Here is a 56,815-nt window from a genome sequence, read left to right as displayed (position 1 = left end):
CTCTATGTTCGTAGTGAAATGATGTTCACTTGTTATTTTCAATTACCCGAAGAAACAAATGCAGTATTTCATGAAGGCTGGTTAAAAACAGGAGACTATATGATGCAAGATGGCGCGGGTGCATTGCATTTAATTGGTCGTGACAAAAACATGCTAATTACTGGTGGCTTAAATGTGTACCCAGAGGAAGTGGAAACGGTGCTAAAACGACATGGTGCAATTGATGACATGATAATAGTTGGTGTGCCAGATGATTACTGGGGGGAACGGCTTGTTGCCTGTATTAAATGGCAAGATGATCGAACGCTTTCAATAGAAGAAATTCAGCAATTTGGCGCTCAGTTTTTAGCAAGTTATAAGCTACCGAAACAATTAATAACAGTGCAGAAGTTCATCTTTACAAGCAGCGGAAAAATAGCTCGTAAAGCCATGAAAGATTGGTTAATGGAGGAATTGTCATGAGAGACGCAGTAATTGTGATGGCAAAACGAACACCAATTGGCAAAATGGGGGGGCAGCTAGCCACACTGGAACCAGAGCATCTAGTAGCCCCATTAATAAGAGAAATAATAAAAGAAACTGCATTGCCAAGCGATTGTATTGATGATGTCATTTTAGGAAATGTTGTCGGGCCAGGAGGAAATTTGGCCAGACTTGCTGCTTTAGAAGCAGATTTACCTTTTTCTATTCCAGGGGTTACCATTGACCGTCAATGTGGCTCAGGGCTAGAAGCAATTAATATGGCTGCCAGATTTGTTCAAAGTGGAGCAGGAGACGTTTATTTAGCTGGTGGTGTAGAAAGTACAAGTCGTGCGCCTTGGAAGATGAAAAAGCCGAGTACATTAATGGCTATGCCCGAAGTTTATTCACGTGCACCGTTTACTCCACAGCGTTATGGCGATCCTGACATGGGTATAGCAGCTGAAAATGTAGCAATGAAATTTTCGATTTCACGACAAGCACAAGACCATTACGCATACAAAAGCCATCAAAAAGCGATTCAAGCAAGGAATTTAAATCGTTTTGACGAAGAAATAGTGCCTCTACACGTAAATGATGGCTGGGTAACTATAGATGAGTGTCCAAGAGAGAATACAAGTGTCGACAAGCTTCAATCATTAAGACCTGTATTTTTAGAAAATGGTACGGTCACTGCAGGAAATGCATGCCCGCTAAATGATGGCGCGGCACTGGTTTTAGTCATGTCTTTAGAAAAATGCCGTCAATTACAATTACAGCCGATACTCCGCATTGTCGATACACAGGCTGCAGGTGTCGATCCAAATTATTTAGGGATAGGTCCAGTTCCAGCTGTACAAAAACTATTGAATAGGCAACAACTGAACGTAGAAGATATTGACATTGTTGAATTTAATGAAGCTTTTGCTTCACAGGTGCTCGCTTCAATCCAAACATTACAAATTCCTGAAGATAAGGTTAATCGAGCTGGTGGGGCAATTGCCATTGGTCATCCGTACGGCGCATCAGGTGCTATTTTAATTAGTCGATTATTTTATGAAATGAAATATCAACCATATAAAAGAGGGCTTGCAACACTAGGAATTGGTGGTGGAATGGGGCTTGCAACGCTTGTGGACGCAGTTCGATGAGATTAACAAAAAAAATAACCGTAACAGCTGAGTGGATACAGCGCTATGCTAAAAGTATAGAGGCCCCGTTACAATATCTTCATGGCAAACTCATTGCCCCTGCGACCATGCCCATTGTATTTTGGCAACAATTTGATCGAGCGATTTTTAATAATCAAAAGCCAGTTCTCCATGGGTCGCAGCATTTTTTTTATCATGTGCCGATTCAAGAAGGAATGGTATTACATTGTGAATTAGCTTTAAGCCATAAAGAGCATAAACAAGGAAAACAAGGACCAATGACTTTTTATACTTATACTTTAAACTGTTTCGAACAAAGAACAGAAATTGTGCAATTAAAAACAGTTTTGATCCACGTAGGTGCTGACATATGAAAAAAACCGTTACTGCAAAACAGGTCCACTATTATGCACAAGTATCGAAAGATGATGCCGCAATCCATGTTAATGCTGAGGCAGCGAAGGAAGCGGGCTTCGAACGCCCGATTGTGCACGGTATGTATTTAATGGGGCTTGCTCAATCATTGTATATTAAAGAACATCCGTTAAAATGGGTCGTTTGCTATGATATGCGGTTCCAGAAACCACTTCTAATAGATGAAGAAGTGACGTTTCGATTTATTGAACAGCACAATACGATAGAAGTATCCTTATTGACCAACATCAACGACTTAATCGCTATAGGATTTTTTGTTGTGAAGGAGTTGAGACAATGAAGAAGGTCGCGCTTATCACAGGGGCAACAAGAGGGATTGGTCGCAGTACGGCTATTCATCTAGCTAATAATCAATACTGTGTTGTTGTAAATGGCACGAACCAGCATTTAATTAACGAAGTCGTCCAACAAATCCGCGCTGAAGGAAATAGGGCAGTTGGGTACTGTACGGATATTGCTGATGTTGAAGCGGTGTCTAAGATGATTGAAGCTGTGATGGTAGAGTTTGGACAAATAGATGTTTTCATTCATAATGCAGGTAATTTAAGAGATGAAAAATGTATGCGAATGTCAACTGAGCAATGGCATGATGTCATCAATGTCCATTTACATGGCGCTTTTTACTGTATTTCACGCGTACTGCCTCATTTACTCGAAAGAGGAGGCGATATTTTATTGATGACGTCAACAGCTGGACTAATGGGCTCCAAAGGCCAGCTCAATTATAGTGCGGCGAAAGCGGGCATTCTTGGAATGACGTGGACATTGGCGGAAGAGTTGAAGCCATTAAATATTCGTGTAAATGCTATTTCACCTGCTGCGTTAACGGATATGACGAAGCCTGTGATTGATTTTATATCAAAAAAATATGCGGAGCGCAATGAACCGTTTCCTGAATATTGGAAGGTGGGGACCCCAGAGGATATTGCCCACTTCATCAGTACATTACTAGCACAGCAAGATGCAAATCTAACGGGAGAAATATTTGGGGTAAATGGTACAACGGTTACAAAATGGACGAGACCACAGCAAAGCATTTCTGCCAGTAGTCCAGAGCGTTTTTTCGCCATGTACGATGAGCAAAAGGGAAGTGTTTAAATGCTAGCATTTGAGCATGTCAATTTTTATCACAAAAAGAATGCACCGATTTTAAAAGATATTCATTTTACCATTCAAGCGGGTGAATTTGTATCAATTGTCGGCAAAAATGGATGTGGCAAATCAACACTTGCAAAATTAATGAATGGCTTATTGCTTCCGAAAAACGGGGTTGTACGTTTTCATCATTTGGAGACAAGTAATGCTATAGATTTAAAAGAAATTCGACAGCAAATAGGTTTTATTTTTCAAAATCCTGAAGATCAATTTATTACAACAAGCGTTCGAGATGAAATCCTTTTTGGGCTTGAAAATATTCGTTTACCAAAGGAAGAAATGGATCAGCGTGTTCAATGGGCTAGCAAAGCAGTTGACATGGAAACATATTTAGATTGCATGCCACATGAATTATCCGGAGGGCAAAAGCAACGGGTTGCGATTGCGTCAATTTTAGCAATGCGTCCACAATGCATTATTTTTGATGAGGCCACGTCAATGTTAGATCCAATAGGAAGAGAACAAGTATTAGCCCTCATGCACTCACTGCATCAAGCTGGTTTAACGATTGTCCACATCACACACCATATGGATGAAGTAATGCAAACAGATCGTGTACTTTTACTAGATAACGGTCAAATTTGCTTCGATGGACATCCGATAGCTCTATTTGAAACAATCAATGTAAGAGATTTTTCCTTAGTGGAGCCTATCGCTGTCAGAATTCATCAATTGGCAAATGAAGCATGGGCATTAACAGCGGACTGGGAAGGAGCAATTCGTTTACTATGGGATACGAGCTCAAAAACGTAACAGTTGAATATGATAATCAAACAGCTTTAAAAAATATTTCGTGTTCCATATCAGATGGTAAATGGATTGCGATCATTGGAAAAACTGGAGCAGGTAAGTCAACCTTTGTTCAATTATTTAAGGGATTAGTAGATTTTAAAGGGGAATATAGACTACATAATAACCTTATTACGCTAAGTGGAAAAGGGCAAAAAAAAGATTTACAGGAAATTGGCTATGTCTTTCAATATCCAGAGCACCAGTTTTTTGAAACGACAGTTTATAAGGAACTAGCGTTTGGACTAAAACAAATAGGACAATCCGAAAAAGAAATACGAGCTAGTATTTCTGAAATTCTTCCGAAAGTAGGTTTAGATGAAACCATTTTGACGCTTGCTCCTTTTCAACTAAGTGGGGGACAAAAACGGCGTGTAGCGATAGCATCTATAATATTAATGCAGCCAAAGTTACTTATTTTGGATGAACCTACGGCTGGGCTTGACCCAATTAGTAAGTCAACGTTACTAGATTTTTTGAAGGAATGGCAATTAGAAACGAATCATACCGTTCTGTTTGTTACCCATCAAATGCAAGATGTCGCTGAGTACGCTAATGAAGTCATTGTTCTACATGAAGGAGAAATACAAGCACATTTAAATACCAATCAATTGTTTTTACAGCAGGCTCATATAGTAACAAGAGCAGGACTAGCAATGCCGGAACAACTACAATTATTAAAAGTTGTGGAACAATTACTTGGGGAGAAAATAGCAGTAGCAAACTGTAAGGAGCAAACCATCTTCAATGCTGTTAAGCCATATTTACAGTTTAGGGGGAAGCTTGATGCGTAGTTCTATTATAATTGGACAGTATGTCGACAACCAGTCCATTTTCCATCGATTAGACCCTCGAATTAAAATTATTAGTATTTTTATGCTGATGTTAAGCTTCTTATTATTAGATACTGCGACGAGCTATGTAATCGCCACTTTTTTTGTGTTTTCATTAATAATTGTTTCTAAAGTTCCGTTTGTTGTGATTTTAAAAGGTGTGAAGCCATTACTCTTTATCTTATCCTTTACGTTTGTTTATCATCTGCTCTTTACTAAAGGACATGTATTATGGTCAATGGGAATCATCACATTTACGATTGAAGGAATTGAAGCGGGCATACGGTTTGTCTGGCGTATTTTGCTCCTTGTTTTATTAGCTTCATTATTGACCCTTACAACAAAGCCACTTATTTTAGCTAAAGGTTTAGAAAAATTGTTAAAACCGTTATCGAAGCTTCGTGTACCAATTGAACAATTTTCATTAATGATTGTTATTGCCATTCGATTTATTCCAACTGTTTTAGAGGAATTGAATCGAATTATACTAGCACAAAAATCAAGAGGGTTTGACATTAAATCATTACCGTTTATGAAGCGTATTTTTGCGTATATTCCAATTGTTATACCGTTGCTGTTTACAACTATACAACGGGCAGATCAATTAAGTGATGCCATAGATGCTAGAGGATATGGCGATGGTAAAAATCGCACAAGCTATATTGAACTACATTATGAGAAAAAAGATATGTTAGCAATGCTCGTAACAGTTTTGTTCGTATTTGTATTAATTTTTATTAAATGGAGTGGAATTTAAGATGGAGATTTTCGGTCCAGTCATTGATGATGAAACGAGATGCATACATTATCATACAGAAAAAGATATTATCGCGATAAAGTTTGCATGTTGCGAGCGCTATTATCCGTGCTATAAGTGTCATGAGGAACATGCCCAGCATCCCATAAAACGCTGGCACCAATCACAATTTCATACTAGGGCAATACTTTGTGGACATTGTAAACATGAATTGACGATTCATGACTATATGCAATCATCATGTTGTCCGCAATGCAAAGCCGCTTTTAATGCACGATGCGCCAATCATTATCCTATTTATTTTGAAATGTAAGTTGAATAGACTAAATTTGAAAAGCGATATAGATACAGTGTTTTACTTTTTAAATACTTTATGTTATAATAAGAATCGTGCTATTTTGGGTAGCAACATTCAGTAATCTGGCATTCTGCTTTTTGTTTTTTAGGATACTTATTCACACTGGCGCATGCTTTGGGGCTGCAAGGACGCAAAAGAAGGTTGGGTTTGCGTTGCTTAAGTTAGAGGGCACACAGTGGAATTTTACCGCGGTGATGAAACGAAAACGTTTCCAAATAATATTCCCCAGATGATTGGGTTGAGACTTTACAATTTACAGAAATGTTACCTATTAAATACTAAAGGGGTAGCTTCGCAAATGCGGAGCTACCCCTTGTCCAATTTTTTTGATAATATTAACAAAAATAATAAACATCTGCCATTTAGCACCTGCTTTTTTAGAAAAGTTAGGTGCATTTTTCGCTTTATTTTCCTAAATAACGACAAAAAACGACAAACTATCTCTGGATTATATTACCGTTTACTATTGTGGGAAAATAAGTAATAATAAAGCACAGAGTTTTTTAAAAAATCAAATATATGATATGATTGAAAAATTCTGAAAAATGATAGAAGTGAGGGTGGCATATGAAACAAGTAAATGAGGTATCAATACCTGTATTGGACCAATTAACAGATGTAGCTCAGCAACAACAGAAAAGCTTGGAGGTATTTGTAACACTCTATTCCCATGAAAGGTTATTAGTGCGCTTAGCGGCTTCTTCCTATGAGGATCAGTATTGGCTGTATGGAGATCGTTTAATCGGTGCATTAACAAATAATTATGAAAAATCTTCTACAGGAATTACATTGTGTGCCAAAAAAATGGCCAACAAAGATAGCATCATAAAGCATGCTTTCAAAGAAATTTGTTCGGTGAATGTTCCGGAGGATGGCATTAAATTTGTTAGCGATGAATTAGAAATTACAACTAGTGATGAAGATCAAATTAATATTAAAATTCCTGCACAATTAGGACATATAACAACATACATAGAAATAAAGATTAACCTTTTTGATAGAATTACAATGGCTCCAAAAACGATAGCGTTTCAGACGATACTAGATAATTCGCCAATTGAGTTATTAGCTTATCCAACAGAGCTTATGATTGCACATAAATTTAACTTAATATACCGATACTCGGCATTCGAACAAGCGATGAAAGAATATTATGATGTATATTTATTAGCAAGTACACAGCATTTTGAAGGTCGAGTTTTACAAGAGGCTATATCAGATACATTTGACCGACATAAAACAACACTAGAAAAATATCCATCAATGTTCTCTAAACAACTTTATTTAGACGCTACTAACAACAAGAGATGGCAGCAATTAGTTAATCAACAGACAATACCATTTGATAAAGTTCAAAAACTTGTTCATCAATTGTTAGTGCCGATTTATGAGGAAGTAATAGTAGAGAATGAATTTTTTGAAAATTGGGATTACAAACTAGCTGATTGGCAATAACAAAATGAAAAATCCGCGAGCTCTAATAAAGTTCGCGGATTTTTGTAAAAAAATATGAATTAGTTCGTGTAACATTAAACGAATGATAAAAGAGTTGATTTATCAACGCTCAATAAGGTATTTAAACTAATTAGCCCCAGTTTTAGCCCCATTTCCTATTTCTAAACTCATGCTGAACACTTCCATTGACTGCTCTTCCAACTCTTTCACATGTCCGTAAATTCCATAAATCATTGCTGGGGTATTGCCTAAACGTTCAGCAATCACCTTTACGTTTTGTCCGCTATTCAATAAAATCGTTGCATGAGTATGACGTAATCTATGAAAAGTAATTTTAGGCTCGCCATCATCGTTTAATATACCAGCCTTGAACATAGTATCTCTAAACATTTTATGAATCGCCATACCATGTAATGGATTATTGAATTCAGTGATAAATATAAAAAGCTGATCGTCAAGCTAAAGAATGGCGTGTCATGTAAGACCACAATAACAATTACTTTTATATGCAGTTGCAGATAAATAAAACATATTATAGAAGGGAAATGATAGACATGCAACAACAAACACAACACACATTAGAAACCGTTGTACAAGTATCCTGGAGCGAAGGTACATAGAGTGTTAGATGATCTTACATACAATGGCATTATTAAAGTAAGTCGAGAGCATTTGAGTAAAAAGTTAGAGGTTGGATTAAATACAATCTCTACAGCTTTAAATAGCCACAGTGTTTATGGATTATCAGTACAAATGATTCAATTAAAAACAGTTCAGAATGAAGTAGCCTGCTTATTAAATAAACTTGATGAAATAACAGAGAATGGTTGGCATGAAGATTGTGGCCAAGCATGTATATCCATTTTGCAAATTCAAGATACAGTACGTTTAATTGATATGGCATTCTTTCCGTTATTCAAGGATATGTCAGCCGAAGTTGATACTCTAAACATTCATGCACAAGAATTGTATGAGATAGTGATTAAAAGTGAATCAGAGCAATCGGTTGATGCAGCTACTAAGCTTGATATAAACAGTGTAGAAGGTTGGGACTACTTTACTATGGAAAACAACATAAAAACATTTATCAAAGAATTTAGCAGAGAACCTGCAAGCTTATAGGAAGTGTTAAAGTATATAACTGAAACCGTAGCGAAAGTGGTAGCTAAAAGCGAGGCTCGTAAACTGGAGCAATCGAGCTATCTACACACGAAGTTGGAAGTCGATGCGTCTGACATCTCTTAAAGAATATAAGTTAAGCCTATTATGCAAATTTAATATGGAAACAAATGGATTATTATAGTAATGTTTATTGTGAAAGGAGATGTTTGTTATAAAGAAAATAAATGTAATGTCGGCTATTTTATGCGTTCTTTTAAGTTTCTTTTTTTGAATGAGGAGAAGGTATATGCTTTAAATCAAACTTTAGAAGATTTTGATGATGGTGGAATAAAATATACCGTGAAGATTTCAAAATCTGGAGCAATTGTTAAGGAGTTTCCATCTGTTTCATCAAAAACTATTGGTAATATAAAGGGCGGAGAATTTGTTATTTCAAACCATATGGCAGAAGATGGCTGGATGCCTATAATATATAATGGGCAGTATGGCTTTGTTGACGTGAGTCAAATCGAGTTCGATCTTCCGTATAAAATTAGTATCGTTAGTTCTAAAAGTGGTGTAGTAGTTAAAGAAAAGGCAACAGTGGACAGTAACACTGTAGGAACGCTTAGTAATGGGATTATTATGGATAATTACGGAGAAGTTGGAAATGGCTATTCATATGTCCGATATGGGAATACCATTGGGTATGTTAAAACAAGTTTTCTTACTAATCCTAAGCCTGTTGTGAAATATATCAGCAGTTCAACTGAATATATAGAATCATACCTAATAGCAAGTAAAGTATTTGGAAGTGCAGGATTAATCCAAAATGGAACAAAGGTTTATTTATATGGGTCTGTTGCAGGTTGGTCTTATATAGACGAATATCCTGATGATGGAGAAGTTAGAGGAATTTATGTAGAATCAAAGTATTTAGTAGACAAAATTGAGTCAAATACTAATTTGCAGAATAAAAAAACAAATAGTTCGAATAGTGGTTCATATAAAAATTGTACAGAATTAAAGAAAGACTTTCCAAATGGTGTGAAGAAAGGTCATTGGGCTTATGAGAGAAAACATGATCGTGATAGTGATGGTTGGGCTTGTGAACCATCTTGGAAATAAGTAGAGCGTAAGACTATCTCTTTTGGGGTAGTCTTCTTTTTCCATGCTTAAATCCAAATAAAAAAGATTGAAGCAAATTAGCCTCAACCTTCCTTACTCACGCATTCCTGTACACACACTTCGCCGTATTTTATTAGCCCTAATTTGGCCCCAAATTAGAGCTCCATAAGCCCCAATTAGAAGCATTATTTTATATCATATTGCAATAAAAAAATTTGGAAATAATAGCGGTAACCTTTATAACTCGGCATAATATATACTAATTGTGTTCAGTTTGCATGGTGTCTAAATTAGTCCGTGAAGCATAAAGAAGTTAAGTAACCTAACATTATTAAAAGACCAATACCCATTACGATTGACATATTTTGTACCTCCTTTTAAAAAACGACACATTTATACATAAATTATTGTACAATGAAATATAGAAATATGAAACCTTTTATTGGTTGAAACGTATTATATTATAAGTAGAATTACCAATTTGTACATAAAAGAGAAGGTGTTAATTAATGAAAAAGTGGGTTCAAAAAAGTATCGTAATTATGGTTGCGTTTTTAACATTTGGATTAATTACGCCAACACATGAAATTTGGGACGCATTCGATCATAATCCATCTAATCGTGCCTCCATTGGTCCATCACCTGGGACAAGCACTGCTCTAGCAGCTGAACCAGAAGCAATAGCAGAAGAAGCGACCGAAATACAGCAAGATGCGATTGACTATGGTGCGTTACTTGTCGATGCAGCGAAAGAGCAGTCATATGTGAAGTTTGGGACAAAAATTGGTCCTAAAATTAGCAATGAATTTGACTCCATTATCTTCCCGAAAATGGAAGAAGCAATTGCGATGACCGTTGCAAATGTTGAAGACAGATCGCTGGCAAATCTCACAATTACAGAAAAACCAAGTGGTAACTACGGAGAGAAAATCTTCAATATCGTTAATAATGAAACAGGAGATGATTTAATCCGCTTCCACGTACGAACTGAAAAGCGTCCACAAGAAGGCTATTACTATAACTTCCATTACCATAGTGCCGAGGACAATTTTATGGCTCATAACAATCTTGGTGATATTTACTGGGAAAAAAACACACCACCGAAGTGGTTGTCATAGCATATCCGAAACACTCGTATTTTATGCGAGTGTTTTTTTGTGTGGAAACGTTGATATATCAATGTTTGTAGAAAATCACTAAAGATGAAATTAATAATGTAATGCAGGGAGGGGAGTAGAGAAAATACGTGTACCCCAAAAAGTACCCCAAAATCACCATTTTTTGATTTCATAAGATTCTTAATATGAATTTAAAGTGATGATATCATCCATGAAGTTAGATGCGTGTACCTCATCTTTTTCGAATGAATGTGCATATACTTTATAGATTGTTTCAGGCGTATTCCCAACTAAAGCTGCAACTGTAGATACTGGTATATTGTTGGACAACTGTATCGACACAAAGGTGTGCCTTAAGTAGTGAGGTGTAAAGTGAGTTATATTTTCTCGTTCACATATTAAATCAATTATTCGTTTTAAATAGCGTTCTCCAATAGGTTCACCGGCATAAGTTATAAAAACATGGCCGTGTGGGTTTCGGAATCCTTATGTTGCCATTATTTCGTCGTACCACTTTTTATAATTCAGTAAGATGCTTTTAATATTTTCATTCATAGGAAATTTTCGATAACTGTTTTTAGTCTTCGGTGTTCTAGAACCGTAACGATCTTTAGTTTTACTTATAAGAATTGATTGTTCTCAAAATCAATATCAGTTTCCCATTGCAAAGCTCTCTATTCGCCAACTCGCATGCCTGTCAAAAACAATAGACTTAAACAAGTGTAATGTGTAATTTTTACTTATTACCGAGGAAATAAGATTGCGTATCGTTGTTTATCGAAAGGTACCTAAATCATTCAGTAAAAAGAAGCATCAACAAGCCGTAGATGGCGAGTTAAGACCTACAACCAAGCCAGACATTGACAACTTAACAAAGGGCATAAAAGACGGACTTAGTAAGGTTGTATAGCATGACGATAGCCAAGTCACGGAGTTGTTTGTTCGTAAGTGGTATTCGGATAATCCAAGGGCTGAGGTGACGATTGAATGGGGCGAAAAGTAGCAGGAAGATACATTTTATTCTCACAACCAGAACACGAAATGTTGCAGCTGGATTTCACGCATGAACAGATCGAAAAATTCATTGGTATGTGGGAAGCTGATTTTTCTCTGATTTATCGCAAGTAATACAATAAGAATGACAGTAAGCATTACTTGCATTTTGTGCCTTGCTGAACACATTAAAAAAATCACTTAATAAATAAAAAAGCCGCAGCGTTTGCATACGCTACAGCTCGAATTGGTTTATGCCCTTTTAAGACAATCTGGTACAAGCATTATATCCAACTTAGGAGGGCAAACCTAATGGGCAAACAAGGGCAAATTAAAGTAACGAAAGAGAATTTACTTCAGTGGATTGAAAATTATCGATGGATGGTTGAAACCATTGAGAAAGCAAGACAACCAGTAGCAAAGGTTGATAACAATAGTTACATTGGGGCTAAAACAGCTATGTATGGCATAGAGGCAACATTACCGAAGGCAAGTGGTGGACAAGTAATCCGGTGTTTACAGAAGTACAACGCAGAGTTTACGCACTTAATTATCGCATTAAGGAATATGAGCAAAAGATTGCAGAGGTACAGAACCGTATTCCGCTAGTAAAAGGCGATAGAGAGGTTGAAGTTCTTCATAGATTGCTGGATGGTGATAGTATGCGTGCTATTGGCAAGCATATGAGATTATCTAGTATGACAATTTTTAGAGTAAGAAACAATATTTTGAGTATGATGATTAAGTAGCCTTTTTGGCTACTTTTTTAATAACATTTGTTCAACAATCGGGCCATATTGTTGAATAACTTATAGGAGTTTATGAGGAAATGTACTTAAACTAAGTAGATAATTTGATATGTGTGAGTCCTAAGGTATTTTAATTAATGTCATTGCACACATTACAATAAAGGAGTGAAAGGCATGGAAACTATAATTAAGGTTTTAAATAAGCTACTACAAGGACAATACATGGGAATTCATTCGTATGAGCATTATATTAAGAAATTATCTTCTGCTTCTCAGTTAAGAGACCATTTTATTGAAATTCAAAAAGACTTAAAATATCATGCAAGTCTACTATCAGAGCGTATCCAACACCTTGAGGGTCATCCTGAAACAAGTGAAGGATTAGTTGGGAAAATGGAACTTTTTATGAGTGAGGTTTTTGATAAACCACATGATGAAAAAGAAATTTTGAAACATGCAATAAAAGGGCAAAATCTATATGGAATAAAAATGACGGAAGAGTTAGTGCGAGATAAACTAGATACGAAGAGTTTGCAGTTAGTGCACAAAATTTTAGAGAAGCAAAGAGAGCATGTGGATTATTTAAAAGCCAAATTAGATTCGTTTGATAACCAAGAAAATTAGTTCAGGTTAAGATTTTATTAAAGCACTCTTCAATTTTAATACATTGGCTTTTCCTATGTATATTATTTATACACTTTTTATGTACGTTAGTAGAAAGCGTTTAACAGTAATGATTTAGTGGTATTTTTGCAAGGCTGCATTCTTGGCGTTGTATACCTGCATTTTTTAATTGTTGCTATATTTTAACTACAAAAGCTTTAGTTGAAAAACGGTCTACCACAATCGGGCGCGATTGTGGTAGAACCATTAGATTTAAACATCTTTATTATTATATTTTTCAGTGCATAGAGCATCTGACATCAAAAATAAACAACTATATTTTAACCCAGCCCTAACTTAGAAAGGGGTAATGACACTTAATGTTACCAAACGACGCTTTGTGAAGGTTTGTAACTAATAATATAGACAAAAAAATAGCAAATTGGACTCACCGTGTGCGTGAAAATATTATGAAGAATTCAGACATTCCTTACGTACTTGTACATAATAATTTGGTATGTTGAAAACGAGCTACTATAAAAAGGCACTTTAACAATTACTAGCGTAAAAATAAAGAAAACCTCTATTCAACAAGAACAGAGGCTTTTTTTAGTCAATTAATAAAGCTTTAATAATGGATTCAATCATGTCTTCCGAAGGCTGTTCGTTGTTTTGAACATATCTCATAGATATTCCGAATAATGTCCAACTGATCATAATACTCTGTAAGTCTAGCTTTTCATCAGTCCAATTAGGATATTTCCCCTTTAATAGCTCTTTAAAAATACGCCCAAGTTCTTGTTTAACAATGGTTTCAATTTTAGGTGTAAATGCCTCATAGCTTCGGCTACATTGGGTCGCTAAACCCGTTTGAAAGATAATCAGACTAAGTAAAATATTGTGTAAGGAACCCTCTGACAATGCTTCCTGTTCACCGACATTTTTTAATACTTCCTTTAACACATCCTCAATTAACACCTTCTCCAACAAATCATATTTATCATTGAAATGATAATAAAAGGTTGCACGATTCACCGTCGCGCGTAAGGTAATATCTTTTATCGTAATATCTTTGAATTCCTTCTCTATAGCTAGTTGCAGAAACGCATCCATAATTAAACGTTTCGTTCTTAAGATGCGTGGATCTATTGTTTTTTCCATGGCAAGTCCTCCCTGCTTATGCGACATTTTTAATGAAATGTCGTATATACGATTTTTTCACCTATATTGTTGGTTGTGATAAATTGCAAATGAATTTATGCTAACTATACAACAAGTGTTGGATATACAAAAGTAGTTGGATGTAACAAAATGAACATCACAGTATTTGGGGCAAACAGGAAAATCGTTCAGCACGCTTGGTCCTTCTTTATCAATGAGTCGACAGGTAAAGGATTTACCGATTACAAAAAGCACATGAATTGATTTTACGTGTCATGGAGCAACAAGATGTGAGACGTTGTATAACACTTGGGACACCTACACTTACATCGATTTTCGATCAAAAGTCATGCCAAGTATCATGGCGAAAGTATTGTACCCTACTGGTTTTGCGGAGCTGAAGGCAATTAGTAAGCTGATTCACCAAAGAAAGGTCGATTGGACAGTGATTCGTATCGTGAACCCAATTTAAAATCAGAAGGCAACATTTATGCCACTTTGCTTGGGGATACAAAAGGGAAATTTAGTGGATCGTGTAAAAATGTAGCTCAGTGTATGTAAGGTGCAATTCGCAAACAAGATTGGATAGGTAAAATGCCTATAGTCTTGAACAAATAAGGAGGATTACAAATGACAGTATTAGTATGGATTTTACAAGGATTACTTGCATTAATGTTTTTAATGGCAGGTACAGGAAAAACATTGGGTTCAAAAATGCACATCGAGGGGTTTAAAAAATGGGGCTTACCACAATGGTTCCGCGTCGTAACGGGTGTTATTGAATTAGGTGCAGCTATTTTATTAATCGTAGGTTTTTGGAATGAAATGGCAGCTCTAATTGGTGCAGCTATTTTAGTAGCAGTCGGTATTGGTGGTGTTATTACACATGTTCGCGTAAAAGACACAATGAAAGACACAGCAATGATTTTAGTACTTGGTGTTTTAGCACTTGTTTTACTAATTATCCTACTATAAAAAGAAGGTGAATACGATAAACTTCGAATTTGGCGTTTATTCATTAGGGGAACGATTTCCAGATGCAATTGGCAAAGTGCTTCCTGCACAGGAACGTATTGAAAATATCATTCAAATGGCAAAGTGGGCAGATGAAGCTGGGCTTGATGTGTTTGGGGTTGGTGAACATCATCGTTTAGATTTTGTCACGTCAAGCTATGCGATGATTCTTGCAGCGATTGCACGAGAAACAAAAAACATTAAATTAGCGAGTTCACTATCGGTCATTAGCACGGCAGATCCTGTTCGCGTGTATGAGGATTTTGCGACACTGGATTTATTAAGTTGTGGTCGCACCGAAATTATTTTAGGTCGAGGGCTCTATTTAGAAAGCTTCTCTTTATTCGGAGTAAGTCTTGACGATTATGACAAGCTATTTGAAGAAAAGCTTGGACTGTTTATGAAATTGCAGGAAAAAGAAGTCGTGAATTGGCATGGTGAATTCCGTACCCCTCTTCGTGATGCACAAATTGCGCCTCGTCCCGTACAATCAAAAATTCCGATATGGATTGGCGTGGGTGGTACACCCGGAAGTGCCATTCGTGCAGGGAAATTAGGTCTAAACATGGCACTTGGACTTCTTGCAGGGGCACCAGAACGCGTACAGCATTTAACGAACCTTTACTGGCAAGCTGCAAGCGTAGCGGGTCATGATTTATCCCAGCTAAAGGTGTCCGTAACAGGGCATAGTTACCTTGCCGATAGCGGAGAGCAAGCCATTCGTGAATTTGCTCCTTGCTATAATCAGTACATGGCGTATGGTTTGAAGGACCGTGGCATGCCATTTTATCCAATATCAGCCGAACAAATGATGCCACAACGAGCTGCAAATGAAATATTAGCAGTTGGTAGCGCAGAGGAACTTGCTGAAAAGATTTTATATCAGCATGAGCTATTTGGTCACTTACGCTTCATGGGACAATTCGATATGGGTAACCAATCAATGGCACGTGTGGAAAAAGCCATTGATTTACTTGCGAATAAAGTTGCACCGATTGTTCATCGCTCACTGAATAAATAAACTTTTCATCAAATGAACGCCTTTGTATTAAACAGTTACATTCACTATATATTATATTCGGAATTTATATCAGCCCCGTTCGCAAATACAAGTTTGTGAAACTGAAAAACGATGTTCCACAATCGGGCGCGATTGTGGAACAAAAGGAATAAATGTAACAGATGTAACAAAAAGAACAAATGTAAAACATGTACGATAGTTTGAGATTAAAAATATGTATTGTAAACTCGGAGGTAGGTTCGGTACGGTAAAGGTTTCCTCCCTTGGTATTTATAAAAACCATATTAGGGAAAGACAGACCGACACCTGACTATGATATTTATCTTGAGCACTTCGGCATTACTCAAGATTATCGGACTCCAGGGTTTTCAAAAATTGAAGAAGCGAAGTATGTAGAAGGTATTCATTGGAAACGTAAACTTCATCAAGAGAATAATACAACCTTGATCGAAACATATTCTTATTTGAATAAAGATGGGGTATTGTTAAAAGTATTAAAGCAACTATTGCAAAAGCAAGGTGTTCAGTTTAATACGATTGATTTGCGAGTGGTATATAAGAGGATAGAGTTACTGCAAAATGAAAAACGACAGTTTAAAGAGTTAAAGAAGCTTATAAACTCTTTTATTACTTTATTTAAATCAAACGGTTTTACAGAAAAGGATTTTGTGCGTATTGAGACTCAGATACCTTTAATCAAATCACATTTTATACAAGAAAGAAACTTAGTAAATCATTTAATTGGCTTTCCAAATAAAATATCCGATGATCCAGTACTATCTTATGTATTGACTAATACAGATCAATTTCCATATTCAGAAGAAAGACGTTTATTTTATGTGGCATTAAGAACTATACGTATTTAATTCCCCCACAATCTGGAACATCAGTATTTGTAGAGGAACTGATAAAGGAGCACAATATTAAATATAATTTGATAACAGGAGAGTCACAAGTAAGAGATAATCCCAATTGTCCAAAGTGCAGTACAGGCAAACTTATTTTAAAGCAAAATCAGGGTGATAAGAGAAAATTTGTAGGTTGTTCAAATTATCCTGGGTGTTCAAATGCATATAAAGAACTAGATATTCTAAAGAATCCAATTCTTCGTATAAAATGTCATGGGTATATGGTTAAACGTAATGGGAAGTATGGATTATTTTATGGATGTGTAAATTTCCCGGAATGTGAAAATAAAATAACGAAAATATGATTAGATTAGAGTGAGATTCCTGTACACACGCTCGCCGTTTTTATTAGCTCAATTTAGTAGCCCTACACACTAACCGCTATTATAAGATTGTCTAGCCTCAAACTAGCCCCAAATTAATACTTTATTATTCATTAAAGCATGTACCTCAATTAGTACCCTAAATACATCATTTTTCAATTTCCAATTAGAAGAGGACATTCTCCTGTAAAAAACAGAAAGTCTAGTAAAATGGATTTTATATGGTCAATCAAATAAGAACAAAACTTACTGCACTGCTGTGGAAGATTATATTTAAACTACATATGAAGATGAATTAATTGTGGAAGTCATTAATTATCTAACCGGGATAGTGGTGAGTTTGAGTTAGTTGTTACTTAGTACCAAATGTAGATGCTGAAGATTTCCTATTGTATCCAGAATGTTTCTTTAAAAACAGTGATGAAGAAAGCTTTTTGAACTAGCCGAGCAGAAGAATAGAGGTCTTGACAACCTTAATGTCGAAAAGAATGTATAAACGCGGAAAAATAGAAGGAGAGGTACTTTGAAAAAAATTAGGGAAGCAACAAAAGAGGAAATGATAGACATTTATAAGATGGGCTATGATGTTTGGGGAGATAATCTCCCATTTGAAGAATATATAACGATGTGCCAGTCTTCCGATAAGTATAAAAAGGGAAAGTGGTACGTTCTTGAAGCCGCAGATACAAAGCAACTATTAAGCTCTCTCATCGTTTATAAACTAAATCTTTCTGAAAACCAAATTGTAAAAGGGATTGGTTCAATCGCCACCCCTTTATATTTAAGAAAAAAAGGATATGCTTCTTTATTGGTCAAAGAAACGATAACTAAACTTGAACAGGAAGAAAACTGTAACAACTTTTTCCTATATAGTGATATTGGGATAGAATTTTATAAAGGATTAGGTTTTATTGTACTTCCAAATGATAGTCAAAAATATAATGACAGCGTTTGTATGTATTACTCAAAAGATATTGATATCGACTCCATGTCACTTGATATCCCCAATTACTTTTAAAGCACAACCTTATTGCTTTTTTATGGTTTCAAAAGGCTTTGGCAGTGGGGTAGCCAAAGTGTTAGTTGAAAGAGCTAAACAAGGCTTTTAATCTTAATAAATTTGTAAGCTAGACAGATTATAAAGGGAAATATTGAGAAAATATTCATAAGAAAAGCGAGGGAAAGCCATGAACATTTCGTATAAATTGATGTCTTCATTAAGCTTTGAAGAAGCGCATGTCCTATTTAATCGTGGATTTGAAGGCTATTTAGTGCCGATGAATTTATCTTTTGAAACATTCTTAAGTCGATTTGCAAATGATGGATATTCTCCGGCATTATCTATCGTTGCATATGATGGAAAAGACCCAGTCGGCTTTGTGCTCCAAGGAATTAGAGAAGTGAAAGATCAAAAGATTTCTTGGAATGGTGGAACAGGTATTATTCCAGAATACAGGGGTAAGAAATTGGGCTATTCTTTGATGGAGGAAGCGGAAAAAATTTTAAAAGAACATAATGTTACAGTAGCAACTTTAGAGGCGCTGTCAGAAAATAAGCCAGCTATATCTTTATATGAAAAGTGTGGTTACAAAGTAGAGGACGATTTATTCTTTTTACGTGCAAATGAAATTTTAAATAGTAATATACCAAATCTTGACGGCTATGAAATTATAAGAATTCCGGCTACCCAATCTATTGGATCAGATTTATTTTCAACAATCGTCCCTTGGCAAACGGATGCTAGTAACACGCCAAAACTAGGTGGAGAAGCTGTGATAATTTCAAAGAATGGAGAAGTGCAGGCAGCTTGTCTTATTCGAAAAAAATGTGTGTTTGGCAATAAGACAGAAAACATTACTTTATTTCAGGTGAAGGAAAATGGAAATGAAGATGCGCTAAATAAACTTCTCGCATACGCATTAGAATATGATCAAGCGATCAATCGTACAACGTATAACTTCTTAAAAGGAAATGGCCGTGTAGTTTCTTCTTTACTGGCAAGTGGTTTTGAAAATACTTCTATATCACAAGTTTTTATGACAAAAATCTTCTGAAATATCCGGTCGATTATAATCGTTAAAATTACCTATTCGAGCATGGACGGACACAACCAATTTCGATTGTCACATGGCAGCAACTATATAAGTCTACTAACGTGGGACGTTGCAGTAAGTCCACCTGCTAATTTGTATGATGCTGCCACACATAAATAAGGCAGGAGCAATCGCTCGGAAACTCGGCATCCTATTGTGAAAAATAAGATAATCCGCACTTTTGATTATTTGAGAGATGATTTTCTATATAAATGCTATTAATGATTACACTATCTAAGTAAATTTTTTCTGTTGTAATCGAAAAATGCTATTTCAAAATGACATGGTTTATTTATACATATAAGGTAGAATTATATATAAATTTAACGATCAATATGATATACTAATTTTGTTTTACAAAAATCAAAGAGGAGGGGAAGTAACATCTATAAGGTGTGATATGTATGAGCAAATTGAAACAAAGTTTTGGAAAATTAAATAAGATTGATATGTTTTCTCCGTATTTCTTTTTGCCATTTATTTTACTGTTATATTTTTTTATCAGTTTATTTGATTGGCATAAATTTGAACAATTCGGTATACATGTATCCATATGGCCAGCTGTTATTTTAGCTGTTGTTTGTTATTACATAGGTGTATTGATTATCGATAAACTAGAGTGGACCATACCATCGTTTGGATTGTCGTTTTTAGGGAAATATGTCGTTCATTTTATAGTGGTATTGACAGTGCTTGGGCTAGGCTCCTATTTAATGATGATTTTTAGTGGTAACTTAGGGATTACAGACGAAGCAAATCGCCGTAATTTAGATCCAAAGTTAAACTTCTTTAGCCAATTATTATGGTTTGGTGTGTTATTGCTCTTGTCCTATAAAATGATTTTGGAGAAGACGATGACATGGAAAAAGGCAATCGGATATGGTTCAATTTTTGCAGTTGTCATGTTTTTATTTCTATTAATGGGCTACCGTACGCCGCTTATCATTATGTTATTTACAGGTATCATTATTTTCCACTATGTTGTAAAAAGAGTGAAATTAACATGGTTTTTAACAGCATTGGTTGTAATTGGTGTAGCATTCTCATTGTTTGGATTTATACGCGTCCTTACAGAAGATACATCAATTGAATTTAATAAGCGTGAGCAACCTGATGTAGAATTAACAGCTGAGGAAAGAGATAAACTATTAACGGCTGAACAAAAAGTAAACTTAGTACCGAAATGGGTTCGTGCATTAAATGCTGAAGCGGTCACAAGTCATATCGTTTTAAGTACGATAATCGAATATACAGCAGAAGAAGATTACTTAAAAGGTGAAATCCATAAAGGTATATTTAGTACAATTTTACCAGGCGAACAAATTTCACCACGCATGAAGGTTACCGAGGTCGTTAACTCGATTACGAGCGAACGCGGTGTCAATGTTACACGTGAACAGCGAACAACAACCCCGACATTTATAGGTCAATTGTTTTTAGATGGGGGTTATTTATTAGTTGCAATTGGCTTCCTATTATATGGTGTCTTAATTTCTTTAATTTATAATAAAGTAAAGCAAAATGGTATTCGCAGTTTCCACACTGTCGCTTACGCATTTACAATTACCGTGTTTACCGTTTCAATGCATACAGGTTTACTCGATTTAATCTTTGTACTTATGCTTGGCTTCGTCATTATCGCATCTTCCATTATGACAACAAATAAGCGCATGCTTGATTTATAAAATATAGGCAAACTATCCTTTAAAGTTAATGGCAAATGCTTTTAAGGATGGTTTTTTTGTGCGGAAAGTTTGCCTGATTGTATTAACAACACACAAAATACAGCCTTCCCTAAAGTAGGGAAGGCTGTTTATGATCAAGTAACGCGCTCAAAAAATGCGATTGTTTTATCTATATCTGTCACATGCTGATTACACGTATCGCTGTCAGCACAAATATAATTACTATGGTTCGTATAAGTGCCAACGACATTCCCTTTGATGGAAGTCGTAAATAGTCCTACATCAGAGTGACGATTACATATAGCACATATACCACGAACTGTGTTATTTGCAAATATGCCTTTGATTGTTTTTAGCTTATCGTCTTGCTCTAAAATGACATACTTACGATGTGTACCAGGATCATCCCAAGCGAAATAACAAATTTGCTGAAAATCTAATCGTTCTAGATTTGGCAACTTTAGCTTCTTTTCTTTTTTAAACAAGCTTTTTATAGTGCTTGCGGTAATTGGCTTAAATGGGATGACATATGACTTTAGGTCGTGTAAATACGCTTCACCTGCTGCACGCTCAGTTACAGAATAAATAGGCTCAATCAGTTGGGCTTCTGAAGTTGTCATGACAATGTTATCAGAAATCTCTGTTTGAACAAGGCCACGCACAGTTTGAATGACATTTGTATCTTTTGAAGTAGCTATTGTTTGTAAAATTTTATTCATTTGTTGACCAAGTAAATTATAGTTTGCAACCGTTAAAAACGGCTGAATTGCTTGCTTTTCCATGTGAAATCACTCCTGTATATTAGGCTTTTGTATTTGTGGCCTAAAGAGATCATCCATTTGTGGAGTTAACCTAGACCTCTTCGACCTGTAGATAGGCGGGTCTAGAGCAGGCATTACAATAGAATGCGACCATTTCGATTCCTCCTTGTAAAGAGAACTATTATTATTTTAACATTTTAAGGTAATGAAATAAAGAAAGAGGTGGAGTTTTTCTAAAATAAAAAAGGGCTGTGCAAAGCAGCCCTAAAACCGTGCACTATTGAATTTATGACACCATAGAAATAATAAACTTCCCCGAAAGCATGAAAATTGCATAGACAAGTAATGCACCCATAATAGCAATGCTAGGCTTATACCAGTTTGTTAATAGGAAGGCGAGTACAGTGAAAAGCAACATACCTACTGCTCCAAAAACTGTATTTTGTAAAACGCTATGAAAGGTGTCTGCTTTCATATTTTTCATTTGCATACTCATATTAATGAGCGTCAGAATTGGCAAGGCAGTAATAATGCCCGATAAAAATAAATATTTTGACTAACTTAAAAGCAATGCAAGCACCATAATGGCTCCACCGACAAAAAAATACACCAAATATAACACGCGTAACCCTCAATTTTGTATTCTCTTCTAAATTTAGTAGTGTAATGATACTGTACATAGTACATGCTTACAAGAGCCTATCAATGTTAGTAGGAAAAAGTTATCAAATAAAGAAATCAATTTGAAATAACTAGCGATTTTCAGCGCTGAGGTGAGAAAGATTTTACGATTACTTACGATTGGGAATCAATGAAAATTGTTGATCGATTCCAATTTCGTTAAAAGAATAAACACTGACAGCAGAACGATAGTTTGTCGTATTATAAATTTCTCATAAATTAATAGTAATCTCTTTTAATATATCGTATTATACGATATAATCGCTATTGACGATATATTAAAGGAGCCTAAAATATATGATACAAGATATTAACCATTATTTCACAAATATTTTTTATCATCTCCATACAACACATGAAGATGTGATTTCCCATCAAAGTGTGCGTATTTTACAGATGATTCAAAAGGAAGATGAAGTGACAGTCCGTGATATTGCAGCGTTGCTTAATATTTCACAAAATACAGCTTCAGAGCATATAAAAAAGCTTGAACGTCTTAGCTGGGTTGAGAAGATTCGAGCAACCGAGGATCAACGCAAAGTTAAACTCTATCTAACGGATGCAGGGCGAATCGTTTTAAAGAAAAACACAGAATTAGACGATAATAAGCTTAAGCAAGCATTGAACCTATTATCAGAAGAAGAACAAAAAACTATTTTGGAAGCATTTCGGCTATTAAGTGAGGTATCGAAATGATGTATACACTTATAAAAATTATTAGTTCCGCAGCAATTATCGCCATTGTGACAGAAGTTGCGAGAAGATTTCCTACATACGGTGGTGTGATTGCCGCACTACCACTTGTCAGTATTTTGAGTATTATTTGGCTAACAGTTCAAAGTGAACCTAATGAGCATATTCAGCGCTTTATGGTAGGGGTAATCGTTGGACTTCCTGCAACGATGGTCATGCTTTTTGTTATGTATATGGCGATGAAATCGTCTATCCATATTGTTTTTGCTATAGCGCTAGGAGTAGCATCATGGGCATTCTGTTTAGGTATTCAGAAAGCAATTGCTGGAGTATTTCATATTTCAATTTAAAGTAGGTGATGTAAAATGTCAGTTATAAATATTTCACAAGTCAATAAAAAGGATGTCATTGAGTTTTTTCAAGCGCATTGGGGAACTACAGAAATGGTTATTTCCAGTGGGATTTATGATTGTAGTAAGTTAGAAGGCTTTGCTTTTATTAACGAGAATAAAAAAATCGCAGGTCTAGTAACATACGTAATTCGTGAGGACGAATGTGAAATTATTTCTCTCGATAGCACGGAAGAGGGAAAAGGTATCGGGACATTACTTGTACAAGTAGTAGAAGAGCATGCACGGCAACACCGCTGTACAGTTGTTTCACTCATTACAACGAATGATAATTTACATGCATTAAAATTTTACCAAAAGCGTGGCTATTACCTCGTAGAAATTTTACGAAATGCAGTAGAACGTGCAAGAGCAATGAAACCTGAGATTCCACTAATCGGCAATGACGGTATTCCTATTCGTGATGAAATACGTTTGCAAAAACCATCTGCCTCGTTTTGAGACAGATGGTTTTTTGCATTTGAAACGATTGCCACTATGGTGAAATATATTCCGCTGCCTATCATTTCTCGCTATAATTATGTTGAAGATTGAAAGTGAGGAATCCAATGAAAAAAATATTATTTATTCTATTCTTTAGTGTGCTAGTAGTGGGAGCGGCATTTGTGATTTATTTGAAAAGTAATCCGCCACTTGTTATCAATGGGTATACAAGCGCTGATGGTAACCCTACTATCCGTTTAATCGAAATTGAAAATAAAGGTATAAGAGAGCTACAGTTACAAACGATTCTTGTCGATGAAAAGTTACCGGAAAGTGCTAAGCTTATTGTTAGCAAATCAGAACCATTTGAAATAGGTACAAAAATTGAAAACAACGCAAACATGACATTTCATAAATTAACGCAAGTAAGAATTTTCCCAAGTCAATACATAGACAGACAGGCAATTGGTAAACAACCGCAACATTATGCAATACAAGTAAATGCTCCAACGATTCAAAAGGTTACAATTCAATATAACTATTTGAAAATACCATTTACATTAACAGCGGAGCTTCAACTAAATGACGAGCAAAAAAATGATACTAAATCTAAATAGATAAAAAACGAAGCAGTCATCATTTATGTATAACTAAATTATTTGTCATATCGTTTATGCCGATGTCATTTCATAAGATTGTTTGATGAAAAAATCCCTTTTTTCCTAAATCATGGTAATCTAATGGTAATAGTTATTGCAATGATAGGAGGGGTCTAATGGGATTAGTAATAGTTGGTGTCGTGCTTGTACTTAGTATTTTAGGTACCATTTTAGTTGTTGTTAAGAAGCAGTCTAAAGGTGATATAATGCTCCAGGTTGAAGCAATATGTGAAGGAAAGAATGAATTGGACCAGGCCGTTATGAAGATATACTTTACGTTTTCAATCGGAAAACTTGCCAATCGTAGTAAAGAAATTATCGGTAGTATTGATTGGTCAGAAGGATGGATGCCAGTCAGCTACAATTTGAAAGAACATGGAAGCTATAGGGAAGACCGAATCCCTACATTGATAGAAGACAAATACACTACTTTTGATATAGATGCGACGAATGCAATTGATTGTCAAGGTAGTGGTGAGGGCTATATTGTTCTTGTATTAGAAAAACCGACGCATACAATACTGTCTAGAGCAGGTGTTATGCTAGTCGTAACTGCTAACTTAGTGTCCTATCAATTGTCAGAATCCATAAGCTGGCATAATGAAGTAGTGGTCAACCATTATTAACTCATAAGGAATGAACTTCACGATAAATCCGCAATCCCATAACAAAAATTTTTTTCAGAAAAAATGTATGCGTTTTACACACAGTGATATCAATAAAAAGGTCACAGTTGTTAATGTGAAAATTAATTTTCAAATATTGACAAGTATTTAGATGTCCGATATAGTAAATACCAATTTCATGAAACAATGAAAATAGCTATGACAGGGACAAGAGAACTGATGAACGATTCACAGAGAGGGAAGCCTAGCTGAAAACTTCCTAATGCCGCATCATTTTTTACTACCTTTGAGCAGTGCTTGGAAACAAGCACCGTAATTGCGACGTTACAGCAAAGTCAATGAGCCGCTAGTGCATCTAGTGGGAATTTGGGTGGAACCACGGGTAAATTACACATACTCGTCCCTATTTTGGGACGAATATGTGTTTTTTTTATTTTCTAGTAAAGGAGAAAAGAACATGTCAAATCAAGTATTAAACATTCAGTTTCCAGATGGAAAACAACAAGTATTTACAAAAGGTGTTTCACTAACCGACATTGCACAGGCGATTAGCCCCGCACTGCGCAAAAAAGCAATTGTAGGAAGTGTGAACGGAACCATCACTGATTTGACGCGCCCAATATTGGCAGATGCCCAAATCAATCTATTTGATGCTAGCTCAGTCGAGGGAATCGAGGTTATTCGTCATTCAACTGCTCATTTATTAGCACAAGCTATTAAACGAATATATCCAGATGCGCAGTATGGAGTAGGGCCTGTCATCGAAAATGGGTTTTATTATGATATCGATTTAGCACAATCTCTTGTACCAACAGACTTACAAAAAATAGAAAAAATGATGAAACGAATTGTTCAAGAAAATATTGAAATCCATCGAAAGGTAGTATCGCGAGAAGAAGCTAAACAGTTGTTTCAGCATGAGAAATTAAAGTTGGAATTACTAGCTGATATTCCCGAAGAAGAAATAATTACTGTTTATGAGCAAGGTGATTATTATGATTTATGTCGCGGTCCGCATGTATCGTCAACAGGTAAATTGCAACACTTTCAATTAATGCAAGTTTCTGGAGCGTATTGGCGCGGCGATAGCCAAAATAAAATGCTTCAGCGCATTTATGGTGTTTCATTTGCTACAAAAGAAGAATTACAAGATTACTTTGTATTTTTAGAAGAAGCAGAAAAACGCAATCATCGTAAATTAGGAAAAGAACTTGAATTATTTATGTTTTCCGAAGAAGCACCAGGCATGCCGTTCTATTTAGCAAATGGTCAAATTATTCGAAATGAATTAGAATCCTTTTTACGAAATCTTCAAACGAAGTATGACTATCAAGAAGTTCGTACACCATTTATGATGAACCAGCGTCTATGGGAACAATCGGGACATTGGGACCACTATAAAGACAATATGTATTTTACACAAGTAGATGCTCAAAGCTTCGCATTAAAGCCGATGAATTGTCCTGGACATATGTTGATTTTTAAAAATGCAAGACATTCCTACCGTGATTTGCCGATTCGTATGGCGGAATTTGGGCAAGTTCATCGACATGAATTTAGTGGTGCATTAAATGGCCTATTACGTGTACGAACTTTTTGCCAAGACGATGCCCATATTTTTGTCACACCAGAGCAAATAGAGGATGAAATTAATTTAGCGCTAAAGATTATTGATCACACGTATCAAGTATTTGGCTTCCAATATGAAATTGAATTATCGACACGTCCTGCTGATTTTATGGGGGATATTCAGCTTTGGGATAAAGCAGAAAGAGCATTGGAAAATGTTTTAAATAATGCAGGATATGCTTATAAAATAAACGAAGGCGACGGCGCATTTTACGGACCTAAAATTGACATTCACATAAAAGATGCTATTAAACGCAGTCACCAATGTGCAACAATTCAACTAGATTTCCAACTGCCTGAGAAATTCGATTTAACATATTTAAACGAACAAAACGAAAAAGTAAGACCTGTCGTTATCCATCGTGCTGTTTTTGGCTCAATTGACCGCTTTTTAGGCATTTTAATTGAACATTTTGGCGGGGCATTTCCGACTTGGTTAGCACCACAACAAGTAATTGTGATAGGGGTTGCTCCTATCCATCAAGAATATGTCCAACAGGTTGTACATGCACTTGAAAAAGAACAAATACGAGTCCGAGCAGATAACCGTCAGGAGAAGCTCGGAAAAAAAATAAGAGAAGCACAGATGAAGAAAACACCATATATTCTAGTATTGGGGGATAAAGAGCGCGACAATCAAAGTGTAACTGTACGCAAATTTGGTCATCAAGAGTTAAATGAAAAAACATTGCAGCAGTTTGTTGATGAAATCAAACAAGAAATATTGCAAAAAGCTTTACCTACTAGTTAATAATAGAGAAAAGCCTGGTTGGATATTTCAATCAAGCTTTTTCTCATTACAAATAAAAGTAAATCATTTATTAAAAACAGCAAAGATTATGCTTCTAGTAATGGTAATTCAAGCATAGTATATAGTAAATGTGCTTTATAGTATCAAAGCGGCGTATCAGCTTTTAGTATTGGTGAATACGTACTACTACCTAATAGTATATTATTCGTTTCTGCATCGATCACTATATATTTATGAAATTCTTCTTGTTCGTTTTGGCGATATGAGGCTAAAAAATATACTTGTCTGTTTGGATGAATCATAAAGTAATCTGAGAGATCTAATTTTCTACTGTTGTCATTTGTTTGTATATTAAACATTTTATAAGTGGCAGGCACATCTTTAAATAGAATTTTTTGGCGAACGTTAAACGATGAATCTTTATACTCTTCATAGATGGATTTATCTAATTTCTTATAAAATTCGTCTTCAACAAGAAATGATTGAAAGTGATTACTAGGGTATTGAAGCGTAGTGTCAGATGTTGTGATAGGTTCACATATAGTAGTTGTCGACTCTTTTGGTAAAGTCTCTGTGTGTGTAAATAAATTAGAAATAACGACCAAGGTTAAAAACAGTACTTGCATAATTTGGCCTCCTATAATTATTGTTATAGGTAGATTTCCCAATTTTTTGTTATGTATACGTTTCATTACAGTAACATTTTGAAAACTAAGGAATATCAAAAGGACATTTTAACAAGTAGTTGGACTGAGCGAAAAACCAGCCAAGTATACATTATTTATGACTGGTTTTATCGAAAATGGGATTACATAATAAAATTTATTTATAAATACTCCTCCTTTATATTAGGATGCTTGTTTTAAATATTTATTTAGTAAAACATCAAGTTCTTGGCTATAATCTACTACCGCGGGGTGGGTAAATCCTAAATCTTTTGCCTTTTTATACATAATTCTCCTTTTAATCTCAATTTCGAACTTCAAGAATTGTTTAAGCAATAAATGTACCAACTTATTCTCCTCCTAATTTTTTTCCGCATATTCTTGATTTTAAATTCCAATGACTTTGATTCAGCTTTTTCATTGTATATCACTTAAAACAAAAAAATTGTCACATTGTGTATCGAAATTGAAATTCGTAATTTAGTCACAAATTAGTCTAAGTATCTATAAAAATAATGTGAATTCTAGTGAAAATTTTTTACCCTTTTGTTTGATTAATAAGTTATGTATTAGCGAATTGACAGTGTTTTTTCTTTAAAAAATGTTTAGAATTAAACTTTTTTCGTTTGTGTCTTTTTTACTATAGAGAATAATCTATCTAATTAGAATAGTTAATGAGAAACGTTACAATATTTCATTTCTTGTCGCAATTTATCAAATTCTATTATTTGCTGTTTAATTATTAGGAATAATTCTTTTTCTTGAAATTGCTTGACATATATAGTCTTTTTTTCTAAATGGTCAAAAAGCGAAGTCAATATATGGTACATTATAAATGAGTAACGCACACATTCATTATATTGAATGTGTGCGCTTTTTTTAACTAAATGGGGGCCATTCTTCACGTAATAGGCCGAATAAGATAATATCGTGAAATTTACCGAAGCGGAAAATTTCATTACGAAGGGTACCTTCTTTTGTAAATCCACATTTTTCATAGGAACGTATCGCGCCTACATTAAAGCTGAACACTTGTAGTTTAATTTTGTTTATTGCAATGTAGTCGAAGATGAACGTGATGAGCGTCTGCATAGCATCAGTACCTAATCCTTTACCTTGCCATTTTTCACTCAAAGATATGCCTACTAAACATGTACTATTAATCCAATTAATAGAATATACACCACATGAACCAATAAGCTGTTGCGTCGTCTTTTCAAAAATACCAAAGAAAAATTCTTCCTTTTTTCCACTAATATTTTGAAAGAATGTAGAATGGTCTTCTACTGTATGTGGAAATGGAATTTCATCATTAGCAAGTAATAAAGTATGTTGTTCACTCTCTATCTTTATAAACTCTTCTAAATCAGAAGATGCCATTTGCTTTAATATAATTGATTGCCCATTAAGAAAATCTTTAAAATATTGTTCCATGTAAATTCTCCCTTGTTTAAGGGCTGCAGTGTAAGTTTTACATCCCTTTAAAATTAGCTTGTTCCAAACATTTCTACTGCTTTTAACGCAATCATAGTCGCATCTCCTTTAAATTGAATAGTATAATAATAGCATAGTTTGGAATTTAAAGTAAATAAATGAAGATTAATACGATAGTGTGTGATTGAATTTAGTAAATTTTAAATTATGATAATCTGCTATTAATTTCTAAAATATGTTAAAATTATATGGATGTAAATGGAAGGAATGATAAAATGCGACTAAAATTTTATGATGTATCTGATCGTTCATTGATAGAGCAATACATGATAACTAAAGAGCAGCTTCGCTATACGATGTCCCCTCAGGCAAGTATTGAATTAGTTAAAACTGATAAAAGTCGACATGCAGTGTTAGGGATAAAAGAAGGGAAGCTCGTTACGTTTTTTGTTCTTCACGAAAAGGAAGGAGTAAAACCTTACACTGGAAATGATCAAGCTTTATTAATTCGTGCATTTTCAACGGATGTCAATGAACAAGGTAAGGGGTATGCAACTGAAGCATTACAATTATTGCCCTCGTTTGTGCAACAACATTTTCCTACTATAAACGAACTAGTTTTAGGTGTGAATTTTCCTAATATCGCGGCACAGGCTCTTTATAAAAAATGTGGCTTTGTAGATGAAGGCGTCAATGCAGCAGGGATTAACGATGAGTTGAAAGTAATGAGTTATTATTTATAAACTGTCAAATGAAATAAGGGTGAATGAAATGATGCCAGTAATAGAGGCAAGTATAGAGCATATTGATGACCTATGTACAATGGATAAAGAAGTAATAGGGGATTATTCAAGAAATGATATGATAAAAAAAGCAATTGAAGAAAAGCGATGCCTTATTCAAAGAACGCACAGCGGTATTGCAGGATTTTTAATTTTTACGACTAATTTTTTTGAATGTAGTTTTATTTCATTGATCATTGTAAAACCTTCTGAACGAAGAAAAGGGGTGGCTTCATCACTACTAGCTAGTTTTGTCAGTATGGCACCAACATCCAAAATTTTCTCCTCTACAAATCATTCAAATTTGCAAATGCAAAAAGTATTTGAAGTGGCTGGATTTAATAGAAGTGGCTATATTGAAAACTTGGATGATGGTGATCCTGAAATCATTTACTTTAAATCAAAAGTGAATGAAATTGAGAAGTAATTGTTTGAGTGTCTGCCACTTGCCATAATATAACTAGCATAATATCGTCTTACTATAAGTGAAAATCCACATTGCTTTCCGCGGCACAGTGTAAGCCGCAGAAGTCTAAGTGGATTTTTATTTTGATAATTCAGAATTGTTTGAGTGCCTGTCACGCTTTAGTGCTTCTTTGCTCGTACTAATAAAAAGGAAGGTTTCCTTAATTCTTTTTTTAGTTTTGGCAGTGCTTGTATTGCTTCGATAGAAGGGACTGGTTCTTCAATTTTCTCCAGAGTGAGTCCATGCGCAATTAGTGTATTGAGTATAGTAGACAGCGTTCGATGATACTTTATAACACCTTCAACTAACCAGGTTTGCTCCCGTAAGCCTTCCGCTTGATAATCATCAATTGCATAATGACATAAATCACCATCCTCATCGCAAATCCAATTATCCATATATTTGCGTGCTGTGACAATCGGGTGTTCTATTGAAAAAATGACTAAACCGTCTTTACGAAGCAATGACGATACTTTAGCAATTACGGCATCAAAATCTTCTATATAATGTAGAGCGAGAGAGCTTGTAATACAATCAAAGCTATTTGCAGGTGCATTAAATTTCTCAAATGATTGTAAACAATAAGAAATGTTCGGATGTGCATGCAATGTTTTAGCAACAGCAAGCATATTTTTCGACACATCTATCGCTGTAACATGCCTTGCTTTGTTCTCAATACAAAACGTTGCAAATTCCCCCGTACCACAGCCGATATCAAGTAATTGTAAATCATGTAGATCGGGCAGTAATGCTTTAAATGCTGGTTGCTCAAGTAATTGATTATAATTGAATGGTGATGTTCGTAATTGTCGGTATTGCTTAAAAAAATTTGGATTATCATAAATATTCTGTTGCATGTAAAACCTCCGAATTATTTTACATAACGTTATGTTTCATTTGCGCATTATTATTTTCTCATACAGCTAAAGAAACAAATAGACTTATAATATAATTTTTGGTAATATGTAGATTGAGGCATGTCTGCTTTCATAAAAACCAACTTTTTGCGTAAGTGAAAAGTTGGTTTTTTTTTGAAATTGTATATTACATGATAAGGAAATGTTGTTTTGGCAAAATATTTAGTGATGAAAACTACATTAATAGTCATCATTGGACTCACAATCAGTGCATTTTCAGCATTATTAGAGGAAGTTGTATGGCGTGGGAATATCCATTTTTATTTGCGTCAGCAATACAGTTTGTGGCAAACCGCTTGCATAACAGGTGCCATATGGTCTTTATGGCATTTACCAATTGCACTATTTTATAAATCTTATAGTATGCCATTTATTGGTGTAACTATTTATTTGTTGCTGTTATATGGAATATCGTTAGTACTTTCAATGTTCCGAGAATATGGACTATCTATTATGCCTGTCGCTATATTACATGGTATGATGAATGTTTTTTATTTAAGTGATGTCTGTTGCATTAAATAATCAGGAAGGCATAAAAGGTGGGATAATCCTGTTTGTATTCGTTTGCTTCTTCTTGTATCGTCACATATTTGTAACATATACCATTACAAGTAAAAATTTACAGATGAAAGAAGGCACTTAATGTAACGGGTTACGTTCTGTTTATGGAGAGGCATTCACAGCTTCTACCAAAAAAGGATGTTGGAGGTCGTTATGTTGGGAACTGAAAAAATATTAAGTATGAGTGGGTATTCGTTATTTGCAGCTTTTATTTTACTGTTAATTGCCATTTTACCGTTTGGACTTGCAGTAAAATCATCAGGACATACGTTTAAGAGACTTGGTCTTATACTTACATATTCCGCCTTTGTCTTACAATTATGCTATTTTATTTTAAGATGGTTTGCAGTAAAACACGCACCTGTTAGTAATATGTACGAATTTATGACGTTTTTTGGCATTATGCTAACGGCTAGCTTCCTCATTATTCATTATTTGTATAAGCAAATTGTTGTAGGGTTGTTTGTAATACCTGTAGTTTTAATGATTCTTGGCTATGGAAGCGTTTTTACAAATGAAGTTACTCCACTTGTACCTTCATTACAAAGTAATTGGTTAACAATTCATGTTATGACAGTTGCTTTTTCTAGTGCTATTTTATCCATCTCATTTGCAACGGGGATAATTTATTTACTAAAAACGTTGGATGTTCAAAAACGATCACTTAGTACGATTATGTTAGAGTTTGTCATGTACTGTTTGCTTGTTGTCATTGGCTTTAGTGGCGTATCGACTGCTTTTACTATAATGATGGATGACGTACATCTTCAATTTGAAAATACACAAGGTAAGGAAGAACAGATTGTCTATACGATGACACCACTTATTGTAAATGCAGGAGCTTTAAAGGAAAATGGAGATTCTACAGGAGTATTGAAAGTACCTCAAACAATAGACGCAAAAAAGTTAAATTCGATCGTCTGGGCATTTATCGTGGGGACCATTTTATATGGTATCATACGTATTCTCTTTAGAAAGTCGATTATTGTTTTATTAAAGCCGCTGACAAAACGTGTACAGCCTGCATTAATGGACGAAATTTCTTATAGAGCCGTTGTGATAGGCTACCCATTGTTTGCTTTAGGTGGTTTATTGTTTGCAATGATATGGGCACAAATTGCCTGGGGAAGATATTGGGGTTGGGATCCGAAAGAAGTTTGGGCACTTATTACATTTTTATTTTATGCAGCTTTTTTACATCTACGTCTTTCCAAGGGATGGGAAGGGGAGAAAACTGCATGGTTATCTATAATTGGATTTGGCATTATCGTTTTTAATCAAGTATTCGTTAACTTGGTTATTGCGGGTCTCCATTCTTACGCGTAGAGAAATAATTATAAATGAAAAGAGACATCCATAAAGGATGTCTCTTGGAGTTTGAACTGTTAATTCTTGAAAAAGAATTAAAGTTTTACAACGTTTGTAGCTTGAGGGCCACGGTTACCTTCTTCAACGCCGAATTCTACTTTTTGTCCTTCTTCAAGTGTTTTGAAACCTTCAGATTGGATTGCAGAGAAGTGTACGAATACATCGTTTCCACCTTCTACTTCGATGAAGCCAAAACCTTTTTCTGCGTTAAACCATTTTACTGTACCTTGAGTCATTTAAAAAACCTCCAAAAATAAATTCAACAATCATATTCCTTCATTCTGTATAAAATAAACACATAATCATAAGATCGCAAGAACACGTTACTATTGAATACGTGGTTTCATTGTTTACGATGAAGTAATTTAATTATTACTTTCATTATATAACAGTTTCATACATTTATCCAGCAAATGCCGTTTTTTAGTAAGAAAAAATTACATAATATTGTTTCTAAGTGTAATGATTGACCCATTTACTGAAAGAAAAGAGGTATAAACAACCTATTTTGTTAATAAAAAGCGATAAATTGAATGGATTTTATACCATTATTACATATGTTGATACTATGTAAACTTATACAAAATTTTTAGGTAGTGCGTATGACTTTAGTCAATCCATGCTTTTTCTTTTGCAACAATTACTGCCTCAGCACGTGATTCCACTTGCAATCTTACAAAGAGTTTAGATAAATAATTTTCCACTGTACGTTGGGTAACCCCAATTGCAGAGGCGATGGCTTTATTTGTACAACCTTGTGCTACGAGCTGTAAAATTTCCTGTTCCTTATGACTTAGTAATACTTCCTGCTTTGCATTGGAACGATTCGAGTGCTGTTTAACAAAGTCCAAAAAATCAGCCGATAACAAAATTTCCCCGCGCAAAGTAGCTTGGATTGTTTGAATAACTTGTTCTTTCGTAGCAAGCTTTGATAAAAGTCCATCCACTTTTTTTTCAACGAGTAGCTCGTAATAATCGGACAACTCATAGCCTGTATAAAGTATAATCAATGCTTCAGGTTGTATTTTCTTAATCATTTCAGCAAGCTGAATGCCATTTATCGGTTTCATATTAATATCAATTAAAAAGAGCTGGAAAGTTTGAGTCTCCATTCTGGAAGCGACATTAGCACTTTCTTGCTCTGTTTCAATATGGACATTTTCTAAGTCTTGTAATAATGTTTTCGTTCCGTCTAAAACGACAGGATGATCATCTACAATCAATATTTCAATCATTTGTTTGGTTCCTCACATTCCTCTTGAATTTGAATAAAAACATGCATGCCATCATTTGGTTTGGAGGTAATGGTCATTTCTCCGTTAAACGCTCGAACACGTTCTCGTATTCCATTAATGCCCATAGAAGCGGATGATTGCATTAAATCTTCAATATTACACCCAATACCATTATCGTCATATTGGAGAACAAAACCATTGTTTATCGCAAGTAGGTTAAGTGAAACCTTCGATGCATCAGCGTGTTTAATCGCATTGTTAAGCAGTTCTTGAACTAGGCGATAGACGACTAAATGTAAAGTTGCATCTTGAAACTGAACTCGGTCAATTTGAGTATTCAATAGAAAGTTAGCTCGAATTTTTACTTTTTGTACAAGTTTTTTTAAAGCCATTTCTAAACCAAAAGTATCGAGTAATGGGGGACTTAGATTTTCACAGTACTCTCGTAAATCTTTAGTGGCATTAATAAGCTGCTCCCGAATGTCTAACACTTTTTTTTCTTCAATAATAGGGGAGCTTGCTATAACATCTAATTCCCTCGCCAAATGAAGCTGCTCCTGTAAAATAGTGTCATGTAACTCCTGTGCAAGAATACTTTTTTCTTTCTCAATAATATTCCATAATAATTTATCGAGCCAGGGAAGTTGGGTGTTATTCGTGTCTTTCATGTGCTGAATATCGCGTACTAAATCTTCAATATGCTTTAAATTGTCGATAAACATAGAGACATATAAAGCAAGTAACTCCAACCAAAGTAACTCTTCTTTTTGTAAAGTGTGTCTTATCCGAATAAGAATCTTTTCATCCACTGTATCATGGATAAGTAGTTGTGTCATTTGGTTCTCAATTTGGATGCCGCCTTGTGGGAATTGAACATCCTCGGTTATTGTTTCAAGTGTAAATGCTGTAGTACCAAGTTTTTCGGTAATTTCATTTTTAAGTTTATTAAGTAATTCCTGTTGGTTTTTTGCAATTCCAATGCGATTAACAGCCGCATATAAATTATGTACATAATCACCAGATGACGAAAATATAATTTTACGATGTTTAAAATCTAGTTGCTCTTTTACATAGAAGCTTGTAATAAAGCCTATGAAAAGAACGATAAAAACAACAATTAGCATTGCAATTGTAAGCTGTTCAAATAACAATATTGCTAAAAATGTCGTTATTATTAGTGAGATAAAAAAGGCAAGTGATGAATAATAGCGAAAACGGGATAATTGGTACTCAATATCAAACAATCGTTCATTTAACTGAATGAAAATAAAGGAAAAAGGAATAAACAAAATAAATAAAACACTTATTTCAGGCTGAATGATTGCTTTATCAACTAAAATTTCAGGTACAACAAATAATAGTAAAAACGGCAAAAAAGGTATAATACAGGAAATGGCAATTAATCGTATTTTCGCTAACCGTGTTCGTAAATAGCTAGTGAGTAATATAAAAATAGCGTATAAAATGAGTAATGCAAATAAACCAAGCGTAACATTAGGCGTGATATCCTTAAATTGTGGCACAAATAATTCAATGACATAACAAGATGGAATGATGACTAAAGGAATAAAATAGAGCCACCTCGTATCTAAGTACGACCATTTTATAAGTAAATAATGGAAATACTGTTGTAAAAAGTGAATAATTAATACTAAGCATAAGACGATACAAATTCCATTGACAATCATGCCAACTACATTCCCTCGACTTGAAGCACCTGTGCTTGTGTAAGCTAACGAACATGTTAAAAGAAATAGTATTAGTAATTTTGTTATGAAATTATTTTTATTATGTTTCCATAAGTAGAAAGCAACACAAAAACAAAGGATGAAATAAAACATCGGAAAAACAATATGTGTATAAAACTCTTCAGGAAGATCACGGTGTTTTACTTCAATTGTATGTACTGTACTGTCTGCTTTTAAAATCGACAACTCATTTGCACTGGCGACGTAAGAATCTCGTTGGGACGATACATAACCTTTCGTGGAATGTTGATCGATGGTCAGAATGGTGTCTCCTTGCTCAATATTCTGTTGTTGTGCCCAACCTATATAATAAGGATCAATTACGACAGGGAGCTCACTAGACGTATCGACTAAAATGTTAATAAAAGGGGCACGAATTGCAATAGCAAGTACATAAATGCCAATAAGTAAGTAGGTGATAAAAATACTAGAAGTCAATTTGTGCATAATATATCCTCTTTATTTTTCATAATCATTATGAAAATGCCTCGTTTCATCAATAAGTATCTACTATATTATCCATAATTTTAGGTTTTTTTGGAATACCGAAAAAAGGTGTTTCGGAAAACCACTATCATTTTTTCGGAATAACGAAATAGTCTTTTCGGTAAAAGCTGTGATAATGTGAATCTAGCTTATGAGAAGGAAAGGGGAGCCTGCATGAAAAGAAGTGTGCTAACACTAATCCTATTTTTCCTAGTCGCCATCTCTATGTATCCGATGACATCAATCGCTAAAACTATTGTTAAAAATCCTGTTGAAGTGGATATCTGCATCATAGGAAGTGACAATCATTTTGTTTATAAGGTTCCTAAACAGTTACATAACAATATGCAATATAATGAGATGAAAAATGATATTGAAGCCTCCTTAGCTAGTCATTGGAAAGTGGAAAGTGCTCATTTTGAAACAAATCAATCTGATGTATTCTATACATTTTTTATCGGGGATTTGTTTCAAGAAAAACAAGATGGTCAATTGAAATTAGCAATCCCCTATCGCACATTAGTAGGAATGTTTAATGAAGATGAAGCTATTCAATTGCGTATTATGGCAAGTAAATTAGCAAATTGGCAAGTAAATGCTAAAGAATGGTCAACATTTGGATTTGACCAGCCACTAACATTTTTGAGTGAGCGAGAATACGTCTATAATGGTGCAGTTAACGAACTGTTACAGCAGCGAGTTGCGCATTTCGATGGGGCAATTGCAAAACAACAAATGATTTTACGTAGTATTATGTATTTTAGCTTTATTATCGTTCAAATTTTTACATGCTTGATTTTATCTAAACGTTTAAAAAAGCGAATTATTCAGCATCCAGAAAATATGCATCAATTTAGAAAACTAAACTATTTATATCAACTCATTCCGTTATTAATTGTCATTGCACAAATTTCTTTTTTAGTGATGTCTGGATTACTGACAGCATTTGGACTCTTTTTTAGCCCTGGCATCGATTTATTGTTTATTGTTGGTCCTATTCTTGTATCAATTATACTGTTACCGATTTTTTTCGTTGCAACAGAAAATGAAATAACTAAAGAATTACATGATAAAACGTTGGGTTCAAACATGTAATGGACCTTTAAAAAAGGACAAAACGAAATTACAGCAGATTCTAATGTAGATGTTGAATTGTAGTTTGATTTTGTATTTGGGCGTCCATTTGCTAACATTAGATGGTATAATGTTCAACAGCATATTTGAAGGAGCTGGTGACAAATTGACGCATCCAGAAACTGCGTATTTAAATTTACTACAACATATATTAGAAAATGGTGTTAAAAGGGACGACCGTACCGGAACAGGTACATATAGCGTCTTTGGCTATCAAATGCGCTTTGATTTAAGTAAGGGTTTTCCACTTTTAACGACAAAGCGAGTGCCATTTAAACTTGTAGCAAGCGAGCTTCTTTGGTTTATTAAAGGCGATACTAATATTCGCTACTTATTACAAAATAATAATCATATATGGGACGAATGGGCTTTTAAAAAATGGGTAGAATCCGATGAATATCGTGGCCCTGATATGACTGATTTCGGTCGTCGTTGTCTAACAGACGAAGCGTTTAATGCGTTATATCAAGCTGAGCTGACATCGTTTTGTGACCGCATTGTCAATGATGATGGTTTTGCAAAGAAATACGGTGATCTTGGCAATGTCTATGGCAAGCAATGGCGTAATTGGACAACATCAAATGGGGAAAGTCTTGATCAATTACAAGACGTTATCCACCAAATTAAACATAATCCAGATTCACGTCGCATTATTGTGAATGCTTGGAACCCAGAAGATGTCATTAATGCAGGTGCAAAGGGGAGTAAAGCTGCTTTGCCACCTTGTCATGTGATGTTCCAATTTTATGTAGCAAAAGGTAAGTTAAGCTGCCAATTAATGCAAAGAAGCCTTGATACGCTGCTCGGGTGTCCATTCAATATTGCATCCTATGCATTACTAACACATTTAATTGCCCATGAATGTGGACTTGAAGTTGGCGAATTTATTCACAGTATTGGCGATGCGCATATTTATGCAAATCACATAGAGCAAGTGAAAGAACAGCTCTCTCGTGAGCCACGGGAACTACCAACCTTGAAAATAAACGCAGATAAAACGTCAATTTTCGAAATAGAACTTGAGGATCTTTCCATCGAGGGCTACAACCCACATCCAGCAATTAAAGCACCAATTGCGGTATAAAAGAAGAGAGCAGCAACCAAAATGGTTGCTGCTCTTTTGATTAGAAATACTAAAACGAGCAATCTGTTTTAAGAAATAGGAAAGAAGTCGGATGGTTAAGTAATGGCACGTCTATTATAGTGTTAATGGTATTAATAGGGATATTTTCTAATAAAATGTTTAGGGGTGGCTGTGTTGAAAGAAAGATTGTTGCTTCAAACACCAAGAAATGCGAAGTTTCTTCGGTTGAAGGAAAATAAACAAGGAGAAGCTTCGTTGCTTAGAAAGCAACAGGTTCAACACGATAGTCCACATATATCAACAACATTATCGCAAGAACAAATAGTGAAAATGATGCAAATAGTTGAAGAAATACGGCTGAATGGCTATAAATAGTTTGAAATGTAAGCGCCTTCTATATGCGCAAGGTTATATACATAAAATTTCAAGTAGACAAGTATGAAAAAAACTTGTTTTTCTAAAACTATTTAGTAATAAATAGCAAGTGTATTAAATTAATAAGAAATGACTTCTCCGTTTTTATCATAAAAAGTAAAAATTGCAGGAAACGTATCCTCTGCATTAGGAGGTAGTTTAAATGTTTTCATAAATGGTGCGGATGTATCAACTTCAATTTCTTTTTCAAAATTCATTAAGTTTGTCAATTTAATTTTGGTAACATTGCTGTCTAATTCGTGTACATATAGTGTGCCATAGTTGCCTTTATTTGTTTTATATTGTCGATAGGTTTCTGAGGGATCTGTTGCTAAATAAATAAATTTAAGTTTACCATTCCAACCTTTATTAAAACGTGCATGACCATATTGACTATCGTTAATTTTCAATTGTACTAACCACATATTTGTTTCTTCTATTCGTTCAAAATGCATTATTTGTATGCTACTGTCGATAAATTCCTCTATAAAATCTTTCACAGTCGTTTCGGATGATGTTAGATGATAGTCGTTATAATAAGCATTTCCGTAAATGAAAAGTCCTAATAATAGTAATGGTGAAAATGTGCATATTACAATTAATAATAATTTGATTTTCATACTAAATATCCTCCTTTTTATAGAAAATACTTTTACTGATTTTTTTTTTAATTTATCATTAAATTATGAAAAAAAACAAGGAGGAAACCAATATGAAAAAATTGTTTTTTATCTTTATTATGATTATTTTCATAGGATTTAATTTGGGAGAAATTCAAGTGAAAGCTTCTAATTTAAATGCAGAGCAAGTGGAACATCTTGAGTCTCTTGGTTTTACTCAAGAAGAAATATTAAACATGCTCCCAGAAGAAATAAATAAAAATTTAGAAATAGATGGAGAAGTTGTTGCAACTAGTACAAAATTTTTAAAAGTGATAGAAAATGATATTTTTAATGAGGAAGATTTAATCAATTTAATTATCGAACTTGATGAGGAGACTTATTTTAAGGAAGTTCAATTACAAGAAGAGAAACAAAATAGTGGCTTTTTTTCAAATAAATCTTTTGTAACAAGGAATGCCCTTAATAAAAAAGATATTGACAAAAGTACAACTTCATATAAAACAGTTACAACAACTATAGTAGCTTTAGAAGCAAAGAAAAAATATCGAGTAAAAACAGCCATTACATGGCATATTATGCCTAAAAATAGAAAAATAGATGTAATAGGGACAAGTATTAACAGTGCCTTCTGGGCTCCATCTCCTGGTTCACAATACGGACAGCAAAGTTGGTCTGTAAGACATTCATGTAATAAAACGAAACATTTAGTAACTACTTATTCAAGCAGCAGTAATGCTTGGACAAAAGGTCCAACTGGTTACCCTTTGAGCATTGATTTACCTGATGATGTTGTGAAATCTTATGCATGTCATAGTGAAAAAGTGCTATCTTTATCTGCATTTTCATATTTTACAGTAGATAGATTAACTTCTACAATTCCCACTCAAATAGATGCGTTTGGTAAATATTTGCACCAAGAATCTTACTGGCAAATTTTTCCGACTATTAATTTTTACCCATTGTCGTTTGGGGTTTCTGCGAGTCAATCCAGTAAATTTACAGAAGCTACGACACATGCAAAAGTAATATTTTAATAAAAACCTTCCCGAGGCGAGTATAGAGACTCAACTTAATTAGTATTAAATAAACGCTATAAATCCAAGCACCTTCTAAGCTATAATGGCTAAGGAGGTGTTTTTAAATGAACGTATTTTTTATTGAAACGATTTCAGGGATGGAACTTTTACATATAGTGTCACATGATGTGGCTGGTATACTCGCTGCAGCTCAAGGGGAGAGCGTAACGTTTCCTGTTGGCCATTTTAAATATGAATTTCATAACTTAGATTTTTATGAAGAAAATGGGCAAATCCAACAAGAGCTCGTTATTTATGTGTCAAAAATATAGAGGGGTACATGTTAGATTTTTCAACATGTATTGTGTACATTTAAAATGAACAGGCTAAGGTAAGAGCAAAAAACTTGTGATTATCTTAACCTGTAACTATAATAGTTACAACAGGTGGTGATTCATATGGTGAACAGTCGATTTTCGGTCGCAATCCATATACTTTCGCTCATTGCAACAACATCTGATAAAAGTCAGCTAACATCGGATTATATTGCTGGTAGTGTCAATACAAATCCAGTAGTCGTGCGACGTATGATTGGCGTATTAAAAAGAGCTGGTTTGTTAACATCGCAGTCAGGAATTGCAGGCTATGGACTCGTTATTAAACCAAAGGATTTGTCTTTATTGACCATATATCGTGCGATTGAAGGACCTGAGCAACTTTTTGCAATTCATGATGAGCCAAATCCAGCATGTGCGGTAGGTCGGAAAATTCAGCACACGTTAGAAGCCGTTTATATCGATGTTTGGCATGCAATGGAAAAACAGTTACAAGCACAAACGTTACAAGATGTGCTAGATCAACTTCGTTAATGTAAAACGAGGTCGGTCTTACTGCGATTAACCTGTAACTGAAATGGTTACAATTCAATTAAGGAGGAATTTAAAATGAAAATAGGCGTTATTGGAGCAACAGGGAAAGCGGGACAAAAAATAGTTGAGGAAGCATTGCAACGTGGCCATGAAGTTACTGCCATCGTTCGTTCAGCTTCTAAAGTAACAGAAGACATTAAAGTGATTGAGAAGGATGTATTGGAATTAACACAACAGGACATGAAGGACTTTGATGTTGTTGTTAATGCATTTGGAGCGCCTTTCGGACAAGAGGAGTTACATGTGAGAGTAGGACGTCATTTGATTGATATTTTCAAAGGCATTGCAACAAAATTATTTGTTGTCGGTGGAGCAGGAAGCTTATTTGTTGATCCAGAGAAAACAGTTCGTGTTATGGATACACCAGATTTTCCGGAAATGTTTTTTGCAACCGCAAAAAATCAAGGTGAAAACTTAACTGATTTACAAGCATCTAGTATTACGTGGACATTTTTAAGTCCTTCTGCAATGTTTGATCCAGAAGGTCCACGAACAGGGCACTATATTACAGGAAATGATCATCTACTCATAAATGCCTCGGGTGAAAGTTATGTCAGCTACAGTGATTTTGCCATTGCCGTTTTAGATGAAATTGAAAATCCGCAAAATCGTAATAAACGTTTTACTGTTTCTTCAACGAAATAATAATGCTACCGAGCGTGCGAATTGCGCTCGGTTTTTGTTGATTATCGGCAAAATTGAAAAAAACTTTCGATTTATGTTGAACTGACTGTTTACAAGACGGCATTTATTAGCTACTATCAGTGTGAGTATTACTTCAAAGGAGACGACAATAATGTCCACACAACGTATAGAAAAAGATTTTTTAGGTGAACGAGTATTACCAGCAGAAGCTTATTATGGGATTCAAACGCTTCGCGCAACAGAAAACTTCCCGATTACAGGTTACACAATTCATCCAGCCCTTATAAAAGCAATGGGAATAGTTAAGAAAGCTGCTGCACTAGGTAATATGGAAGTACACCTATTATCAAAAGAGATTGGAGAGGCAATTGTCGAGGCTGCACAAGAAGTCATCGATGGTAAATGGGATGCAGAGTTTCTTGTAGACCCAATCCAAGGTGGTGCAGGCACTTCTATTAATATGAATGCTAACGAAGTTATTGCGAACCGTGCACTTGAAATTTTGGGTAAAGCAAAAGGTGAATACCAAACGATTAGCCCAAATAGTCATGTTAATATGTCACAATCAACAAATGATGCCTTCCCAACAGCTATTCATATCGCTGTTTTAAATTTAATAGATGAACTTCTTGTTACAATGGAAAATATGCAAGCTGTATTCCATCAAAAAGCAGAGCAATTTGCCCATGTCATTAAAATGGGACGTACGCATTTACAAGATGCTGTACCGATTCGCTTAGGACAAGAGTTTGAAGCATATTGCCGTGTAATTAACCGTGATATTATCCGTGTTCGACAAACACGTCCAAACTTATATGATGTAAATATGGGTGCAACTGCTGTTGGTACAGGGTTGAATGCATTCCCAGATTACATTAAATCTGTAGATGAACATCTTGCTGAAATTTCTGGCTTGCCATTAAAAGGTGCTACACATTTAGTAGATGCTACGCAAAATACAGATGCATATACTGAAGTGTCCGGTGCACTTAAAATTTGTATGATTAATATGTCTAAAATTGCTAATGACTTACGTTTAATGGCATCTGGTCCACGTGCAGGTTTAGGTGAAATCATTTTACCAGCACGCCAACCTGGGTCTTCCATTATGCCTGGTAAAGTTAACCCTGTTATGCCAGAGGTGCTTAACCAAGTTGCATTCCAAGTAATTGGTAATGACCATACGATTTCTTTAGCATCTGAAGCTGGCCAATTAGAGTTAAATGTTATGGAACCTGTGCTTGTCTTTAACTTGATTCAATCTATTAGCATTATGAATAATGTTTTCCGTGCATTTACAGAAAACTGCTTAAAAGATATTGAAGCAAATGAAGAGCGCATGAAAGAGTATGTAGAGAAAAGTGTTGGTGTCCTAACTGCAGTGAACCCACATATTGGCTATGAAGTAGCAGCACGTCTTGCGCGTGAAGCGATTCTTTCAGGTCGTTCAATTCGTGAGCTTTGTATTGAATCGGGTGTTTTAACGAAAGAACAATTAGATTTAATTTTAGATCCATATGAAATGACACACCCAGGTATCGCTGGTTCTAGTATGATGAAATTAAAATAATTTTTTAATAAGTACTTTGCTATGTGTTTAGTACTTAGAGTGTCGACAGAAGGCATCAGGAGTGACTCTTGATGCCTTCTGTCTTTTCTAATTCTTTTGAAGGGCATTAAAAACAGTGTCTTTTCCAAACGCGTATGTAGAAATTAAATGCCCTTATCTTTTTTATTCTTTTCCCTTACATAAAAAGTAGGCGTTTTTCTGTGAATATTGGAAGAAATAAACTATAATAATGGTATTATAGTAATATTATAGTTAGGGGAAATTAGTATGAGTTTGCGAAGAAAAAGCATTATCGGTTTTTCTGTTTTAAATTTAATTATGATTATTGTATTAATTATTGATTTGGCAAATTTAACATCATTAGCTTGGATTTCAACAATTTTAACAATCATTGGTATATCGATTACTTTGTCTTATATGTTCTATGTCAAATATAAAGTAATTCTACCGATTAACCAATTATCAAATGCTGCGAAAGCGATTACAGCAGGGGAATTTGATTCAGTTATAATTGCTACACATGACAATAGTGAGATATCAGAGCTAGCTAAAGCCTTTCTTGAGATGAAAGAACAACTTCGTACGATGACGCAAACAATTGCGAACAGCTCGACAGATTTATCTGCAAGCATAGAGGAACTTTCAGCAAGTACAAATGAAATTACAATAGCTGTAAAAGAGGTTGACCATCAAATGGAGAAAACGTCAACTGGTCTAAAACAAGCAGCACAATCTGCTAATGATAGTGCTATTGCCATGCAGCAAACAGTGGAAGGAATTGAACATATTACAACTGCAACGCAAGGTGTTTACGACCATGCTAAAGAAGCGAATGATATAGCAGGAAACGGAGCAGAAATATTGCATGTAGCGAAAAAACAAATGGAATTTATTTCATCTTCTACAGATAAAACGAGTGGATTAATGCAACAATTAACAAATAAAATGACAGATATTAAAGCTATGACAGAAATGATTACAACGATTACCGATCAAACGAATTTACTTGCGTTGAATGCTGCGATAGAAGCTGCACGTGCTGGTGAGCATGGTAAAGGCTTTGCTGTAGTTGCAGAGGAAGTTCGTCATTTAGCGGAGCAATCCAAACATTCTGCTACGCAAATTGTTGACCTAGTAGTAGGCATTGAAAGTGATACGAAGCAAGTAGCTGTAGCTGTTGAGGAAGATTTAAAAAATGTCCAACAAGGAGTTTATGTTATTGATGAGGCGACAAAATCTTTTGGTAACATTTCAAATCATGTGAGCCAAATGACTAATCAACTCGAAGATATTTCAACTACAGCAAAACAATTGTCTGGAAGTGCAAATGGTGTAGCCGCATTAGTAACCAATATTGCGGGTGGCATGGATAAATTATCTAACTATACGGAAGCTGTGTTACAATCTATGGATGAGCAAACGGCCTCTATGCAAGCAGTCAATCAAGTTTCTCAGGAGTTAACGATTCAGGCTGATGACTTGCAAAAGGTTACAAATCGATTTCAAGTAATTTAACTCTAGCAAGAGGGATATATGCAGTCAATAAATGCTTCTTTAGAATAAAATAATAAGTTTTTTAATATAATTTATTATATGTTGCTATATACGAACATAGAAGGCTATTTCGCAAAAGTAATTTATTTTTGCGAAATAGTCTCTTTTTTTTGCTTTTTATTCAGAAAACTTGTAAGTTCACAGATAAATAAAAATGTTGAATTTTTTAATATAGTTTCTTATAATGGACTAACTGTTACCTCTTCTAACACACTTCAACTATTGCAACCCGCATTCGCCGGGTCAACATGTCATTTCTATAGCCTTCGCAAATCCCAGCGAAATCATAAATAATATGAAAAAACAAACTGTATGTAAAACTAAATTGCAAGAAAATTGAAAGCATGAATTATATCAAGAATCATTATAGAAAGATAATTCTGAATTTTGGAAAGAGAGAGATTGGATTGAAGCTATCACAAGTAGAACAAGAAAAACTTCTCCTCCATGTGGCAGGAGAACTTGCGCTGAAAAGAAAAGCGCGTGGATTAAAATTAAATTATCCCGAGGCTGTAGCACTTATTAGTAGTTTTATTATGGAAGGTGCTAGAGATGGAAAAACAGTTGCACAATTGATGAGTGAAGCGAAACACGTTCTAACCGCAGAAGATGTTATGGAAGGTGTGAGTGATATGATTTCCGATGTGCAAGTAGAGTGTACATTCCCAGACGGAACAAAGCTTGTTACTGTACACCGTCCAATTCAGTAAAGGAGGAATTGATGATGATTCCTGGAGAAATCAGACCAAAAAATGATGTTATCGAAATAAATGTAGGAAGAGCAACAAAAAAAGTACTTGTTTCGAATACAGGAGACCGTCCGATACAAGTAGGCTCCCATTTTCATTTTATTGAAGTCAATAGATTTCTAGAGTTTAACCGAGAAGATGCCATCGGAATGCATCTTCATATTCCATCAGGCACAGCAGTTCGATTTGAACCTGGGGAAGAAAAAGAAGTGGAGCTTGTTGAGTTTGGGGGCAAACAGCATGTTTTTGGATTGAACATGCTTACGGAAGGCTCTACTCACCATAAGGATGAAATATTAGATAAGGCAATTGAAGGTGGTTTTAAAGGAGCGGAAGAAAAATGAAGGTAACACATGAAGCTTACGCGAAAATGTTTGGTCCAACAGTTGGGGATAAGGTTCGGCTTGCCGATACAGATTTATGGATTGAAATCGAGAAAGACTATACAACGTACGGGGATGAAGGCGTATTTGGTGGTGGTAAATCATTGCGTGTCTCTATGGGACAAAACGGAAAGAATACGCGAAATGAAGGAGTGCTTGACACTGTAATAACGAACGTCATGATCATTGATTATACGGGTATTGTGAAAGCGGATATCGGTATAAAAGATGGGCGTATTATTGGCATTGGCAAAGCAGGTAATCCGAACAGTATGGACGGCGTTGACCAAGATATGATTATTGGCGTTGGCACTGAGGTTTATGCAGGTGAAGGTCTTATCGCAACGGCTGGTGCTATCGACACGCATATTCATTTCATTAGTCCGGATCAAGTGGAAACAGCATTATTAGCGGGGACAACAACTTTTATTGGTGGAGGTACAGGTCCTGCAGCTGGTTCTAAGGCGACAAGCTTAACTGCTGGTGAATGGCATCTACATCGCATGCTACAAGCTGTAGAAGGTTTTCCAATAAACATCGGATTACTTGGCAAAGGTAGTGCATCTGATCCTGAGCCAATCATTGAGCAAGTTCGTGCTGGGGCAATTGGTATGAAAATACATGAGGACTGGGGTGCAACACCTGCAGCACTTGATCAAAGTTTAACAGTTGCTGATGAGTATGATATTCAGGTGGCATTACATTCAGATACATTAAATGAAGCTGGATTCGTAGAAGATACGATTAATGCTATTGATGGTCGTGTAATTCACATTTTCCATACGGAAGGTGCAGGTGGTGGACATGCACCAGACCAATTAGTAATGGCATCATTACCTAATATATTGCCAGCATCTACCAATCCAACAAAGCCGTTTACAACGAATACGATTGATGAGCATTTAGATATGTTAATGGTGTGTCATCACTTGAAGCATGATGTACCAGAAGACGTGGCGTTTGCCGATTCTCGAATTCGACCAGAAACGATTGCTGCAGAAGATATTATGCAAGATTTAGGGATTTTAAGCATTATGTCTTCCGATTCACAGGCGATGGGTCGTGTTGGTGAAGTGACAATACGAACGTTCCAAACGGCAGACAAAATGAAGAAACAGCGTGGTGCTTTACCGCAGGATGAAGGAAAAGACCACGATAATTACCGCGTTAAGCGCTATATGGCTAAGCTCAATATTAACCCAGCAATAGCACATGGAATTAGCCATGAAGTAGGGTCATTAGAAGAAGGTAAGCTAGCGGACATCGTACTTTGGGATCCAGCGTTCTTTGGCGTCAAAGCAGAAGTTGTCATAAAAAGTGGTATTGCAGTTTACGGTATTACAGGTGATCCAAATGCGTCAATTCCTACACCGCAGCCTATGAAAGGACGTCGGACGTTTGGCTTTTATGGACAAGGCCCTCAAAATTGTGGCATGACATTTTTACCAAATATTGCAGTAGAGGAAGGGTTGCCGGAAAAATTAGGCTTAAAACGTATGATAGGGACAGTGAAAAATTGCCGAAATATTAGTAAAGCTGATATGAAGCTTAATCATGCTACACCGAAAATTGATGTTAATCCTGAAACATACGAAGTGAAAATTGATGGTGAATTAGCTACATGTGAACCAGTGGATGTTTTGCCAATGGCACAACGATATTTCTTATTTTAAGAAAAAAATAGAGAGTGTGTAACAGTAACAGAGGAACAGTTAAAAAATTGATAAAGAGGTGCAACATAGATGTTAATTGAAAAAATTATCGGCAATATTGCTAATGAAGAAGAACATTCACATAAAACAACAGAGTGGATAGAGCTTGAGTGGGAAGAATTAAGCAAACGTATCCTTCGAACAGAGACAGATAAAGGCACGGATATTGCTTTACGTTTAGAAGGTGACGAGCCATTACAATATGGTGACTTATTATTTGAGGATGATAGCCGTCGCATTGCGATTCGTACAAAACTCGAACCAGTTATCGTCATTTCACCGAAAGATATGTATGAGATGGGAAAATCTGCATTTGAATTAGGCAATCGCCATACACCTTGCTTAATTGAACATAATGAAATCATCGTACGAGCTGATCATACGATTAACCCATTATTAGATGAAATAGGAGTGCACTATGAAACGACAGAACGACGTTTTAAACAACCATTCAAATACCGTGGGCACGCTCACTGATTTTTCATTATTGCGCCTATTACAAATCCATGATTCTGCATTTCCAATAGGCTCTTATACGCATTCATATGGGATGGAAACGTATATTCAGGAAGATGTTATTCGCACAAAGGAACAATTAATAAATTATTGTAAATCGTATTTATTTCATAATTTAGTGAATGGTGACGCCTTAATTATTCAGGATGCGTTCCATGCAGCAAAAGAAAGCAATTGTGCTCGTCTCATAGAGTTAGACGAACTTTGCGGAGCTATCAAACTAGCAAAAGAATCGAGAGATGCTAGTCTCAATGTTGGCAAGCAATTTATCCGAACAGTGGCACCTCTTATGGACAGCCCTTTATTAATGCAATGGCAAGAAAAGATAGCCAAAGAAGAAGTGCAAGGCCATTACGCAGTACTTTATGCGATTTATAGTGAAGCACTCGGTGTAGATGTCTATCATGCAGTGATGACTTATATGTATGCATCCATTAGCGGATTAGTACAAAATGCTGTTCGCGCTGTGCCGTTCGGACAAAATACAGGTGTACAAGCATTAAATAAACTTCTTGTCTTTATAGAGGAAGCTGCGGAAAAGGTCATGACCTTAACGATAGATGATCTCTCTAATAATGCTATAGGTATTGAACTAGCATCGATGAAACATGAATTTTTATTTTCAAGATTATTTATTTCATAGAAAGAGAGTGGATATAAATGACTCCAATTCGAATTGGTATAGGTGGCCCAGTTGGCTCTGGGAAAACATCTTTAGTAGATCAATTAACACGTGCAATGCATGAAAAATATAATGTGGCAGTAATCACAAATGATATTTATACAAGAGAGGATGCCCAATATTTAATTACAAATGGTGTTCTAGAAGAGGACCGTATTATCGGTGTAGAAACAGGTGGATGCCCACATACAGCTATTCGTGAAGATGCCTCGATGAACTTCTCTGCCATTGATGACTTGAACAAACGCTTTGAAGATTTAGATATTATTTTCATTGAAAGTGGTGGGGATAATTTATCGGCTACATTTAGCCCAGAACTTGTTCATGGCTATATTTACGTAATTGATGTGGCTGAAGGACAGGATATACCTCGTAAAGGTGGACCTGCATTAACACGTTCGGATTTACTGCTAATCAACAAAACATCACTGGCACCGCATGTTGGTGTAGACCTAGAGATCATGGACCAGGATGTGAAAAAAATGCGTGCTGGACGTCCATATATTTTTGCAGACGTTCGTTCACAAACAAATGTCGACAAGGTTGTTGAATGGATTCAGCATCACATGTTACTTGAAGGCGCCGAAGCAGCTGACGTGAATGCTTAATCAAGGAAAAGTGAATCATTATGGCAAATTAGAGATGGCATTTGAGCCAAGAAGGGGATATACACGACTTGTTCATGTATATCAGCAGCCGCCATTGAAGGCAAGCCGAGAATTGTATGCTGACAATAAGCCAACTGCCACCGTTTTTATAATGGAATCATCTGGTGGCATGGTAGCTGGTGATCGAAATGAAATCTCTGTAAAACTTGCACCAGATAGTCAAGTAAAATTAAAACAACAATCCGCTCTAAAAATTTATCCTTCTCACACTGGTGAACGATGCACACAGGAAATTACGGTTGAAATTGCAGAAGGGGCAAGATTAGAATGGCTACCTGAGGTGACCATTCCTTTTGAACGAGCGAAATTTCAGGTGGATACAACGATTCGCATGGCAGAAAGCTCTACATTAATATGGGGTGAAATTATTGCACCAGGTCGAGAAATGCGAGGAGAAATCTTTGATTATCAATCCTTCCAATCCAAATACAAAATATTTGTTGAGGAAGCTCTAATTGCATTTGATTCATTCCATTTTAAACCTCAGGAAATGAACCTTTCTACGATTGGTCTGTTAGAGATGGCATATTATATCGGTTCGTTATGGATTGTATCTCCACAAGTTGAGAATCTCAATATTCGAGAATTACAGGAAATGATCCAACAGGAGAGTTCAATTCAGGCAAGTGTTACAAAACTAACAGATCATGCAATCCATTGTAGATGGCTTTCAAAAGAGCAGCGAACACTCCACAAAGAAATCAATCGTATGTTTGAACATGTGGCAACAATACTTTAAATTACTGTAGTGATGAAGGAGATAGAAAATTGAAAAAGTTTTCAGTATTTATTTTATTATTCATACTTAGTCTTGCTGGCTGTAGTAATGAGTCTAGTCAAGGCGAGGAAAAACAGCCATCCGCTGCTTCCTCTTCAAAAGCAAATGAGCTTATTTATGCATCTGAATCCGAATTTGCAGGGTTAAATCCCATTTTAGAGGAAACGAATTTAGATGCATTACTTTTTAGAGGTCTTATGCGCTTTGATGAACATAATGTACCAGTATATGATATTGCCAAAAGCGTTGACATATCGGATGACCTGTTAACTTATACGATCATGATTCGTGATGATGTGACATTTCATGATGGGCAAGTATTAACAGTAGATGATGTAATGTTTACTATTAACAGTATTCTTGATGATGCGAATGGGTCTTATTTAAAGTCAGATTTTATCCATGTTAAAGCGATGCAAAAAGCAAATGACACAACGATGACAATCGAATTGGATGAACCATTTACGCCGATGTTAGATAAGTTAACAGTGCCAATTTTGCCGAAGCATGTCTTTGAAGGTCAAGAGATGAGAACGGCTACGTTTAACCAAGAACCTATTGGTGCTGGACCTTATATGGTGGAGCAATGGGATAAAGGGACTAGCTTAACGCTTAAAGCATATCCATCTTTCTTCGGAACAAAAGCATCCATTGAAAAAGTCATTTTTAAATTTATTCCGGATAGTAATGTTCGTGCATTACAACTAAAATCGGGTGAGGTAGATATTGCCTTACTTGATCCGAATCAGGTTGAAGAACTTTCAAAAGTAGAGCAGTTAAAAATGTATGAAGTTGAATCAGCCGATTATCGTGGCGTGTTATTTAATATGAAGTATCCACTTTGGAAGGATGTCAATGTTCGAAAAGCGATAAGCTACGGTACAGATCGAGCTGGCATCGTCAAAGGTATTTTACATGGTTATGGGAAAGAAGCGTATTCGCCCCTACAAAAGCATGCCTATGTAAACGAAAATATTGAACATTATACTTTTGATGTTGAAAAAGCAAATGAATTATTAGAAAAATCAGGCTGGATATTAGCAGATGATGGATTCCGCTATAAAGACGGTAACAAGCTCGCCTTTACTATTACTGCACCGATCACAGATACAGTTCGTGTCAATATGGCTAATTATGTAGCGCAAGGCTATAAAGAAATAGGAGCAGATGTTGAAGTAGCGGCACTTGATTGGAGCAATATCGTTATTGAAGAAACACAAGCGTTCATGGTTGGTTGGGGAAGTCCATATGATGCCGACCACCATACGTACAGTTTATTCTATTCTGGCGAATCTAGCGTAACAAGTGCTGGCTACAATTATGGTAGCTATGCAAATGCAAAAGTAGATGCTTTGCTAGAAGAAGGAAGAACAACTGTCGATCCTGAAAAACGCAAGGAAGTCTATAAGGCATTACAAGAGGAGCTAGCAGAAGATCCACCGTTCGCTTATTTTGCCTATGTTGATGCTGTTTATGGCATTAATAAAAATATTAGTGGTGTGAAAGAGCGTATTTTAGGTCATCACGGCGCCGGCTTCTTATGGAATGTCGAGGAGTGGAAATGGAATGATCGCTAAGTGGATCGGGAAGCGAGTGATAATGGGGACAATTGTCCTCATTATCGTGAGCTTCCTCTCTTTTTTCATTATGCATGCTGCACCTGGCAATCCGGCGGCGGCGTATTATGGAGGCAATGCTCAAACATTAACAGCAGCTGAGCAAGAACGAATAGAAAAAGCGTTTGGCTTAGATAGGCCAGTTCTTCTTCAATATGGCACTTGGCTAGGTGAAGCGGTAAAAGGGAATTTAGGCTATTCTGCAAAAGAAGGTAGACCAGTAATAACGATTTTATTAGAACGTTTACCCAACACATTACAGTTGGTGGCACTCACATTATTCATCGTTACAATTGTCTCTACTTGGCTAGGATTACGGGCAGGAATGAAAGAAGGTTCTTTATTGGATCGAGGATTATCGGTTTTTAGTATTGCAAGCTCTGCGATTCCTCCATTTTGGCTAGGTATTGTCTGTATAATAATTTTTTCGGTACAGCTTGGTTGGTTTCCTTCTTCAGGTATGAATGATGTGCGTGGCAATGGAGGTTGGCTTGATCGTTTAAACCATATGGTGCTCCCTCTAATTGTTTTAGTAATTTCTCATGTGGGCATATTCGCACGTTTTTTACAGGACAGTGTTAAGGCAGAGAATCGTAGTTATTATGTCCAAGTTGCGCGTGCTAATGGAGTACCAGACCGACAAATAAGAAACCTCATACTACGGAATTCTGTTATTCCGTATATCAATTATATTGGTGTGACGATTCCTTCATTCTTTGGTGGTTCCATAGTAGTTGAAACACTCTTTGGCTGGTCCGGTTTAGGATCACTGCTAGTGAAATCAGTTATGGTAAAAGATTTTCCTGTACTTATGGGAGCCATTTTAATTATTGGTGTTGTGGTGGTCATTTGCTTATTTGTAATCGACGTTTTAATGATTTGCATCAACCCTAGATTGAGAAGAGGGAAAATAGTATGAGAAAACGACGGAAGATGCCACTATTTTTGCTTGCACTTCTTTGCATAATATTAGGAACAACCATCTTCTCCTCACTGTTGGCACCTTTTGAGCCAAATGCAATGGATATGAATCAGATTTATGAAGCACCTAATCTTACACATTTACTCGGTACAGATCAGCTAGGCAGAGATGTTTTATCACGAATACTAGTTGGTGGGAAAGTTACACTTTTCATCGCCATTGTGTCAGTCGTAATTTCTAGCATTGTAGGCATTATTTACGGTGGTATAAGCGGTTTTGTTGGTGGTGCCGTCGATGTAATAATGATGCGCATTTTGGAGGCTTTTTTAACGGTCCCATCCTTAGTAATTGTGCTTGCCCTGCAAGCAATTATGCAAGGCAGTGTTTGGCGAATGGCAATGATTATCGGATTCACAGGCTGGTTTGTTACAGCTCGAATCGTGCGCTCAGAGTTTATTCGTTTAAAGGAAATGGAATTTGTTCAGATGGCTAAAATGTTCCGTACCCCTTTGTGGAAAATAATATTTAGTCATTTATTACGTAATAGTTTGCCAGCTATCTTTGTCGTGACGATATTTAATTTTGCTGGTGCGATTTTTACCGAAGTGTCTTTAAGCTTTTTAGGTATCGGTGTGCCGCCAGCCATCCCATCATGGGGAACGATGCTGTATACAGCGCAAAATGATTTACTCGTTGGTGCTTGGTGGATCGGGCTTTTTCCTGGGTTTATGATTTTTGTGACGATATTATGTGTGCAAGCAATCGGGAGCACTTTCAAACAAGGAGGAGAACGATCCCATGTTTAAAATCGACAATTTAACTGTTCGAGTGAACAATAAAAATCTCATCCACAACATCTCGTTAACAGTGCCAAAAGGCCAAATTACAGCAGTTATTGGTGAAAGTGGGAGTGGGAAAAGCACAACCGTATCAGCAATTTTAGGAATGCTCCCTCCACAGGCTGAGGCGACAGGGGCAGTTTACTTTAATGGGAAAAATATAATGACGATGTCAAAAAAAGATAGTTTACTGTTACGGACAAAACATATTTTTACCATTTTTCAAGATGCTACAAATAGCTTTTCTCCTACCCAAAAAATGAAACAACAATTGTATATGTTTACTGCCTTACGAATGGGTGAGGAGAAAGAGATGTTTCTTCCTAAAATGACCGCTATATTAAAGGAATTAAACTTGACCGAAGATGTATTAGATTGCTATCCATTTGAGTTGTCAGGTGGTATGCTGCAACGTTGTATGCTTGCCTGTGCATTGTATAATAAGCCAGACATATTGATAGCTGATGAACCAACTTCTGCACTAGATATGCTGCATCAACAACTATTCATGGCATTACTAAAAAATCTTCATGCTCAACTGGGAACAACTATAATATTGATTACCCATGATTTAGGGGTTGCAGTTTCACTAGCGGATACGATTGTTGTAATGAAAGATGGAGAGATTGTCGAGAAGGGGCAAGCGACAGAAATTTTTGAGCAACCAAAACATCCGTATACAAAACGGCTTGTCACAAATCATTTTTAGGAGGCGTTTTAGTTGCTTCGGGTAGAAAACGTAAATAAAAGCTATCGAACAGGACAGCAAGTGTTAGCAAATATAAACCTTACTGTAGGAGAAGGCGAAATCGTCGGACTTGTAGGAGAAAGTGGAAGCGGTAAAAGTACTTTAGCCAAAATCATTATGCAGTTAGAATCACCTGATAAAGGGACCGTGAATTTTCAAAATCAACAAATCACAAAGAACAATCGAAAGTCCTTTTACGAAAAATGCCAAATTATCTTCCAAAATGCAAGTAATGCTTTAAACCCTATGTGGACGGTAAAGGAACAATTAAGGGAGCCATTGCAGCATCAGAAATTCGTAACGGATACCTATATACAAACGATGCTTCAGAAGGTCAAGTTGTCAAACGATGTATTACATGCTCTGCCCTCTGAACTTAGTGGTGGGGAGAAGCAAAGAGTAAATTTATTACGCTCTATTCTAGTAGAACCAAAATTGATAGTATGCGATGAAATTGTTTCTAGCTTGGATCGTCTAATTCAGCGGGAAATTATCGATTTATTAATTACGTTAAATAAAGAAAGAAACATGGCGATTTTATTTATTTCTCATGATTTAAAAGCAGTTTCTTATTTGAGTGAACGGATATATGTAATGAAAGCTGGCGAAATTGTCGATGAACAGTACAAGGAACAAGGTGGATTTAATT

67 protein-coding genes and 2 pseudogenes (2 of these 69 running past the window's edge) are annotated in these 56,815 nt (G+C 35.6%); 56 read left to right on the top strand and 13 right to left on the bottom strand.

What is annotated here, in order from left to right; translation table 11 throughout:
• The 10 genes from ACQKNX_RS06825 to ACQKNX_RS06780 all read left to right on the top strand — a co-directional run.
• On the top strand, positions 1 to 462 hold the 3' portion of the coding sequence (locus tag ACQKNX_RS06825) for an AMP-binding protein (RefSeq protein ID WP_427428178.1). It extends 1,017 nt beyond the left edge of the window; only the last 462 of its 1,479 coding nucleotides appear in the window; its start codon lies off the left edge, out of view; its stop codon occupies positions 460 to 462.
• On the top strand, positions 459 to 1,610 hold the full coding sequence (locus tag ACQKNX_RS06820; protein WP_427428177.1) for a thiolase family protein: 1,152 nt from the start codon (positions 459 to 461) through the stop codon (positions 1,608 to 1,610). Before ACQKNX_RS06825 ends, ACQKNX_RS06820 begins: the two co-directional genes overlap by 4 nt.
• Positions 1,607 to 1,984: an FAS1-like dehydratase domain-containing protein gene (locus tag ACQKNX_RS06815; RefSeq protein WP_427428176.1), complete on the top strand. Its 378-nt coding sequence runs from the start codon at positions 1,607 to 1,609 to the stop codon at positions 1,982 to 1,984. The genes ACQKNX_RS06820 and ACQKNX_RS06815 overlap by 4 nt, the downstream gene beginning before the upstream one ends.
• Positions 1,981 to 2,325, top strand: a complete 345-nt coding sequence (locus ACQKNX_RS06810) for a MaoC family dehydratase (protein WP_427428175.1) — start codon at positions 1,981 to 1,983, stop codon at positions 2,323 to 2,325. The genes ACQKNX_RS06815 and ACQKNX_RS06810 overlap by 4 nt, the downstream gene beginning before the upstream one ends.
• The gene (locus ACQKNX_RS06805; protein WP_427428174.1) at positions 2,322 to 3,143 is read left to right on the top strand and encodes an SDR family NAD(P)-dependent oxidoreductase; all 822 of its coding nucleotides are present in this window, start codon (positions 2,322 to 2,324) and stop codon (positions 3,141 to 3,143) included. The genes ACQKNX_RS06810 and ACQKNX_RS06805 overlap by 4 nt, the downstream gene beginning before the upstream one ends.
• Positions 3,144 to 3,953: an ATP-binding cassette domain-containing protein gene (locus tag ACQKNX_RS06800; RefSeq protein ID WP_427428173.1), complete on the top strand. Its 810-nt coding sequence runs from the start codon at positions 3,144 to 3,146 to the stop codon at positions 3,951 to 3,953. It begins immediately after the preceding gene.
• The gene (locus ACQKNX_RS06795; RefSeq protein ID WP_427428172.1) at positions 3,929 to 4,783 is read left to right on the top strand and encodes an ATP-binding cassette domain-containing protein; all 855 of its coding nucleotides are present in this window, start codon (positions 3,929 to 3,931) and stop codon (positions 4,781 to 4,783) included. Before ACQKNX_RS06800 ends, ACQKNX_RS06795 begins: the two co-directional genes overlap by 25 nt.
• Positions 4,776 to 5,579 carry an energy-coupling factor transporter transmembrane component T family protein gene (locus ACQKNX_RS06790; RefSeq protein ID WP_427428171.1) on the top strand — a complete coding sequence of 268 codons (804 nt, stop codon included), beginning with the start codon at positions 4,776 to 4,778 and terminating at the stop codon, positions 5,577 to 5,579. The genes ACQKNX_RS06795 and ACQKNX_RS06790 overlap by 8 nt, the downstream gene beginning before the upstream one ends.
• Position 5,580: 1 nt before the next feature.
• Entirely contained in the window at positions 5,581 to 5,892 is a 312-nt protein-coding gene (locus tag ACQKNX_RS06785) for a CHY zinc finger protein (RefSeq protein WP_427428170.1), read from the top strand.
• 612 nt (positions 5,893 to 6,504) lie between these two features.
• On the top strand, positions 6,505 to 7,392 hold the full coding sequence (locus ACQKNX_RS06780) for a nucleotidyl transferase AbiEii/AbiGii toxin family protein (RefSeq protein ID WP_427428169.1): 888 nt from the start codon (positions 6,505 to 6,507) through the stop codon (positions 7,390 to 7,392).
• Between the two features lie 126 nt (positions 7,393 to 7,518).
• Here ACQKNX_RS06780 and ACQKNX_RS06775 read toward each other — a convergent pair whose 3' ends face one another.
• On the bottom strand, positions 7,519 to 7,827 hold the full coding sequence (locus ACQKNX_RS06775; RefSeq protein WP_427428272.1) for a tyrosine-type recombinase/integrase: 309 nt from the start codon (positions 7,825 to 7,827) through the stop codon (positions 7,519 to 7,521).
• A gap of 186 nt (positions 7,828 to 8,013) precedes the next feature.
• Here ACQKNX_RS06775 and ACQKNX_RS06770 point away from each other — a divergent pair, with 186 nt between their 5' ends.
• The 3 genes from ACQKNX_RS06770 to ACQKNX_RS06760 all read left to right on the top strand — a co-directional run bounded on the left by ACQKNX_RS06770 (position 8,014) and on the right by ACQKNX_RS06760 (position 10,739).
• On the top strand, positions 8,014 to 8,514 hold the full coding sequence (locus ACQKNX_RS06770; RefSeq protein ID WP_427428168.1) for a hypothetical protein: 501 nt from the start codon (positions 8,014 to 8,016) through the stop codon (positions 8,512 to 8,514).
• Between the two features lie 183 nt (positions 8,515 to 8,697).
• On the top strand, positions 8,698 to 9,621 hold the full coding sequence (locus ACQKNX_RS06765; protein WP_427428167.1) for an excalibur calcium-binding domain-containing protein: 924 nt from the start codon (positions 8,698 to 8,700) through the stop codon (positions 9,619 to 9,621).
• 509 nt (positions 9,622 to 10,130) lie between these two features.
• Positions 10,131 to 10,739: a YpjP family protein gene (locus ACQKNX_RS06760; protein WP_403051123.1), complete on the top strand. Its 609-nt coding sequence runs from the start codon at positions 10,131 to 10,133 to the stop codon at positions 10,737 to 10,739.
• Positions 10,740 to 10,919: 180 nt separating this feature from the next.
• Here ACQKNX_RS06760 and ACQKNX_RS06755 read toward each other — a convergent pair.
• A pseudogene (locus ACQKNX_RS06755) lies at positions 10,920 to 11,204 on the bottom strand (tyrosine-type recombinase/integrase); the annotation flags it as partial.
• Positions 11,205 to 11,499: 295 nt separating this feature from the next.
• Here ACQKNX_RS06755 and ACQKNX_RS06750 point away from each other — a divergent pair.
• The 4 genes and pseudogenes from ACQKNX_RS06750 to ACQKNX_RS06735 all read left to right on the top strand — a co-directional run bounded on the left by ACQKNX_RS06750 (position 11,500) and on the right by ACQKNX_RS06735 (position 13,105).
• Positions 11,500 to 11,742, top strand: a pseudogene (locus ACQKNX_RS06750) (RusA family crossover junction endodeoxyribonuclease).
• Positions 11,727 to 11,867: a hypothetical protein gene (locus ACQKNX_RS06745; RefSeq protein ID WP_427428166.1), complete on the top strand. Its 141-nt coding sequence runs from the start codon at positions 11,727 to 11,729 to the stop codon at positions 11,865 to 11,867. The pseudogene ACQKNX_RS06750 and the gene ACQKNX_RS06745 overlap by 16 nt, the downstream one beginning before the upstream one ends.
• Positions 11,868 to 12,044: 177 nt before the next feature.
• Positions 12,045 to 12,341, top strand: a complete 297-nt coding sequence (locus ACQKNX_RS06740) for a hypothetical protein (RefSeq protein WP_427428165.1) — start codon at positions 12,045 to 12,047, stop codon at positions 12,339 to 12,341.
• A 314-nt stretch (positions 12,342 to 12,655) separates the two neighbouring features.
• The gene (locus ACQKNX_RS06735; protein WP_427428164.1) at positions 12,656 to 13,105 is read left to right on the top strand and encodes a DUF2383 domain-containing protein; all 450 of its coding nucleotides are present in this window, start codon (positions 12,656 to 12,658) and stop codon (positions 13,103 to 13,105) included.
• Positions 13,106 to 13,693: 588 nt separating this feature from the next.
• On the opposite strand, the gene ACQKNX_RS06730 is transcribed toward ACQKNX_RS06735, so the two are convergent.
• Entirely contained in the window at positions 13,694 to 14,245 is a 552-nt protein-coding gene (locus ACQKNX_RS06730; RefSeq protein WP_427428163.1) for a TetR/AcrR family transcriptional regulator, read from the bottom strand.
• 298 nt (positions 14,246 to 14,543) lie between these two features.
• Here ACQKNX_RS06730 and ACQKNX_RS06725 point away from each other — a divergent pair, with 298 nt between their 5' ends.
• The 8 genes from ACQKNX_RS06725 (at position 14,544) to ACQKNX_RS06690 (ending at position 21,289) form a co-directional block, all read left to right on the top strand.
• Positions 14,544 to 14,717 (top strand): hypothetical protein, encoded by a 174-nt coding sequence (locus tag ACQKNX_RS06725; RefSeq protein ID WP_427428162.1) that lies wholly within the window; start codon positions 14,544 to 14,546, stop codon positions 14,715 to 14,717.
• A 158-nt stretch (positions 14,718 to 14,875) separates the two neighbouring features.
• On the top strand, positions 14,876 to 15,220 hold the full coding sequence (locus ACQKNX_RS06720) for a DoxX family protein (protein ID WP_427428161.1): 345 nt from the start codon (positions 14,876 to 14,878) through the stop codon (positions 15,218 to 15,220).
• A 7-nt stretch (positions 15,221 to 15,227) separates the two neighbouring features.
• Positions 15,228 to 16,280, top strand: coding sequence for an LLM class flavin-dependent oxidoreductase (locus ACQKNX_RS06715; RefSeq protein ID WP_427428160.1), 1,053 nt, complete (start codon positions 15,228 to 15,230; stop codon positions 16,278 to 16,280).
• 263 nt (positions 16,281 to 16,543) lie between these two features.
• Complete coding sequence (locus ACQKNX_RS06710) at positions 16,544 to 17,146, top strand: hypothetical protein (protein ID WP_427428159.1); 603 nt, start codon at positions 16,544 to 16,546, stop codon at positions 17,144 to 17,146.
• 68 nt (positions 17,147 to 17,214) lie between these two features.
• Positions 17,215 to 17,493 carry a topoisomerase DNA-binding C4 zinc finger domain-containing protein gene (locus ACQKNX_RS06705; protein ID WP_427428158.1) on the top strand — a complete coding sequence of 93 codons (279 nt, stop codon included), beginning with the start codon at positions 17,215 to 17,217 and terminating at the stop codon, positions 17,491 to 17,493.
• A 541-nt stretch (positions 17,494 to 18,034) separates the two neighbouring features.
• Positions 18,035 to 18,529 carry a GNAT family N-acetyltransferase gene (locus ACQKNX_RS06700; RefSeq protein ID WP_427428157.1) on the top strand — a complete coding sequence of 165 codons (495 nt, stop codon included), beginning with the start codon at positions 18,035 to 18,037 and terminating at the stop codon, positions 18,527 to 18,529.
• A gap of 169 nt (positions 18,530 to 18,698) precedes the next feature.
• A complete protein-coding gene (locus ACQKNX_RS06695) occupies positions 18,699 to 19,565 on the top strand; it encodes a GNAT family N-acetyltransferase (RefSeq protein ID WP_427428156.1) in 867 nt (288 codons plus the stop codon).
• Positions 19,566 to 20,008: 443 nt separating this feature from the next.
• Positions 20,009 to 21,289, top strand: a complete 1,281-nt coding sequence (locus ACQKNX_RS06690; RefSeq protein WP_427428155.1) for an oligosaccharide repeat unit polymerase — start codon at positions 20,009 to 20,011, stop codon at positions 21,287 to 21,289.
• Between the two features lie 134 nt (positions 21,290 to 21,423).
• Here the strand turns inward: ACQKNX_RS06690 and ACQKNX_RS06685 are convergent, their stop codons facing one another.
• Complete coding sequence (locus ACQKNX_RS06685; protein WP_427428154.1) at positions 21,424 to 22,071, bottom strand: FusB/FusC family EF-G-binding protein; 648 nt, start codon at positions 22,069 to 22,071, stop codon at positions 21,424 to 21,426.
• A 265-nt stretch (positions 22,072 to 22,336) separates the two neighbouring features.
• Positions 22,337 to 22,534, bottom strand: a complete 198-nt coding sequence (locus ACQKNX_RS06680) for a hypothetical protein (RefSeq protein WP_427428153.1) — start codon at positions 22,532 to 22,534, stop codon at positions 22,337 to 22,339.
• 494 nt (positions 22,535 to 23,028) lie between these two features.
• Here ACQKNX_RS06680 and ACQKNX_RS06675 point away from each other — a divergent pair, with 494 nt between their 5' ends.
• The 6 genes from ACQKNX_RS06675 to thrS all read left to right on the top strand — a co-directional run bounded on the left by ACQKNX_RS06675 (position 23,029) and on the right by thrS (position 27,922).
• Positions 23,029 to 23,427 (top strand): MarR family winged helix-turn-helix transcriptional regulator, encoded by a 399-nt coding sequence (locus tag ACQKNX_RS06675; RefSeq protein ID WP_427428152.1) that lies wholly within the window; start codon positions 23,029 to 23,031, stop codon positions 23,425 to 23,427.
• The gene (locus ACQKNX_RS06670; protein WP_427428271.1) at positions 23,427 to 23,774 is read left to right on the top strand and encodes a DUF3147 family protein; all 348 of its coding nucleotides are present in this window, start codon (positions 23,427 to 23,429) and stop codon (positions 23,772 to 23,774) included. The genes ACQKNX_RS06675 and ACQKNX_RS06670 overlap by 1 nt, the downstream gene beginning before the upstream one ends.
• Positions 23,775 to 23,789: 15 nt before the next feature.
• Positions 23,790 to 24,275 carry a GNAT family N-acetyltransferase gene (locus tag ACQKNX_RS06665; RefSeq protein WP_427428151.1) on the top strand — a complete coding sequence of 162 codons (486 nt, stop codon included), beginning with the start codon at positions 23,790 to 23,792 and terminating at the stop codon, positions 24,273 to 24,275.
• 107 nt (positions 24,276 to 24,382) lie between these two features.
• Positions 24,383 to 24,874, top strand: a complete 492-nt coding sequence (locus ACQKNX_RS06660; protein WP_427428150.1) for a hypothetical protein — start codon at positions 24,383 to 24,385, stop codon at positions 24,872 to 24,874.
• A gap of 158 nt (positions 24,875 to 25,032) precedes the next feature.
• Positions 25,033 to 25,542: a hypothetical protein gene (locus ACQKNX_RS06655; protein WP_427428149.1), complete on the top strand. Its 510-nt coding sequence runs from the start codon at positions 25,033 to 25,035 to the stop codon at positions 25,540 to 25,542.
• 457 nt (positions 25,543 to 25,999) lie between these two features.
• On the top strand, positions 26,000 to 27,922 hold the full coding sequence (gene thrS / locus ACQKNX_RS06650; RefSeq protein ID WP_427428148.1) for a threonine--tRNA ligase: 1,923 nt from the start codon (positions 26,000 to 26,002) through the stop codon (positions 27,920 to 27,922).
• Positions 27,923 to 28,065: 143 nt separating this feature from the next.
• Here thrS and ACQKNX_RS06645 read toward each other — a convergent pair whose 3' ends face one another.
• The 3 genes from ACQKNX_RS06645 to ACQKNX_RS06635 all read right to left on the bottom strand — a co-directional run bounded on the left by ACQKNX_RS06645 (position 28,066) and on the right by ACQKNX_RS06635 (position 30,021).
• Entirely contained in the window at positions 28,066 to 28,548 is a 483-nt protein-coding gene (locus ACQKNX_RS06645; RefSeq protein ID WP_427428147.1) for a hypothetical protein, read from the bottom strand.
• Between the two features lie 222 nt (positions 28,549 to 28,770).
• The gene (locus ACQKNX_RS06640) at positions 28,771 to 28,935 is read right to left on the bottom strand and encodes an aspartyl-phosphate phosphatase Spo0E family protein (RefSeq protein WP_172771661.1); all 165 of its coding nucleotides are present in this window, start codon (positions 28,933 to 28,935) and stop codon (positions 28,771 to 28,773) included.
• Positions 28,936 to 29,466: 531 nt separating this feature from the next.
• Entirely contained in the window at positions 29,467 to 30,021 is a 555-nt protein-coding gene (locus tag ACQKNX_RS06635) for a GNAT family N-acetyltransferase (protein ID WP_427428146.1), read from the bottom strand.
• A gap of 275 nt (positions 30,022 to 30,296) precedes the next feature.
• Between ACQKNX_RS06635 and ACQKNX_RS06630 the strand changes: the two genes are divergently transcribed.
• A complete protein-coding gene (locus ACQKNX_RS06630) occupies positions 30,297 to 30,764 on the top strand; it encodes a GNAT family N-acetyltransferase (RefSeq protein WP_427428145.1) in 468 nt (155 codons plus the stop codon).
• A gap of 28 nt (positions 30,765 to 30,792) precedes the next feature.
• Positions 30,793 to 31,230, top strand: a complete 438-nt coding sequence (locus tag ACQKNX_RS06625) for a GNAT family N-acetyltransferase (protein WP_427428144.1) — start codon at positions 30,793 to 30,795, stop codon at positions 31,228 to 31,230.
• 158 nt (positions 31,231 to 31,388) lie between these two features.
• On the opposite strand, the gene ACQKNX_RS06620 is transcribed toward ACQKNX_RS06625, so the two are convergent.
• Positions 31,389 to 32,126 (bottom strand): class I SAM-dependent DNA methyltransferase, encoded by a 738-nt coding sequence (locus ACQKNX_RS06620; protein WP_427428143.1) that lies wholly within the window; start codon positions 32,124 to 32,126, stop codon positions 31,389 to 31,391.
• 210 nt (positions 32,127 to 32,336) lie between these two features.
• Here ACQKNX_RS06620 and ACQKNX_RS06615 point away from each other — a divergent pair, with 210 nt between their 5' ends.
• Both ACQKNX_RS06615 and ccsB read left to right on the top strand, forming a co-directional pair.
• Entirely contained in the window at positions 32,337 to 32,708 is a 372-nt protein-coding gene (locus ACQKNX_RS06615) for a CPBP family intramembrane glutamic endopeptidase (protein ID WP_427428142.1), read from the top strand.
• A 210-nt stretch (positions 32,709 to 32,918) separates the two neighbouring features.
• Positions 32,919 to 34,073: a c-type cytochrome biogenesis protein CcsB gene (ccsB, locus tag ACQKNX_RS06610; protein ID WP_427428270.1), complete on the top strand. Its 1,155-nt coding sequence runs from the start codon at positions 32,919 to 32,921 to the stop codon at positions 34,071 to 34,073.
• Positions 34,074 to 34,150: 77 nt separating this feature from the next.
• Here the strand turns inward: ccsB and ACQKNX_RS06605 are convergent, their stop codons facing one another.
• From ACQKNX_RS06605 to ACQKNX_RS06595, 3 genes are all read right to left on the bottom strand, one after another.
• The gene (locus ACQKNX_RS06605; protein WP_010859201.1) at positions 34,151 to 34,351 is read right to left on the bottom strand and encodes a cold-shock protein; all 201 of its coding nucleotides are present in this window, start codon (positions 34,349 to 34,351) and stop codon (positions 34,151 to 34,153) included.
• Between the two features lie 372 nt (positions 34,352 to 34,723).
• Positions 34,724 to 35,350 (bottom strand): response regulator, encoded by a 627-nt coding sequence (locus ACQKNX_RS06600; protein ID WP_427428141.1) that lies wholly within the window; start codon positions 35,348 to 35,350, stop codon positions 34,724 to 34,726.
• Positions 35,347 to 37,545, bottom strand: coding sequence for an ATP-binding protein (locus ACQKNX_RS06595; protein ID WP_427428140.1), 2,199 nt, complete (start codon positions 37,543 to 37,545; stop codon positions 35,347 to 35,349). Before ACQKNX_RS06595 ends, ACQKNX_RS06600 begins: the two co-directional genes overlap by 4 nt.
• A gap of 213 nt (positions 37,546 to 37,758) precedes the next feature.
• Between ACQKNX_RS06595 and ACQKNX_RS06590 the strand changes: the two genes are divergently transcribed.
• From ACQKNX_RS06590 to ACQKNX_RS06580, 3 genes are all read left to right on the top strand, one after another.
• Positions 37,759 to 38,679, top strand: coding sequence for a hypothetical protein (locus tag ACQKNX_RS06590; RefSeq protein ID WP_427428139.1), 921 nt, complete (start codon positions 37,759 to 37,761; stop codon positions 38,677 to 38,679).
• A gap of 145 nt (positions 38,680 to 38,824) precedes the next feature.
• Positions 38,825 to 39,802 (top strand): thymidylate synthase, encoded by a 978-nt coding sequence (locus ACQKNX_RS06585; RefSeq protein WP_427428138.1) that lies wholly within the window; start codon positions 38,825 to 38,827, stop codon positions 39,800 to 39,802.
• A gap of 174 nt (positions 39,803 to 39,976) precedes the next feature.
• Positions 39,977 to 40,177: a hypothetical protein gene (locus ACQKNX_RS06580; protein ID WP_427428137.1), complete on the top strand. Its 201-nt coding sequence runs from the start codon at positions 39,977 to 39,979 to the stop codon at positions 40,175 to 40,177.
• Positions 40,178 to 40,296: 119 nt separating this feature from the next.
• Here ACQKNX_RS06580 and ACQKNX_RS06575 read toward each other — a convergent pair whose 3' ends face one another.
• Positions 40,297 to 40,836 (bottom strand): hypothetical protein, encoded by a 540-nt coding sequence (locus ACQKNX_RS06575; RefSeq protein WP_427428136.1) that lies wholly within the window; start codon positions 40,834 to 40,836, stop codon positions 40,297 to 40,299.
• Positions 40,837 to 40,928: 92 nt separating this feature from the next.
• Here ACQKNX_RS06575 and ACQKNX_RS06570 point away from each other — a divergent pair, with 92 nt between their 5' ends.
• The 18 genes from ACQKNX_RS06570 to ACQKNX_RS06485 form a co-directional block, all read left to right on the top strand.
• Entirely contained in the window at positions 40,929 to 41,873 is a 945-nt protein-coding gene (locus ACQKNX_RS06570; protein WP_427428135.1) for a hypothetical protein, read from the top strand.
• A 107-nt stretch (positions 41,874 to 41,980) separates the two neighbouring features.
• On the top strand, positions 41,981 to 42,187 hold the full coding sequence (locus ACQKNX_RS06565) for a thymidylate synthase (RefSeq protein ID WP_172771652.1): 207 nt from the start codon (positions 41,981 to 41,983) through the stop codon (positions 42,185 to 42,187).
• Positions 42,188 to 42,313: 126 nt separating this feature from the next.
• Entirely contained in the window at positions 42,314 to 42,724 is a 411-nt protein-coding gene (locus tag ACQKNX_RS06560) for an Rrf2 family transcriptional regulator (RefSeq protein WP_427428134.1), read from the top strand.
• A 75-nt stretch (positions 42,725 to 42,799) separates the two neighbouring features.
• Positions 42,800 to 43,429, top strand: coding sequence for an NAD(P)-dependent oxidoreductase (locus ACQKNX_RS06555; protein ID WP_427428133.1), 630 nt, complete (start codon positions 42,800 to 42,802; stop codon positions 43,427 to 43,429).
• Between the two features lie 151 nt (positions 43,430 to 43,580).
• The gene (gene aspA, locus ACQKNX_RS06550) at positions 43,581 to 44,999 is read left to right on the top strand and encodes an aspartate ammonia-lyase (protein WP_427428132.1); all 1,419 of its coding nucleotides are present in this window, start codon (positions 43,581 to 43,583) and stop codon (positions 44,997 to 44,999) included.
• 267 nt (positions 45,000 to 45,266) lie between these two features.
• The gene (locus tag ACQKNX_RS06545; protein ID WP_427428131.1) at positions 45,267 to 46,514 is read left to right on the top strand and encodes a methyl-accepting chemotaxis protein; all 1,248 of its coding nucleotides are present in this window, start codon (positions 45,267 to 45,269) and stop codon (positions 46,512 to 46,514) included.
• Between the two features lie 446 nt (positions 46,515 to 46,960).
• Positions 46,961 to 47,263 (top strand): urease subunit gamma, encoded by a 303-nt coding sequence (gene ureA / locus ACQKNX_RS06540; RefSeq protein WP_427428130.1) that lies wholly within the window; start codon positions 46,961 to 46,963, stop codon positions 47,261 to 47,263.
• Between the two features lie 14 nt (positions 47,264 to 47,277).
• The gene (locus ACQKNX_RS06535) at positions 47,278 to 47,646 is read left to right on the top strand and encodes an urease subunit beta (protein ID WP_403051187.1); all 369 of its coding nucleotides are present in this window, start codon (positions 47,278 to 47,280) and stop codon (positions 47,644 to 47,646) included.
• Positions 47,643 to 49,358, top strand: coding sequence for an urease subunit alpha (ureC, locus tag ACQKNX_RS06530; protein ID WP_427428129.1), 1,716 nt, complete (start codon positions 47,643 to 47,645; stop codon positions 49,356 to 49,358). The genes ACQKNX_RS06535 and ureC overlap by 4 nt, the downstream gene beginning before the upstream one ends.
• A 69-nt stretch (positions 49,359 to 49,427) precedes the next feature.
• Positions 49,428 to 49,874, top strand: a complete 447-nt coding sequence (locus tag ACQKNX_RS06525) for an urease accessory protein UreE (protein ID WP_427428128.1) — start codon at positions 49,428 to 49,430, stop codon at positions 49,872 to 49,874.
• The gene (locus ACQKNX_RS06520; RefSeq protein ID WP_427428127.1) at positions 49,816 to 50,556 is read left to right on the top strand and encodes an urease accessory protein UreF; all 741 of its coding nucleotides are present in this window, start codon (positions 49,816 to 49,818) and stop codon (positions 50,554 to 50,556) included. The genes ACQKNX_RS06525 and ACQKNX_RS06520 overlap by 59 nt, the downstream gene beginning before the upstream one ends.
• 17 nt (positions 50,557 to 50,573) lie before the next feature.
• Entirely contained in the window at positions 50,574 to 51,203 is a 630-nt protein-coding gene (gene ureG / locus ACQKNX_RS06515; RefSeq protein ID WP_401011906.1) for an urease accessory protein UreG, read from the top strand.
• Entirely contained in the window at positions 51,196 to 52,002 is an 807-nt protein-coding gene (locus ACQKNX_RS06510; RefSeq protein ID WP_427428126.1) for an urease accessory protein UreD, read from the top strand. Before ureG ends, ACQKNX_RS06510 begins: the two co-directional genes overlap by 8 nt.
• Before the next feature lie 29 nt (positions 52,003 to 52,031).
• Entirely contained in the window at positions 52,032 to 53,618 is a 1,587-nt protein-coding gene (locus tag ACQKNX_RS06505; RefSeq protein ID WP_427428125.1) for an ABC transporter substrate-binding protein, read from the top strand.
• Complete coding sequence (locus tag ACQKNX_RS06500) at positions 53,608 to 54,576, top strand: ABC transporter permease (protein ID WP_427428124.1); 969 nt, start codon at positions 53,608 to 53,610, stop codon at positions 54,574 to 54,576. Before ACQKNX_RS06505 ends, ACQKNX_RS06500 begins: the two co-directional genes overlap by 11 nt.
• Positions 54,573 to 55,385 carry an ABC transporter permease gene (locus ACQKNX_RS06495; protein WP_427428123.1) on the top strand — a complete coding sequence of 271 codons (813 nt, stop codon included), beginning with the start codon at positions 54,573 to 54,575 and terminating at the stop codon, positions 55,383 to 55,385. Before ACQKNX_RS06500 ends, ACQKNX_RS06495 begins: the two co-directional genes overlap by 4 nt.
• A complete protein-coding gene (locus tag ACQKNX_RS06490) occupies positions 55,378 to 56,127 on the top strand; it encodes an ATP-binding cassette domain-containing protein (protein ID WP_427428122.1) in 750 nt (249 codons plus the stop codon). Before ACQKNX_RS06495 ends, ACQKNX_RS06490 begins: the two co-directional genes overlap by 8 nt.
• A 12-nt stretch (positions 56,128 to 56,139) precedes the next feature.
• Positions 56,140 to 56,815, top strand: partial view of a dipeptide/oligopeptide/nickel ABC transporter ATP-binding protein gene (locus tag ACQKNX_RS06485; protein WP_427428121.1) — the 5' portion only. It continues 50 nt past the right edge of the window; 676 of the gene's 726 nt are visible here — the first part of the coding sequence; the start codon lies at positions 56,140 to 56,142; its stop codon lies beyond the right edge, outside the window.

It is taken from the genome of Lysinibacillus sp. NPDC093712 (assembly GCF_050280025.1).
Classification (GTDB): domain Bacteria; phylum Bacillota; class Bacilli; order Bacillales_A; family Planococcaceae; genus Lysinibacillus.
The sequence above is the reverse complement of the archived record's forward strand: the minus strand, read 5'-3'. Positions and strand labels throughout refer to the sequence as shown.

Bases quoted from the DNA above. Each gene is read 5' to 3' on its own strand.
- ACQKNX_RS06820 (WP_427428177.1), top strand. From the start codon at position 459: ATGAGAGACGCAGTAATTGTGATGGCAAAACGAACACCAATTGGCAAA.
- ACQKNX_RS06815 (WP_427428176.1), top strand. From the start codon at position 1,607: ATGAGATTAACAAAAAAAATAACCGTAACAGCTGAGTGGATACAGCGC.
- ACQKNX_RS06810 (WP_427428175.1), top strand. From the start codon at position 1,981: ATGAAAAAAACCGTTACTGCAAAACAGGTCCACTATTATGCACAAGTA.
- ACQKNX_RS06805 (WP_427428174.1), top strand. From the start codon at position 2,322: ATGAAGAAGGTCGCGCTTATCACAGGGGCAACAAGAGGGATTGGTCGC.
- ACQKNX_RS06800 (WP_427428173.1), top strand. From the start codon at position 3,144: ATGCTAGCATTTGAGCATGTCAATTTTTATCACAAAAAGAATGCACCG.
- ACQKNX_RS06795 (WP_427428172.1), top strand. From the start codon at position 3,929: ATGGGATACGAGCTCAAAAACGTAACAGTTGAATATGATAATCAAACA.
- ACQKNX_RS06790 (WP_427428171.1), top strand. From the start codon at position 4,776: ATGCGTAGTTCTATTATAATTGGACAGTATGTCGACAACCAGTCCATT.
- ACQKNX_RS06785 (WP_427428170.1), top strand. From the start codon at position 5,581: ATGGAGATTTTCGGTCCAGTCATTGATGATGAAACGAGATGCATACAT.
- ACQKNX_RS06780 (WP_427428169.1), top strand. From the start codon at position 6,505: ATGAAACAAGTAAATGAGGTATCAATACCTGTATTGGACCAATTAACA.
- ACQKNX_RS06765 (WP_427428167.1), top strand. From the start codon at position 8,698: ATGTTTATTGTGAAAGGAGATGTTTGTTATAAAGAAAATAAATGTAAT.
- ACQKNX_RS06760 (WP_403051123.1), top strand. From the start codon at position 10,131: ATGAAAAAGTGGGTTCAAAAAAGTATCGTAATTATGGTTGCGTTTTTA.
- ACQKNX_RS06745 (WP_427428166.1), top strand. From the start codon at position 11,727: ATGGGGCGAAAAGTAGCAGGAAGATACATTTTATTCTCACAACCAGAA.
- ACQKNX_RS06740 (WP_427428165.1), top strand. From the start codon at position 12,045: ATGGGCAAACAAGGGCAAATTAAAGTAACGAAAGAGAATTTACTTCAG.
- ACQKNX_RS06735 (WP_427428164.1), top strand. From the start codon at position 12,656: ATGGAAACTATAATTAAGGTTTTAAATAAGCTACTACAAGGACAATAC.
- ACQKNX_RS06730 (WP_427428163.1), bottom strand. From the start codon at position 14,245: ATGGAAAAAACAATAGATCCACGCATCTTAAGAACGAAACGTTTAATT.
- ACQKNX_RS06720 (WP_427428161.1), top strand. From the start codon at position 14,876: ATGACAGTATTAGTATGGATTTTACAAGGATTACTTGCATTAATGTTT.
- ACQKNX_RS06695 (WP_427428156.1), top strand. From the start codon at position 18,699: ATGAACATTTCGTATAAATTGATGTCTTCATTAAGCTTTGAAGAAGCG.
- ACQKNX_RS06690 (WP_427428155.1), top strand. From the start codon at position 20,009: ATGAGCAAATTGAAACAAAGTTTTGGAAAATTAAATAAGATTGATATG.
- ACQKNX_RS06685 (WP_427428154.1), bottom strand. From the start codon at position 22,071: ATGGAAAAGCAAGCAATTCAGCCGTTTTTAACGGTTGCAAACTATAAT.
- ACQKNX_RS06680 (WP_427428153.1), bottom strand. From the start codon at position 22,534: ATGAAAAATATGAAAGCAGACACCTTTCATAGCGTTTTACAAAATACA.
- ACQKNX_RS06675 (WP_427428152.1), top strand. From the start codon at position 23,029: ATGATACAAGATATTAACCATTATTTCACAAATATTTTTTATCATCTC.
- ACQKNX_RS06670 (WP_427428271.1), top strand. From the start codon at position 23,427: ATGTATACACTTATAAAAATTATTAGTTCCGCAGCAATTATCGCCATT.
- ACQKNX_RS06665 (WP_427428151.1), top strand. From the start codon at position 23,790: ATGTCAGTTATAAATATTTCACAAGTCAATAAAAAGGATGTCATTGAG.
- ACQKNX_RS06660 (WP_427428150.1), top strand. From the start codon at position 24,383: ATGAAAAAAATATTATTTATTCTATTCTTTAGTGTGCTAGTAGTGGGA.
- ACQKNX_RS06655 (WP_427428149.1), top strand. From the start codon at position 25,033: ATGGGATTAGTAATAGTTGGTGTCGTGCTTGTACTTAGTATTTTAGGT.
- thrS (WP_427428148.1), top strand. From the start codon at position 26,000: ATGTCAAATCAAGTATTAAACATTCAGTTTCCAGATGGAAAACAACAA.
- ACQKNX_RS06645 (WP_427428147.1), bottom strand. From the start codon at position 28,548: ATGCAAGTACTGTTTTTAACCTTGGTCGTTATTTCTAATTTATTTACA.
- ACQKNX_RS06635 (WP_427428146.1), bottom strand. From the start codon at position 30,021: ATGGAACAATATTTTAAAGATTTTCTTAATGGGCAATCAATTATATTA.
- ACQKNX_RS06630 (WP_427428145.1), top strand. From the start codon at position 30,297: ATGCGACTAAAATTTTATGATGTATCTGATCGTTCATTGATAGAGCAA.
- ACQKNX_RS06625 (WP_427428144.1), top strand. From the start codon at position 30,793: ATGATGCCAGTAATAGAGGCAAGTATAGAGCATATTGATGACCTATGT.
- ACQKNX_RS06620 (WP_427428143.1), bottom strand. From the start codon at position 32,126: ATGCAACAGAATATTTATGATAATCCAAATTTTTTTAAGCAATACCGA.
- ACQKNX_RS06605 (WP_010859201.1), bottom strand. From the start codon at position 34,351: ATGACTCAAGGTACAGTAAAATGGTTTAACGCAGAAAAAGGTTTTGGC.
- ACQKNX_RS06600 (WP_427428141.1), bottom strand. From the start codon at position 35,350: ATGATTGAAATATTGATTGTAGATGATCATCCTGTCGTTTTAGACGGA.
- ACQKNX_RS06595 (WP_427428140.1), bottom strand. From the start codon at position 37,545: ATGCACAAATTGACTTCTAGTATTTTTATCACCTACTTACTTATTGGC.
- ACQKNX_RS06590 (WP_427428139.1), top strand. From the start codon at position 37,759: ATGAAAAGAAGTGTGCTAACACTAATCCTATTTTTCCTAGTCGCCATC.
- ACQKNX_RS06575 (WP_427428136.1), bottom strand. From the start codon at position 40,836: ATGAAAATCAAATTATTATTAATTGTAATATGCACATTTTCACCATTA.
- ACQKNX_RS06570 (WP_427428135.1), top strand. From the start codon at position 40,929: ATGAAAAAATTGTTTTTTATCTTTATTATGATTATTTTCATAGGATTT.
- ACQKNX_RS06565 (WP_172771652.1), top strand. From the start codon at position 41,981: ATGAACGTATTTTTTATTGAAACGATTTCAGGGATGGAACTTTTACAT.
- ACQKNX_RS06560 (WP_427428134.1), top strand. From the start codon at position 42,314: ATGGTGAACAGTCGATTTTCGGTCGCAATCCATATACTTTCGCTCATT.
- ACQKNX_RS06555 (WP_427428133.1), top strand. From the start codon at position 42,800: ATGAAAATAGGCGTTATTGGAGCAACAGGGAAAGCGGGACAAAAAATA.
- aspA (WP_427428132.1), top strand. From the start codon at position 43,581: ATGTCCACACAACGTATAGAAAAAGATTTTTTAGGTGAACGAGTATTA.
- ACQKNX_RS06545 (WP_427428131.1), top strand. From the start codon at position 45,267: ATGAGTTTGCGAAGAAAAAGCATTATCGGTTTTTCTGTTTTAAATTTA.
- ACQKNX_RS06535 (WP_403051187.1), top strand. From the start codon at position 47,278: ATGATTCCTGGAGAAATCAGACCAAAAAATGATGTTATCGAAATAAAT.
- ureC (WP_427428129.1), top strand. From the start codon at position 47,643: ATGAAGGTAACACATGAAGCTTACGCGAAAATGTTTGGTCCAACAGTT.
- ACQKNX_RS06525 (WP_427428128.1), top strand. From the start codon at position 49,428: ATGTTAATTGAAAAAATTATCGGCAATATTGCTAATGAAGAAGAACAT.
- ACQKNX_RS06520 (WP_427428127.1), top strand. From the start codon at position 49,816: ATGAAACGACAGAACGACGTTTTAAACAACCATTCAAATACCGTGGGC.
- ureG (WP_401011906.1), top strand. From the start codon at position 50,574: ATGACTCCAATTCGAATTGGTATAGGTGGCCCAGTTGGCTCTGGGAAA.
- ACQKNX_RS06510 (WP_427428126.1), top strand. From the start codon at position 51,196: ATGCTTAATCAAGGAAAAGTGAATCATTATGGCAAATTAGAGATGGCA.
- ACQKNX_RS06500 (WP_427428124.1), top strand. From the start codon at position 53,608: ATGATCGCTAAGTGGATCGGGAAGCGAGTGATAATGGGGACAATTGTC.
- ACQKNX_RS06495 (WP_427428123.1), top strand. From the start codon at position 54,573: ATGAGAAAACGACGGAAGATGCCACTATTTTTGCTTGCACTTCTTTGC.
- ACQKNX_RS06490 (WP_427428122.1), top strand. From the start codon at position 55,378: ATGTTTAAAATCGACAATTTAACTGTTCGAGTGAACAATAAAAATCTC.